General features: G+C 67.6%; 49 protein-coding genes (1 of these 49 running past the window's edge). 18 read left to right on the top strand and 31 right to left on the bottom strand.

All coding sequences use genetic code 11. The annotated features are described in order from the left end of the window. Together CRT60_RS07270 and CRT60_RS07265 are read right to left on the bottom strand one after the other, a co-directional pair. Window positions 1–2,598, bottom strand: partial view of an acyl-[ACP]--phospholipid O-acyltransferase gene (locus tag CRT60_RS07270; protein WP_098735764.1) — the 5' portion only. It extends 816 nt beyond the left edge of the window; only the first 2,598 of its 3,414 coding nucleotides appear in the window; the start codon lies at window positions 2,596–2,598; its stop codon lies beyond the left edge, outside the window. Next, a complete protein-coding gene (locus CRT60_RS07265) occupies window positions 2,595–3,167 on the bottom strand; it encodes a TetR/AcrR family transcriptional regulator (RefSeq protein ID WP_167421648.1) in 573 nt (190 codons plus the stop codon). The genes CRT60_RS07270 and CRT60_RS07265 overlap by 4 nt, the downstream gene beginning before the upstream one ends. Window positions 3,168–3,384: 217 nt before the next feature. Here CRT60_RS07265 and CRT60_RS07260 point away from each other — a divergent pair, with 217 nt between their 5' ends. From CRT60_RS07260 to CRT60_RS07250, 3 genes are read left to right on the top strand one after another with little or no spacing between them, the layout of a single operon-like run. Then, on the top strand, window positions 3,385–3,798 hold the full coding sequence (locus CRT60_RS07260) for a DUF350 domain-containing protein (protein ID WP_098735762.1): 414 nt from the start codon (window positions 3,385–3,387) through the stop codon (window positions 3,796–3,798). A 19-nt stretch (window positions 3,799–3,817) separates the two neighbouring features. Beyond that, a complete protein-coding gene (locus CRT60_RS07255) occupies window positions 3,818–4,402 on the top strand; it encodes a DUF1190 domain-containing protein (RefSeq protein ID WP_098735761.1) in 585 nt (194 codons plus the stop codon). Between the two features lie 4 nt (window positions 4,403–4,406). After that, window positions 4,407–5,615: a glutathionylspermidine synthase family protein gene (locus CRT60_RS07250; RefSeq protein WP_098735760.1), complete on the top strand. Its 1,209-nt coding sequence runs from the start codon at window positions 4,407–4,409 to the stop codon at window positions 5,613–5,615. 12 nt (window positions 5,616–5,627) lie between these two features. On the opposite strand, the gene CRT60_RS07245 is transcribed toward CRT60_RS07250, so the two are convergent. The 12 genes from CRT60_RS07245 to CRT60_RS07190 all read right to left on the bottom strand — a co-directional run bounded on the left by CRT60_RS07245 (window position 5,628) and on the right by CRT60_RS07190 (window position 20,065). Next, window positions 5,628–6,392, bottom strand: coding sequence for an isochorismatase family protein (locus CRT60_RS07245; protein ID WP_098735759.1), 765 nt, complete (start codon window positions 6,390–6,392; stop codon window positions 5,628–5,630). Between the two features lie 17 nt (window positions 6,393–6,409). Continuing rightward, the gene (locus tag CRT60_RS07240; protein ID WP_098735758.1) at window positions 6,410–7,726 is read right to left on the bottom strand and encodes a nicotinate phosphoribosyltransferase; all 1,317 of its coding nucleotides are present in this window, start codon (window positions 7,724–7,726) and stop codon (window positions 6,410–6,412) included. 30 nt (window positions 7,727–7,756) lie between these two features. Further along, window positions 7,757–9,481, bottom strand: a complete 1,725-nt coding sequence (locus tag CRT60_RS07235; protein ID WP_098735757.1) for an NAD+ synthase — start codon at window positions 9,479–9,481, stop codon at window positions 7,757–7,759. A 97-nt stretch (window positions 9,482–9,578) separates the two neighbouring features. Then, the gene (locus tag CRT60_RS07230; protein ID WP_098736245.1) at window positions 9,579–10,712 is read right to left on the bottom strand and encodes a bifunctional nicotinamide-nucleotide adenylyltransferase/Nudix hydroxylase; all 1,134 of its coding nucleotides are present in this window, start codon (window positions 10,710–10,712) and stop codon (window positions 9,579–9,581) included. Window positions 10,713–10,853: 141 nt separating this feature from the next. Then, window positions 10,854–11,195, bottom strand: coding sequence for a hypothetical protein (locus CRT60_RS07225; protein WP_098735756.1), 342 nt, complete (start codon window positions 11,193–11,195; stop codon window positions 10,854–10,856). Between the two features lie 56 nt (window positions 11,196–11,251). Then, window positions 11,252–12,427, bottom strand: coding sequence for an alpha-hydroxy acid oxidase (locus CRT60_RS07220; protein WP_098735755.1), 1,176 nt, complete (start codon window positions 12,425–12,427; stop codon window positions 11,252–11,254). 30 nt (window positions 12,428–12,457) lie between these two features. Then, on the bottom strand, window positions 12,458–13,372 hold the full coding sequence (locus tag CRT60_RS07215; RefSeq protein ID WP_244592335.1) for an IclR family transcriptional regulator: 915 nt from the start codon (window positions 13,370–13,372) through the stop codon (window positions 12,458–12,460). Window positions 13,373–13,503: 131 nt separating this feature from the next. Then, window positions 13,504–14,436 (bottom strand): dihydrodipicolinate synthase family protein, encoded by a 933-nt coding sequence (locus CRT60_RS07210; protein WP_098736243.1) that lies wholly within the window; start codon window positions 14,434–14,436, stop codon window positions 13,504–13,506. Window positions 14,437–14,485: 49 nt separating this feature from the next. Next, window positions 14,486–16,273 (bottom strand): ABC transporter permease subunit, encoded by a 1,788-nt coding sequence (locus tag CRT60_RS07205; protein ID WP_098735754.1) that lies wholly within the window; start codon window positions 16,271–16,273, stop codon window positions 14,486–14,488. 1 nt (window position 16,274) lies between these two features. After that, window positions 16,275–17,402, bottom strand: a complete 1,128-nt coding sequence (locus tag CRT60_RS07200; protein ID WP_098735753.1) for an ABC transporter ATP-binding protein — start codon at window positions 17,400–17,402, stop codon at window positions 16,275–16,277. 94 nt (window positions 17,403–17,496) lie between these two features. Further along, a complete protein-coding gene (locus CRT60_RS07195; protein WP_098735752.1) occupies window positions 17,497–18,579 on the bottom strand; it encodes an ABC transporter substrate-binding protein in 1,083 nt (360 codons plus the stop codon). Window positions 18,580–18,643: 64 nt separating this feature from the next. Continuing rightward, the gene (locus tag CRT60_RS07190; RefSeq protein ID WP_098735751.1) at window positions 18,644–20,065 is read right to left on the bottom strand and encodes an FAD-binding oxidoreductase; all 1,422 of its coding nucleotides are present in this window, start codon (window positions 20,063–20,065) and stop codon (window positions 18,644–18,646) included. 289 nt (window positions 20,066–20,354) lie between these two features. Between CRT60_RS07190 and CRT60_RS07185 the strand changes: the two genes are divergently transcribed. After that, window positions 20,355–21,293 (top strand): exonuclease domain-containing protein, encoded by a 939-nt coding sequence (locus tag CRT60_RS07185; protein WP_161957995.1) that lies wholly within the window; start codon window positions 20,355–20,357, stop codon window positions 21,291–21,293. 285 nt (window positions 21,294–21,578) lie between these two features. Here CRT60_RS07185 and CRT60_RS07180 read toward each other — a convergent pair whose 3' ends face one another. Further along, the gene (locus tag CRT60_RS07180; RefSeq protein ID WP_098735749.1) at window positions 21,579–23,282 is read right to left on the bottom strand and encodes a methyl-accepting chemotaxis protein; all 1,704 of its coding nucleotides are present in this window, start codon (window positions 23,280–23,282) and stop codon (window positions 21,579–21,581) included. A gap of 328 nt (window positions 23,283–23,610) precedes the next feature. Between CRT60_RS07180 and CRT60_RS07175 the strand changes: the two genes are divergently transcribed. Together CRT60_RS07175 and CRT60_RS07170 are read left to right on the top strand one after the other, a co-directional pair. Further along, window positions 23,611–25,017, top strand: a complete 1,407-nt coding sequence (locus CRT60_RS07175) for a sigma-54-dependent transcriptional regulator (RefSeq protein ID WP_098735748.1) — start codon at window positions 23,611–23,613, stop codon at window positions 25,015–25,017. Next, entirely contained in the window at window positions 25,005–27,104 is a 2,100-nt protein-coding gene (locus CRT60_RS07170; RefSeq protein WP_098735747.1) for a cache domain-containing protein, read from the top strand. The genes CRT60_RS07175 and CRT60_RS07170 overlap by 13 nt, the downstream gene beginning before the upstream one ends. A gap of 9 nt (window positions 27,105–27,113) precedes the next feature. On the opposite strand, the gene CRT60_RS07165 is transcribed toward CRT60_RS07170, so the two are convergent. Further along, window positions 27,114–28,043 carry a formate dehydrogenase accessory protein FdhE gene (locus tag CRT60_RS07165; protein WP_167421646.1) on the bottom strand — a complete coding sequence of 310 codons (930 nt, stop codon included), beginning with the start codon at window positions 28,041–28,043 and terminating at the stop codon, window positions 27,114–27,116. Between the two features lie 253 nt (window positions 28,044–28,296). On the opposite strand from CRT60_RS07165, the gene fdnG reads away from it, so the two are divergent. The 4 genes from fdnG to fdhD (CRT60_RS07145) are packed head-to-tail and all read left to right on the top strand — an operon-like array spanning window position 28,297 to window position 33,799. Beyond that, on the top strand, window positions 28,297–31,359 hold the full coding sequence (gene fdnG / locus CRT60_RS07160) for a formate dehydrogenase-N subunit alpha (RefSeq protein WP_098735745.1): 3,063 nt from the start codon (window positions 28,297–28,299) through the stop codon (window positions 31,357–31,359). Between the two features lie 4 nt (window positions 31,360–31,363). Beyond that, on the top strand, window positions 31,364–32,275 hold the full coding sequence (gene fdxH / locus CRT60_RS07155) for a formate dehydrogenase subunit beta (RefSeq protein WP_098735744.1): 912 nt from the start codon (window positions 31,364–31,366) through the stop codon (window positions 32,273–32,275). Continuing rightward, window positions 32,272–32,946 carry a formate dehydrogenase subunit gamma gene (locus CRT60_RS07150; RefSeq protein WP_098735743.1) on the top strand — a complete coding sequence of 225 codons (675 nt, stop codon included), beginning with the start codon at window positions 32,272–32,274 and terminating at the stop codon, window positions 32,944–32,946. Before fdxH ends, CRT60_RS07150 begins: the two co-directional genes overlap by 4 nt. Before the next feature lie 16 nt (window positions 32,947–32,962). Beyond that, window positions 32,963–33,799, top strand: a complete 837-nt coding sequence (fdhD, locus tag CRT60_RS07145) for a formate dehydrogenase accessory sulfurtransferase FdhD (protein ID WP_244592334.1) — start codon at window positions 32,963–32,965, stop codon at window positions 33,797–33,799. 38 nt (window positions 33,800–33,837) lie between these two features. On the opposite strand, the gene CRT60_RS07140 is transcribed toward fdhD (CRT60_RS07145), so the two are convergent. Genes CRT60_RS07140 through hypA form a run of 3 tightly spaced genes read right to left on the bottom strand, consistent with a single transcriptional unit; the run spans window position 33,838 to window position 35,091 of the window. Beyond that, window positions 33,838–34,401 (bottom strand): HupE/UreJ family protein, encoded by a 564-nt coding sequence (locus tag CRT60_RS07140; RefSeq protein WP_204561734.1) that lies wholly within the window; start codon window positions 34,399–34,401, stop codon window positions 33,838–33,840. Window positions 34,402–34,445: 44 nt separating this feature from the next. Next, complete coding sequence (locus tag CRT60_RS07135; RefSeq protein ID WP_098735742.1) at window positions 34,446–34,727, bottom strand: HypC/HybG/HupF family hydrogenase formation chaperone; 282 nt, start codon at window positions 34,725–34,727, stop codon at window positions 34,446–34,448. A 22-nt stretch (window positions 34,728–34,749) separates the two neighbouring features. Further along, window positions 34,750–35,091: a hydrogenase maturation nickel metallochaperone HypA gene (gene hypA, locus CRT60_RS07130; protein WP_098735741.1), complete on the bottom strand. Its 342-nt coding sequence runs from the start codon at window positions 35,089–35,091 to the stop codon at window positions 34,750–34,752. A gap of 490 nt (window positions 35,092–35,581) precedes the next feature. Between hypA and fdhD (CRT60_RS07125) the strand changes: the two genes are divergently transcribed. Further along, window positions 35,582–36,355 carry a formate dehydrogenase accessory sulfurtransferase FdhD gene (gene fdhD / locus CRT60_RS07125; protein ID WP_244592382.1) on the top strand — a complete coding sequence of 258 codons (774 nt, stop codon included), beginning with the start codon at window positions 35,582–35,584 and terminating at the stop codon, window positions 36,353–36,355. 71 nt (window positions 36,356–36,426) lie between these two features. Here the strand turns inward: fdhD (CRT60_RS07125) and CRT60_RS07120 are convergent, their stop codons facing one another. The 12 genes from CRT60_RS07120 to CRT60_RS07065 are packed head-to-tail and all read right to left on the bottom strand — an operon-like array spanning window position 36,427 to window position 48,694. Beyond that, a complete protein-coding gene (locus tag CRT60_RS07120; RefSeq protein WP_098735739.1) occupies window positions 36,427–37,335 on the bottom strand; it encodes a formate/nitrite transporter family protein in 909 nt (302 codons plus the stop codon). Between the two features lie 43 nt (window positions 37,336–37,378). After that, the gene (hycI, locus tag CRT60_RS07115; RefSeq protein ID WP_098735738.1) at window positions 37,379–37,837 is read right to left on the bottom strand and encodes a hydrogenase maturation peptidase HycI; all 459 of its coding nucleotides are present in this window, start codon (window positions 37,835–37,837) and stop codon (window positions 37,379–37,381) included. After that, entirely contained in the window at window positions 37,834–38,301 is a 468-nt protein-coding gene (locus tag CRT60_RS07110; protein ID WP_098735737.1) for a formate hydrogenlyase maturation HycH family protein, read from the bottom strand. Before CRT60_RS07110 ends, hycI begins: the two co-directional genes overlap by 4 nt. Next, a complete protein-coding gene (locus CRT60_RS07105) occupies window positions 38,298–39,116 on the bottom strand; it encodes an NADH-quinone oxidoreductase subunit B family protein (protein ID WP_143273153.1) in 819 nt (272 codons plus the stop codon). The genes CRT60_RS07110 and CRT60_RS07105 overlap by 4 nt, the downstream gene beginning before the upstream one ends. Further along, window positions 39,113–39,673 (bottom strand): formate hydrogenlyase complex iron-sulfur subunit, encoded by a 561-nt coding sequence (locus CRT60_RS07100; protein ID WP_098735736.1) that lies wholly within the window; start codon window positions 39,671–39,673, stop codon window positions 39,113–39,115. Before CRT60_RS07100 ends, CRT60_RS07105 begins: the two co-directional genes overlap by 4 nt. 12 nt (window positions 39,674–39,685) lie before the next feature. Then, on the bottom strand, window positions 39,686–41,401 hold the full coding sequence (locus tag CRT60_RS07095; protein ID WP_098735735.1) for a hydrogenase large subunit: 1,716 nt from the start codon (window positions 41,399–41,401) through the stop codon (window positions 39,686–39,688). Continuing rightward, window positions 41,398–43,023 carry a hydrogenase 4 subunit F gene (locus CRT60_RS07090; RefSeq protein WP_244592332.1) on the bottom strand — a complete coding sequence of 542 codons (1,626 nt, stop codon included), beginning with the start codon at window positions 43,021–43,023 and terminating at the stop codon, window positions 41,398–41,400. Before CRT60_RS07090 ends, CRT60_RS07095 begins: the two co-directional genes overlap by 4 nt. A 5-nt stretch (window positions 43,024–43,028) precedes the next feature. Further along, entirely contained in the window at window positions 43,029–43,682 is a 654-nt protein-coding gene (hyfE, locus tag CRT60_RS07085; protein WP_098735733.1) for a hydrogenase 4 membrane subunit, read from the bottom strand. A gap of 14 nt (window positions 43,683–43,696) precedes the next feature. Beyond that, on the bottom strand, window positions 43,697–45,160 hold the full coding sequence (locus CRT60_RS07080) for a hydrogenase 4 subunit D (RefSeq protein ID WP_098735732.1): 1,464 nt from the start codon (window positions 45,158–45,160) through the stop codon (window positions 43,697–43,699). Window positions 45,161–45,179: 19 nt separating this feature from the next. Further along, window positions 45,180–46,118 (bottom strand): respiratory chain complex I subunit 1 family protein, encoded by a 939-nt coding sequence (locus tag CRT60_RS07075; RefSeq protein ID WP_098735731.1) that lies wholly within the window; start codon window positions 46,116–46,118, stop codon window positions 45,180–45,182. Between the two features lie 12 nt (window positions 46,119–46,130). Beyond that, window positions 46,131–48,158 (bottom strand): hydrogenase 4 subunit B, encoded by a 2,028-nt coding sequence (gene hyfB, locus CRT60_RS07070; RefSeq protein ID WP_098735730.1) that lies wholly within the window; start codon window positions 48,156–48,158, stop codon window positions 46,131–46,133. After that, the gene (locus tag CRT60_RS07065; RefSeq protein ID WP_244592331.1) at window positions 48,155–48,694 is read right to left on the bottom strand and encodes a 4Fe-4S dicluster domain-containing protein; all 540 of its coding nucleotides are present in this window, start codon (window positions 48,692–48,694) and stop codon (window positions 48,155–48,157) included. The genes hyfB and CRT60_RS07065 overlap by 4 nt, the downstream gene beginning before the upstream one ends. Before the next feature lie 597 nt (window positions 48,695–49,291). Between CRT60_RS07065 and CRT60_RS07060 the strand changes: the two genes are divergently transcribed. The 7 genes from CRT60_RS07060 (at window position 49,292) to CRT60_RS07030 (ending at window position 56,971) form a co-directional block, all read left to right on the top strand. Further along, window positions 49,292–49,837 (top strand): 4Fe-4S dicluster domain-containing protein, encoded by a 546-nt coding sequence (locus CRT60_RS07060; RefSeq protein ID WP_098735728.1) that lies wholly within the window; start codon window positions 49,292–49,294, stop codon window positions 49,835–49,837. Between the two features lie 79 nt (window positions 49,838–49,916). Further along, a complete protein-coding gene (gene fdhF, locus CRT60_RS07055; protein WP_244592330.1) occupies window positions 49,917–52,076 on the top strand; it encodes a formate dehydrogenase subunit alpha in 2,160 nt (719 codons plus the stop codon). 78 nt (window positions 52,077–52,154) lie between these two features. Then, window positions 52,155–52,397: a hydrogenase maturation nickel metallochaperone HypA/HybF gene (locus CRT60_RS07050; protein ID WP_098735726.1), complete on the top strand. Its 243-nt coding sequence runs from the start codon at window positions 52,155–52,157 to the stop codon at window positions 52,395–52,397. A 155-nt stretch (window positions 52,398–52,552) separates the two neighbouring features. Further along, on the top strand, window positions 52,553–53,452 hold the full coding sequence (locus tag CRT60_RS07045; RefSeq protein ID WP_098735725.1) for a LysR family transcriptional regulator: 900 nt from the start codon (window positions 52,553–52,555) through the stop codon (window positions 53,450–53,452). Window positions 53,453–53,625: 173 nt separating this feature from the next. After that, window positions 53,626–54,237: a glutathione S-transferase family protein gene (locus CRT60_RS07040; RefSeq protein WP_098736240.1), complete on the top strand. Its 612-nt coding sequence runs from the start codon at window positions 53,626–53,628 to the stop codon at window positions 54,235–54,237. A gap of 89 nt (window positions 54,238–54,326) precedes the next feature. After that, complete coding sequence (locus CRT60_RS07035) at window positions 54,327–56,411, top strand: 2Fe-2S iron-sulfur cluster-binding protein (RefSeq protein WP_098735724.1); 2,085 nt, start codon at window positions 54,327–54,329, stop codon at window positions 56,409–56,411. Between the two features lie 95 nt (window positions 56,412–56,506). Further along, window positions 56,507–56,971, top strand: a complete 465-nt coding sequence (locus tag CRT60_RS07030; RefSeq protein WP_098735723.1) for a nuclear transport factor 2 family protein — start codon at window positions 56,507–56,509, stop codon at window positions 56,969–56,971. The last annotated feature ends 243 nt before the right edge of the window (window positions 56,972–57,214 follow it).

The raw sequence follows: 57,214 nt of genomic DNA, 5'->3' as shown, positions 1-57,214 counted from the left end.
ATTGGGATAGAGCACCGTCTTCACGCCGTTCAGGATCGGCAGCAGCATGCCGCCGGTCAGGCCGAAGGAGTGGAAGACGGGCAGGCAGTTGAACACCACGTCCTGCCGGTTGAAATCCACCACCGACGCCACCTGCGCCATGTTGGCGAGCAGGTTGCCATGGCTGAGCGCCACGCCCTTGGGCGGCCCCTCTGACCCGGAGGTGAAGAGGATGGCGGCGATGTCGTCGCTGTTCCCCTGCGGCGGCAGCAGCCGGTCCGGCGCCACCAGAGCCGCCAGGGCGCGCAGCTTGTCGCCCAGCCGCAGCCCGCGCTTGACCTCTTCCAGATGGATGATGGCGTGGTCGGCGGCCAGCGCCTCGACCAGCGCGCCGAGGCGGGCCTTCTCGATGAACTGGGCGGAGGTGACGATCCGGCGCACCCCGGCGGCGCGGCAGGCGGCCTTCACCGCATCCGGCCCGGCGGTGAAGTTCAGCATGGCCGCCGGCCGGCCATGGGCGGCGAGGCCGAAGAACACCGCGGCCGTCGGCGAGGCGGTCGGCAGCAGCACGCCCACCGGCTCGTCCGCTTCCGTGCCGCGCGTCAGGATGCGGCCGAGCACCAGGGCGCGGGCCGCCAGCGCACGGTAGGACAGGGTGGAGAAATCGCCGTCCTGCACGGCCTCCTCCCGTGCCCCGGCCTTGGCCCGGGCGTCGAGCAGGGCCAGCATCAGCGTTTCCTGCCGCGGGCGGGCGGCGAAGACGCTCTCCGTCATCACGCGCGACAGCCAGGACTTCAGGGCGGCGCGCCGCTTCTTGCCGACCAGACCACCAACGTCAGGGGTCGTCACCGGCGGCAGCACGGTGATGGTGATGTGCGGGAACAGGCCGAGCCTCAGCCGGCCCTTCATCCGCGACAGGATCGAGCGCTGGGCGCCCTCGATGCAGACCGGCACCACCGGGCAGCGTGCCTTGTCGGCCAGCATGCCGGGGCCGCCGTTGATCTTCATCAGCGACCCGGTGACGGTGATCCGCCCCTCCGGGAAGACGCAGACCTTGTCGCCGTCGGCGAGCGCGCGGGCCAGGATGCGGGTGCCGAGCGGGTTGGTCGGGTCGATGGTGACATGGTCGGCGATTGCCAGGAACGGCTTGACCAGCGGGTGCTTGGCGATGTGGGTGTCGACCGCGAAGCGCATGCCCGGCAGGAAGGCGGCGAGCAGCGCGCCGTCCAGGAAGGACTGGTGGTTCGGCGTCACCACCGCGGCGCCGTCGAGAGTTGTCAGATGCTCCGCCCCGCGGACCTCGACACGGAAGGCCAGCCGGAACAGGCCGCGGAAGACGGCGCGCATCAGCGCCTGCGCATCGACGGCGAGCGCCATCACGACGGCGACCGCCATGCTGGCGCCGCCCACCGAGGCGACGGTCAGCGGCGAGGCTCCCAGCGCCAGCATCCCGGCGGCGACCGCCGAGCCGGCCACCATGTAGAGCGCATTGACCACATAGGCGGCGGCGATGACGCGGGCACGGGCCCCCGGCGCGGCGCGATGCTGGATCAGCGCATAGAGCGGGACGGCGAAGGCACCCCCGGCGGCGGCGATGACGAACAGGTCGGCCAGCAGCGGCAACGCCCAGGGCTGGGCCAGCAGGGCCAGCGGCGACAGCGGTTCCAAAGCCGGGGTGGCCGGGGTCAGCAGGGGCAGGGCAGCGCCCGCCAGGGCGGCGACCAGACCGGCCAGCGCGGCGCGGCCGGCGTCGGCGGTGGACGGCGTGCGGTGGCTGAGGCCGGCATACACCGAGCCGGCGGCCACGCCGATGGCGAACACCGCCAGCAGCAGGGTGGCGCCGCCGCTGTCGGTGCCCAGCGTCTCGCGGGCGATGGACGGGAATTGCGCCATCACCACCGCGCCGACGCCCCAGAACACCGAGATGCCATGGATCGCCCGCATCGACGCCCGGTCCCCGGCGACCGAGCGCAGCACCCGCACCGTCACCGCCAGCGGGTTGAGCCCGACAGCCACCGCCGGATCGGCATTGCCGGCGCGCGGGATGAACAGCGATGCGGCCAGACCCAGCAGCGCGGAAGCGCCCAGCATGCCCGGCACGGCCCAGGGGTGGAGCAGGGCCAGCGAGCCGCCGGCGATGGTGCCCAGCAGGATGGCGACGAAGGTCCCGGCTTCCACCAGACCATTGGCGGCGGTCAGTTCGGACGGGTCGAGCAGGTCGGGCAGCAGGCCGTACTTGACCGGCCCGAACAGCGTCGAATGGGCGCCCATGCCGACCAGCGCGACGATCAGGACCGGCAGGTCGGCGGCGACGATGCCCAATGATGCCACCGCCATCAGCCCGATTTCCGCCAGCTTGACGATGCGGGCGATCACCGTGCGGTCATAGCGGTCGGCCAGCTGGCCGGCGGTGGCGGACAAGAGCAGGAAGGGCAGGGTGAAGGCGCCCGCCGCGAGCGTCGAGATCATTGCTCCACTGAGCGCGCCCTCGCCGGACACGCCATACACCGCCAGCACCGCGATGGCGCCGCGCAGGACATTGTCGCCGAAGGCGCCGAGGAACTGGGCGAGGAACAGCGGCAGGAAGCGCCGCGAGGCGAGAAGGGCGGAGGCGTTCATCGTCCAGCTCCGATTTTGGAGATGCCTGTGAGGATCGCGTCGGCGATCGGGTCGGCGAGGCTGGAGAGCGGCGCCGTCTGCCGGCCGTAGACCTGCGACTGCACGTTCAGCACGATGGCGCCGATGACGATGTGGGACAGCGCGTCGCGGTCTGCCGGCACGATGCTGCCCTCCGCGATCCCGTCGGCGACGATGCCGCAGATCACGTCGACCGGCGTTTCCTGGCCCTGCGGCACCAGCGGCAGCGATTCATGCTGCGACAGCAGAAGGAAGCGGGTGCGGTCGGGTGCCGCCTCGGCCAGATGGAAGGCATGATGGATGACCCGCCGCAGCCGCTCCGGCGCCGGACCCTGGCCCGCCGCCTCGCGCAGGCTCTGCGACATGGTGGTGTATTCCGCCGCGAACAGGTCGGCCGCCAGTTCCTCCTTGCTCGGCCAGTGGCGGTAGAGCGCTCCCTCCGAGACCCCGGCGGACCGGGCGATGTCGCGGACCGTCGTCGCCTTCACCCCCTTCTGGGCGAACAGCGCGATGGCGGCATCGCGGACCTTGTGGCGAACGTCGGTGGACATGACGCCTCCATGTGAATGAATGTTCACTCACAAGGTGACGAGGCCACCTCACGGGCGCAACGACGAAAAAGTATAGGGTCCGGCGCTCCTGGCTCAGCCCATGGATATACCACTTATGAGCCGCGCCGCTTCGCCCCCCGCCATCCCGATCCGACCTTGTCGAATGCCCACGAACGATGCAACGCTAGGGGGTGGCGATGCAACGTTGGATAAAGATATGACGCCGGTTCTCCAGTCTCTGACAACTCTTCCGTCATATTTGCTGTTCGCCGTCGTGATGCTGGGATTCCTGCTGCTGTTCATCCTGGCCTACACCGCCGTCACCCCCTATCGCGATCTGGCCCTGGTCCGGCAGGGGAACACCACCGCGGCCCTGACCCTGGGCGGTGCCATGATCGGCTTCGCCCTGCCGTTGATGAGCGTCGCCTCCCACACCACCAATATCCTCGATCTGGCGGTGTGGGGCGTGATCGCGCTGGTGTCGCAGCTGTTGGTCTACGTCATCGGCTCGCGCGTGCTGCTGCCGGATTTCCGCGCCGGTGTCGAAGCCGACCGCACCGCCTACGGCATCCTGCTCGCCAGCCTGTCGATTGCGGTCGGGCTGCTGAACTACGGCTCGCTGACCTATTGATCCGAGGAAAGGCTTTCCGATGAAGCGCTCGCGCACCGTCGCGGCCCTGTTGCTGGGCGGCATCAGCCCGCTCCTGTTCGCCTGCGGCGAGGACGGCCCCGAAGAGGCGACCGTCTATCCCTCCATTGAGGCCTGCACCGCCGAGAAGCCGGCAAGCGACTGCGCCGAGGCCTTCGCCGCCGCCCGCCAGGAGCATCTGGCCGGTGCCCCCCGTTTCTCCAACCGGGAAGCCTGCGAGGCGGAGATGGGCGACGGTGCCTGCACTCCGGCCAACGAGGGTGTCGGAAGCGGCACGGGCAGCGTCTTCGTCCCGGCGCTGGTCGGCTTCATGATCGGTCGCAGCCTGACCGGCGGCTACGCCCAGCCGGTCTATTTCGACCGCCAGGGCTATGCCCGCAGCGGCAACACCCGGATCGCCGAGACGCCGCTGCCGCCGCAGCGCCGGGACGAAATCCGCCAGGGCAGCGGGGGCGTGGCCTCCAGCTCCGGCTCCTACTACCGGCCGGGCTCGGCCAATTCGGGCAAGTCCTTCACGGTCACCACGAGCGGGCGCAGCGCCGGCTTCGGCTCGACCGGGTCGTCGCGCGGCTTCTCGGGGAGCTGAGACGATGGAGCGCGTGACCACGGCCCCTCGCCCGCAGTGGCAGGCCAAACTCGACGAGATCGGCTTTCCCTTCCACACCGACGCCGACGGCACGGCCTATTGGGACGAAAGCGCCTATTGGCGCTTCTCGCTGGCCGAAATCGAAACGCTGGAGGAGGCCGCCGAAGAGGTCTACCGGCTCTGCGAGGAGGCGGTCGGCCATGTCGTGTCGCGCGGCCTGTACGAGGCGGTCGGACTTCCCCGCTGGGCTGCTCCCGCCATCGAGGCGAGCTGGAAGGAGCGCGAAGGGCGGGACATGCCGCTTTACGCCCGTTTCGACTTCGCCTGGGACGGCAAGGGGGGACCGCCGAAGGCGCTGGAGCTGAATGCGGAAACGCCGACCTCGCTCTATGAGACCGCCGTCGCCCAATGGTGCTGGCTCCAGGACGTCCATCCCGACGCCGACCAGTTCAACAGCCTGGAGGAGGCCCTGGTCGAGCGCTGGCAGGCGCGGATGCAGGCCTTTCCCGCGCTGGCATCGCAGGCCGAGGCGGTGCATTTCGCCTGCCTGATGCCGCATCCGGAAGACGAGGCGACCATCGCCTATCTCCAGACCCTGGCCCTGCGCGCCGGCATGACCACCAAGGCGATGCCGATCCAGGCGATCCGCTACGACGATTCCTCCGGCTGCTTCCTGGACGATGCCGGCCTGCCGATCCGGCATCTGATGAAGCTCTATCCCTGGGACTGGATGATCCGGGAGGAGACCGGCCGTGAACTGGTGACCGCCGCTGCGCAAGGGCGGATCCGGATGATCGAGCCGGCCTGGAAGATGGTGATGGCGTCGAAGGGGCTCTTCGCCCTGCTGTGGGAGCTGAACCCCGGCCACCCCAACCTGTTGCAGACCGCGCTCGACCGCACCGGCTTTCCGGCGGGCGCCAAGGTGGTGGCGAAGCCATTGCTCGGCCGCGAGGGCAGCAACGTCAGCATCGCCACCCTCGACGCCGCCGGCTTGCCCGTCGGGCAGCCGATTGCCCAGACCGAAGGGCCCTATGTCGACGAGGGCTGGGTGTACCAGTCCTTCACCCCGCTGGCGGAATCCTACGGCAACCATGCGGTCTTAGGCGTCTGGATGGCCGGCGACAGGGCCTGCGGTCTGGGCATCCGCGAGGACCGCGCGCTGATCACCGGCAACACCAGCCGCTTCGTCCCGCACCTGATCGCGCCGTCCTGACGGCTCTTGCGGTCATGCGGTCTGGAACATCAGCCCGTCGGCGATGATGGCGCCGCTCGCCTGCATCAGGTACAGCCCGACATGGTGGGCGACCGCCTGCGGGTGGGCGGCGGTGTCGGGCAGGCCGAGGCTGCGGGCGGTGTCGAGCGGCAGGTCGTAGGTGGAGCAGCCCGGCTCATACACGACGATCTCACGCAACGGCCCGGTCATGCCGTGGTTGCGCGCCGACAGCAGGGCCTGCACCGCCTGAAGCACGCAGATGTCGGTGCAGATGCCGTCCACCACCAGCGTCTCGATGTTGTTGGCGGCGATCCAGTCGAACAGCCGGTTCTGGCCCGTCGTCAGGTCGGTCGTCCCGACCACGCCGTTGATGCAGTCCTTGCGCATCAGCGTGACGCCGGGGGCGCCGTCCAGCCAGGACAGTTCCTCGACCAGATTCTCCTCGCCGGTGCCGGCCTCGCAATGGGGCGGGTAGGGGTATTCCGGCTTGCCCGGCTCATGGGTGTCGAGGAACACCGCGATGGGATAGCCGGCCGAGAGGAACAGCCGGTTGGTGCGGTCGATCTCGGCGATCATGCGGGTGACCTGGGCGTTGGCGACCGGCGGCGCCAGATTGCCGCCGCCGATGGCGGCGAACCCGTTCACCGGATCGACGTCGAGCTTCCCAACCCGTTTGCCGGCCAGCGAAACGCTGCTGCTGCGCACCGGCAGGGCGGCGGCGACGGTCTCCAGCGCGGCGGCGGGGCCGATGGCGGGGCTGACAATGGACTCGGTCATGGCTTCTCTTCTCCGGTTCAGACCAGCACCGGGACGTTGGCGACGCCCTCGGTGCCGAAGATGGCACGATAGCGGGCGACCTCGGAAGCCGGCCCGGTGGCCTTTTCGTAATTGTCGCTGAGCTTGACCGCCCCCTTCCAGGCACCGTCCACCTCGACCGCGGTCACCTTGCAGACGAGGCTCAGCGGGTCGAGCCCCTGGCCGTTGCGCGGGTGGCAGTTCCGGAAGTCCGAGGTCAGCAGCGTACCCCAGCCGTAGCCGTCGCGGATGCGGCCGCCGAAGGTTTGGTGAAGCGTCACGATGTCCTCGACATCCAGCCCGTCGCTGAACAGGACGCGCTTCTCGCGGGGATCGCGGCCATGGCGCTCCAGCCACGCGATGTATTCCTCGCCCGCCGCCACCGGCTGTTTGCTGTCCACCCGCATGCCGGTCCAGTCCGCCACCCAGTCCGGCGCGTCCCGCAGGAACTGGGTCGAGCCGAAGGTGTCGGGCAGGAACACCAGCATCGAGCCGCCATAGGTCTCCTGCCACAGCCGCAGCACATCGTACTGCGCCACCCGCAGCTCCCCGTCGGTCCGCGCCAGCGCCGCGACCGTCGTCGGCAGCTCGTGTGCGTTGGTGCCGATGGCCTCCAGATCGTGCTTCATGGCGAGATGGGTGTTGGAGGTGCCGATGAAGCGCGGGCCGAGTTCCGCCGCCATCGTCTCCACCACATATTCCTGCCAGAGGAAGCTGTGCCGCCGCCGCGTGCCGAAATCCGACAGGCTGAGGTCGTGCAGCGGCCGCAGCCGCTCGATCTTGTCCCACAGCCGCACTTTGGCGCGGGCGTAGAGGATATCGAGTTCGGTCTCGGTCATGCTGGCGAGTGCTGCCCGCGTCTTCAGCTCGTTGATGACGCTGAGGGCGTAGATCTCCCACATCGTCGTCATCGCCCACGAGCCTTCGAAATCCAGGCGCCATTGGCCGTCCTCCTCCGACAGCCGGTAGTCGGGCAGGGCGAAGTCGTCGGCGAGCCAGGCGACGAACTCCGGCCGGAAGATCCCGCGCTGGCCATAGAAGGTGTTGCCCTGCAGCCAGACCGCCTCCGACCGCTTCAGGCGCAGCGAGCGCACATTGTCGAGCTGGCGGCGCAGTTCGGCCTCGTCGATGATCCGGGCCAGCTTCACCGAGCGGGTGCGGTTGATCAGACTGAAGCGGACCTTCACGTCGCGGAAATGCCGCCAGATGAATTGCAGCATCGCCAGCTTGTACCAGTCGGTGTCGAGCAGCGACCGGACGATGAAGTCGGTGGCGAAATTGTGGTTGTGGGCGCGGCCACTGAAATTGACGAGCATGGCTGAAACCTCCTGTTCTCGCTGACCGGGTCACAGCCCGTAATGGTTGGTGACCGGCAGGCGCCAGCCCGGCCCGTAGGTCCGTTCGGTGACCACGACGCCCGGAGGGCTCTGGTCGCGCTTGTATTGCGCCCGCGCCGTCATGCCGGCAATACGCTCGGCATAGGCGGCGGAAATCGGCTGGCCGACGGCGGCACTCGCCAGTTCGGCGGCACGGTCCGCTCCGTTCAGCCCCTCGACCATGGTGGCGAGCACCGCGTCGAGATGCTCGTAGGCACCGAGCGCCTGCTCGTCGGTCTGCCCTTCGCGCAGTTCGGCGCTCGGCGGCTTGGCGATGATACGGTCCGGCATCACGGCACCCTGCGGGCCGAGCAGGCCTTCGGGGCGGTGCGTGTTGCGCCAGCGCGCCAGCCGGAAGACGATTGTCTTGTAGACGTCCTTCAGCACCGAATAGCCGCCGCACATGTCGCCGTAGAGGGTCGCATAGCCCACGCTCATCTCGCTCTTGTTGCCGGTGCTCAGCACCATCAGCCCGAGCCGGTTGGACAGGGCCATCAGCGTCATGCCGCGCGCCCGCGCCTGGACATTCTCGAAGGTGGTGTCCGCCGCCGGCACCGGCAGCCCATCGAAGACCGGGGCGAGCATGCCGTCGAAGGCGGCCATCGCCGACGCAATCGGCACGGTCAGCAGGCGGGTGCCGAGCAGGGAAGCGGCCCGTTCGGCATCCTCCATGCTCTCCGCCGAGGTGTGGGGCGACGGCATGCGCACCGGCAGCACGCGCCCGGCCCCCAGCGCATCCACCGCGACCGCGGCCGACAGGGCGCTGTCGATGCCGCCCGACATGCCGAGCACCACGCCGGGAAAGCCATTCTTGTCGACATAGTCGCGCAGGCCCAGCACCAGCGCCCGATACATCGCCTCGGTCTCGTCGGGATAGCCGTTCGGCAGCATGCCGAGAACGTCGCCGCGCCGCAGATCGACGCCGCCGTCCTCGCCGCGCTCCAGCGCGATGTCGAATTCGCACTCGCGGAAGCCGGCCTGGGCGATCACCAGCCCGGCCCGGTCCATCGCATAGCTTCCGCCGTCGAACACCAGGCTGTCCTGTCCGCCGACCTGATTGACGTAGAGGACCGGCAGGCCGGTGGCCTTGACCGTGCGCCGGCCGATGGCGAGCCGGACCGCCTGCTTCCCGGTCCTGAAATGCGAGCCGTTCGGCACGATCAGCAGATCGGCCCCTTCGGCCGCCAGCGCCTGGGCGATTTTGCCATGCCAGAAATCCTCGCAGATGGCGATGCCCAGGCGGAAGCCGCGGAAATCGACGGGCGCGGGCAGCGGACCGGGGGCGAAGACCCGCTTCTCGTCATAGACCTCGTCGTTCGGCAGCGTGTGCTTGAGCACGATCTTCATCGACCCGTCGGTCTCGATGAGAAAGGCGGCGTTGTAGGGCAGGGCGGCGCCGTCGAGCGGACCGCCGACCAGCACCGCCGGTCCGCCGTCGCCCCGCATCTCACCGGCCAGCGCGTCGAGCGCCGCGCGGAAATCGCGCCGGAAGCCTGGACGCAGCACCAGATCCTGAAGCGGATAGCCGCTGCCGAAGCACTCGCTGAACACCAGCAGGTCGGCCTTGCCGCGATATTGCGCGCGATGGCGGCGGACGATGTCGAAATTGCCCTGGAGCGCGCCGACCGTGGGGTTGGCCTGGACGCAGACGATGCGCAAAGTGGAAGTGGTGTTGGCGGAGGTGTCGTTGGACATGGCAAAGCTCCTTTGCCGAATGCCGCCGGTCTGTCCGGCGGGCTTGATCGTCATGGTGTGATGCGACCCCGACCATCTGTGCGGAATCCGGCCGCCTTCAGCCGTTGGACAGGGCGATCATGGTCTGGATGATGTGGTAGTGATCTTCGAACATCCGTTCGGGATCGATGTCCGCAATCGGCATCCAGCGGGCCGACTTTGCGTCGTCGCCGCCGCGCACCTTGGGAAAGCCTTCGTCGGTGGGCTTGAGCTGGATGAGGAAGGCCTGCGTCACCGTCCGCCCGCGCGTCGAGCGGTAGGGGTGATCGAAGATCTGGCTGGCGCGGATGCCGCCCTCCAGAAAGCCTACCGGAATCTTGAGCTTCGTCTCCTCCCGCAACTCCCGGATCATGGCGTCCTTGATCCGCTCATGCTGGCCGACGAAGCCGCCGGGCAGCGCCAGCAGGCCGCGCCCCGGCAGGCCGCGGCGTTCGACCAGCAGGACATGGCCGGACAGGACGACCACCGCATCGGCGGTCAGGAATGTGGGAGGATAGGGAGCGTTGGCCCAGCCCGCCCGGTATTTGGCGATGTAGGCGCTTTCCTCGGCCAGCCGCTTGTACTCGTCGGTGCGCGCGAACTCCGCCAGGAAGGCGGCGACAGTGGCGGGCAGGGCCTCTTTCCACTCTTCCAGCGCCGTTGCCGCGTCGGCGAAATAGGCATCGCGGATCGGTGTCGCCGAAATCCCCCGGACATTCGCGCATTCCACGGCGCCCCATTGCGGGAACATGCGCAGATAATAGCTGCTGTGATCCTTCGAGTGTCCGATCAGCCCAATTTTTGGGGGCGAGCCGTCGGCAGGCCGGTGGTGCTGCACGACGACGCCATGCACCGCGGCCTGGACATCGCGGATCCATTCCAGATCGTTGTAGCGGTCGATGAGGGGAAGCACCGTGATGCGCCCGGACTCTTCCGGCGTGAAGGCGCCCTCGATGCAGGAGCGCACTTCTTCGAAGCGGAACGGATTGCGGTGGCTGCGCGCCTGACGCGACGACCCGACCAGAACGATCAGATGGCGGCCCAGCGACAGGGCCCGCTTCATGACGGTGAGATGGCCGAGGTGGAAGGGGCGGAAACGGCCGACAAAAACCAGGAAATCGAAGCCTGAGGCGCTTTGCGCGCCATGGGCCGGGGTCTTCTGCGGCAACGACAGGGGCCCGGACTCGCGTCCGGTGGGAGAACCGATGGTCACGCTCAGCAAGCTCCTTGCTGAAAGAATGCCGCAGTCTATCTGCGGTACACAAATGATACGGTCCCGGCGGACATTTCTCAAGCCCCCGGATATGCTCTTTGGGAGCAATACGGTTGGCTTGGCCGCATGGCCGCCCAGAATCTATCGCTCGCCGGTGCCGCCGATCTCGTGGAACCAGTCGGCATAGGGTGTCGTCCGGACCATGTGCCGGTTCAGGTCCGGCGCACCGTCGGACCACCAGACGGGTCCCCGCTCGCCGAGCGCCCGCTTCGTCTGATCGACGGCGGCATGTGCCGCCGCTTCCGCGCTGTCGTCGCCGGCCCGCCTCGCGGTCGCCACGGCCCGGCGGGCCCGCATCAGATCGGCGACGAGGCCGGCGCGGGCCTCGTCGGACAAGGCCGGGTTGGCCGTGCGCCACAGACGTCCGCGTACGACGATATACCGGCCATCGGGGGTGGTGAGCGGGCTTGGTCTGGTGGGCAAGAGAACCTCCGACGCGTCTGCCGTGTGAACAGCACAGGCGTCGAAACGGATCGCGCTCACACCGGTTCGGCAACCCGGCCGGCCGTCTGGCGTCGCAGCAGGGTCAGGTCGGCCACGGTCCGGCAGCCGAGCAGACCCATGGTCAGGTCGAGTTCATCCCGCAGGATCGCCAGCGCGTGCTCCGCCCCCGCCTGTCCGCCGGCGGCAAGACCGAACAGCGGCGCCCGGCCGAGCAGAACCGCGGCGGCCCCGGCGGCCAGCAGCTTCGCCGCGTCGCTGCCGCGCCGCACCCCGCTGTCGGCCAGCACCGTCAGCCGGTCGCCGACCGCGTCCATGATGCGCGGCAGAACGGTGAGCGGCGAGGGCGCGCAATCGAGGTTGCGCCCGCCATGGTTGGACACCACGATGGCCTCGACCCCGGCCGCCGCCGCGCGCAGCGCGTCCTCCGGCGCCAGCAGGCCCTTGAGGATGATGCGTCCCCGCCAGCGGCGGCGCAGCTCCGCCACATCGTCCCAGTTCACCCGGTCGCACAGACGGATCGGGTCGTGCGCCGCGGCGTCGGTGATGCGGGTGCGGAACTGCGCGGGATAATGGGCGTATCCTGGCCAGCCGCCATTGGCCAGCAGGCGGAGCAGCACCCCAACTGCCCAGGCCGGGTGGCGCGCCACGTCCAGGGCGCCGCGCAGGGACGGCGTGACCGGAACGCTGAATCCGTTGTGTCGGTTATACTCGCGCTTGGGCGAAACCGCGGTGTCCACCGTCAGGATCAGCGTATCCACCCCGCAGGCGGCGACGCGGTCGAGCAGGCCGTGGGTCAGGCTGCGGTCACGCCAGACATAGAGCTGGAACCACAGCTCGGCCCCGGACTCCGCGATGGCCTCGATGCTGGTGATCGACTGGGTCGAGACGCCGAAGGGAATGCCGGCGGCGCGGGCGGCGCGGGCCAGCAGAACCTCGCCGTCATAGCGGACCAGACCGGCGGCGGCGGTGGGTGCTACGACGAAGGGCATCGGGCGGTCGCGGCCGAACAGAGTCACGCCGGTTTGGCGTCCGCTGCAATCGACCAGCACCCGCGGCGTCAGTTCGGCCTGGGCGAAGCTGTCGCGCAGCCGGCGCAGGGAGGTCTCGTCCTCGGTGCCGCGGTCGATGTACTCGAACAGGCCGCGCGGCAGGAAACGGCGGGCGCGCAGCCGCAACTCGTCGATGTTCAGGCATGCCTGATGGGCCGCCATGGGATCACCGCCTCCTGCGGGGTGGGGCCGCTATCGGGAATAGCTGCCGAATTTGTGGACGGAAATGGAGGCCGCGGCCACCTGGACATGGCGGGCAAGCTCCTGCTCGACCTGCTCCGGCGTCCAGCGCGTGGCCGGGACCGAGATGCTGAGGCCGGCGACGGCGCGGCCATGCTCGTCGGTGATGGCGGCGCCGACCGAGATGTCGCCCATCACCGTCTCGTTGATCAGCAGGGCATAGCCCTTCTCCCCGGCTTCGCGCACGCGGGCCCGCAGCCGGTCGGGATCGCAGACGGTGTAGGGGGTCAGCGGGCGCAGGTCGGTGCGGGCGAGGATCTCCTCCCGCTCCTCCTCCGACAGGCGCGACAGGATCGCGGTGCCGGACGCCGTGTAGTAGGCGGGCAGGCGGCTGCCGACCATGAATTCGATGTTGACCAGATGCTTGCCGGGGAAGCGGGCGACGAAGACGATCTCGGCGCCGTCCAGCTCCTGCAGGTTGGTGGTCTCGCCGACGCTGCGGCTGATGTCGAGAAGATAGGGGAAGGCCTTCTCGATCAGCTCGTTGGCGCGCAGATAGTTGTAGGAGAATTGCAGCAGCTTCGGCGTCAGCGCATAGTTGCGCGTGCCGTGGACGCGGCGCAGATATCCCAGAACCTCCAGCGTGTAGACCAGCCGCTGCGCGGCGCTGCGGTCCAGGTTGGCGGCCCTGGCGATTTCCGACAGCGGCATCTGCCGGTGCGGCCCGTCGAAGGCGTGGAGGATCTGGAAGGTCTTCTCGGTCGAGCCGACGAACAGCGAGGACTCGCGCGGATCGGGCTTCCTGGCCTCCGGCTCCGCAGTCATTCCGGCCACCGTCATTCCAGCCGCCGTCATGTCAGTCGCAGTGCCGCCCGGCTCCGTCACGGCCTGTTCCGCCTTCGGCTTCCGTCCTGCTGTCCGCGTCATCGGCAATTCCCCAAGGCAGTCTCCATCCCGCCGGACCCTGCTTATACGCAGTCATGCCAGGGTCCGGCATCTCCACGCTAACGCATAGCATCCGGTGAACCGAATGCCACGCGCCGCGCGGTTGCTACCCATCATACCGGCTGGGCGGCCGGCATTCCCTCGTAAGTGACCAGCAGGCGCGACAGCTCGCGCCGCAGCGACTGCTTCAGCGGCTCACCCGGCTCGCGCAGCGGCGCCAGCATCGCCGGGGCATGCACGCCGATCAGATCCATCACCGCCTTCATCGGGCCGGGGTTGGTCTCGGCGAAGGCGAGGTTCATCATCGGGATCAGCGTGCGGTGGATTTCCAGCGCCTTGTCCAGCTTGCCGGTGGAGGCGAGGTCGTGGATCAGCTTCCACGCCCGCGGCAGCAGGTTGGCCGTCACCACGATGCCGCCGCGGGCCCCGGCCGCGACATGCAGCGGGAACAGCGTGTCCTCGCCGCTCAGCACCGCGAAGGAGGAGTCCACCCCCGCCACCGTGCGCAGGAAATGGTACATGTCGGTGTTGCAGGCCTTCATGCCGACGATCCGCTCGTGCCGCGACAGCTCGTGCAGCACCTCCGGATCGATGGCGATGCGGGTGCGGTAGGGGATCTCGTAGATCAGGATCGGCACCGGCGATTCGTCGGCGTAGCGCAGGAAATAGTCGCGGATGCCGGCCTGCGTCGGGTTGGTGTAGTAGGGGGTCAGCACCAGCAGCCCGTCCACACCGGCGGCTGCGAAATCGCGGCCCGCCGACAGCGCGTCGTAATAGCCGGTGTCGAGCACGCCGGCGATCACCGGCCCGCGCTTCTCACCGGCTTCCGCCATCGCCTCGACCGACAGCTCGGCGAAGCGGATGCGCTGGTCCTTCGCCAGGGCACCATACTCGCCGGTGCCGCCGAGCGGGACCAGCCCGTCGATCCCCTGGCGGAACAGCCAGGAGAACAGCGCCTTGGAGGCCGCGACGTCGATGGTGCCGTCGGCGGTGACCGGCGTCGGGGTGGCGGGCAGGATGCCGCGAAGCTTCGTGGCGTTGAGCATGTCTTGTCCTTGGAAGAAGCTGGTGGTGAAGGCGGTTGGAAAGCCGGCCTCAGCCGGCGAGGCTGCGGCGGCGCAGACGGTCCGCGACATAGATCAGGGTGGCGACGAACAGCAGCAGCCCGGTCGACACCGCCGCGATGACGGGGGAGACCTGCAGTGTCACCTCGTCCCAGAACTGCTTGGGCAGCGTGGCGCTCAGCCCGCCCGAGGAGAACAGGGAGATGGTCAGCTCGTCGAAGGAGGTGGCGAAGGCGAACAGGAAGGACGACAGCATGCCGGCCCCCAGGATCGGGAAGGTGACGTGACGCAGCGCCGCCACCGGCCGGGCGCCCAGGCTCTGCGCCGCGAGGTCGAGCCGGGTGTCGTAGTTGCGCAGCACCGCCATCATGGTCATGACCACATAGGGCACGGCGACGACGGTATGGCCGATGACCAGACCCAGGATGGTGCCGACCAGACCCATCTGGGCGAAGACATAGAACATGCCGACGGCGATGATCATGCGCGGCACGACGATGGGCGACAGGATGAAGGCCAGCATGGCGCCCTTGCCCCGCATCTGGCTGCGCACCATCAGGAAGGCGGCGGGAACGCCGATGGCCATCGACAGGAGGCCGGTGCCGAACGCCACCACGATGGAGCGCCACAGCGCCTGCATCCAGATCGGCGAGTCCAGCAGCTGCTGGTACCATTGCAGCGTGAAGCCCGACGGCGGCCAGGCGAGACCGCCCTTGCCGAAGGACAGCGGGATCATCAGGAAGGCGGGCAGGCTGATCAGCACCAGCAGCAGCCAGACGAAGGCGGTCAGCGCCACCGGACGCTCGGACCGGCCGCGGATGGGATGGCGGCGCGGCACCAGCCCGATCAGCGCATCGCTGGCGGAGCCCAGCGCGGCCAGCACGCGCCCGCCCAGCCGCCGCATGGCGGTGTCGCGGTTGCGCACCACGGCGCTCTCGCCGGTCAGCGACGCGAAGCCGAAGACGCGGTCGTACAGCAGGAACACCACCAGCACGACCGTCAGCAGCAGGACCGAGATGGCGCCGGCCAGACCCCAGTTCAGCGTCTGCTGCACCTGATCGATGATCAGCTGGGTGATCATCGTCTCCTTCCGGCCGCCCAGCAGGGCGGGCACGATGAAGAAGCCGATGGCCGACACGAAGACCATGATCGCCGCGGCGGCGACGCCCGGAAGCGACAGCGGAAAATAGACGGTCCAGAAGGCGGTGCCGGGACGGGCGCCCAGCGTGCCGGCGGCGCGCGGCAGGGTACGGTCGATGTTCTCCATCACCGCCAGCATGGTCATCACCGCCAGCGGCAGCATGGCATGCACCATGCCGATCAGCACGGCGCCGAAGCCGTAGAGCAGGTCGGCCGGGGTGTCGATGATGCCCAGCGACATCAGCGTGCTGTTGACGACGCCGTTGCGGCCGAGGATGACGACCCAGGCGAAGGCGCGCACCAGGAAGCTGGTCCAGAAGGACAGCAGGACCCAGAAGATCAGCCGGCTCTTCGCCGGACCCTTGGCGATGGAGATCAGGTAGGCGACCGGATAGGCCGCGACCACCGCGACCACCGTCGTCGCCAGCGAGATCTTCAGCGTGATCCACAGGACGGTGATGTAGAGGCTGGAGGCGAACAGCTGGGCATAGGGTGCCAGCGTGAAGCCCTGGCCGTTGTAGACGCTGAGCGCCAGCAGCTGCCCTACCGGGAAGACCAGGAAGGCGACGAGCAGCAGGACGAGCGGGGCGCCCATCAGCACCGGCTTGCGCCAGGCGGGCGGGGGCGAATGGCGTTTGGCGCCGGGGGCGTGGGTCATGGTCATGGACTGTCCGCTCATCTCACGCCGTCCCGGCCGCGCGGGCGGCATCGGCGAGCGTGTCGGCGATCACCACGGCGTCCCGGCCGCTCCAGGACAGCGTCAGCACATCGTCGATGCGCACCGCGTCGTCGTCGTTGCGGGTGGGGAAGGCGGCGACCAGCGGCGGCAGCTTGCCGTCGAGCGGCTCCATATAGACCTTGGTCAGGCTGCCGGTGACCATCACCTCCGACACGCGGCCCTGGAGCCCGTCCGCAGCGCCGCCGCCCTTGCGGGCGACCGTCAGGTTCTGCGGCCGCACCATCACGCGCACCTCGGTGCCCGGCGGCAGGTCGTTGCCGTTGGCGAGCGCCCGGCCGGACACCCCCTGCGAGCCGAACCCGATCTCGACCTCGTCGCCGCTGCGGCGGCCCAGGGCGGCGGGCAGGATGTTGGATTCGCCCAGGAAATCGGCGACGAACAGCGAGCGCGGACGGAAATACAGGTCGGCCGGCGTGCCCAGCTGCTCGATCCGCCCGGCATTCATCAGGCAGATGCGGTCGGACATCGTCATCGCCTCTTCCTGATCGTGGGTGACGTAGACGACCGTCGTTCCCAGCTCGCGGTGCAGGCGCTTGATCTCCAGCTGCATGTGCTCGCGCAGCTTCTTGTCGAGCGCGCCCAGCGGCTCGTCCATCAGGATGATCGACGGCTTGTAGACCATGCAGCGGGCGAGCGCGACGCGCTGCTGCTGGCCGCCCGACAGCTCGCGCGGGTAGCGGCCGGCGATGTGCGGCAGATGCACCATCTCCAGCGCCTCGAGCGCGCGCCGCTTGGCTTCGGCCGCCCCGACCTTCCGCATCTTCAGCGGAAAGGCGATGTTCTCCTCGATGGTCATGTGCGGGAACAGGGCGTAGTTCTGGAACACCACGCCGATGTCGCGCTCATAGGGCGGGGCGTAGGTGACGTCCTGCGAGCCGATGCGCACGCTTCCCTCGTCGGGCGGCACCAGCCCGGCCAGCAGGCTGAGCAGCGTCGTCTTGCCGGAGCCCGACGGGCCGAGCAGCGTCAGGAATTCGCCGTCGGCGACGACGAGGTCCGTCGGGGCGAGCGCCACGAAGTCGCCATAGCGCTTGGCAAGACCCTGGACGGAAAGGCTGGAAGAAGACATGCGCGCCTCCTCGCGAAGGGGTGGGGCCGAAGGGGGATGGGGGCGGAAAGGGCGGGCAGGGGACACCGCACCGGCATCCCCCACCCGCTGTTCCTCAGCTCAGCAGCCAGGCGTTGTAGCGCTCAAGACCCTTCTGCTGGTTCTTCAGCCAGTAGTCGGCGTTGATCTGCACGCCGCGCTCGATGTTGGCCGGGAAGGTCGGGCAATCGGGAGCGATCTTGGCGTCGATGTGCTTGAAGGCCTCCGGCTGGGTGACGCCGGCCGGGAAATACTTCACCAGCTCGGCCTGACGCTTGGCGTCGGAAGCGAACTTGATGAACTGGCGGCAGGCGTCGGCATTCGGGGTGCCGGCCAGGATCGCCCAGCTGTCGAGGCCCCAGATGTTCTGGTCCCAGACGATGCCGACCGGCGCACCGGCGGCGATGGCGGCCTGCGGGCGCGACACCCAGGTCGGCACCATGTCGACTTCACCCGACAGCAGCATCTGCTCGACCTGCGCGCCGCTGGTCCAGAAGACGGAGATGTCCTTCTTGATGCGGTCCAGCGCCTTGAAGGCGCGGTCGAGATCGCAGGGATAGACCTCCGCGTTCGGCACGCCGTCGGCCATCAGCGCCTGTTCGATGGTGTCGAACGGATGCTTGCGCAGGGCGCGGCGGCCGGGGAAGTTGGCGACGTCGTAGAAGTCCTTCCAGGAGGCCGGCGCCTTGCGGCCCTTGAAGGCTTCGGTGCGGTAGGCCAGCACGGTGGTGTAGACGTTGGTGCCGACGCCATATTCCGACATGTACTGCTTGGGGATCGAGGCGACGGCCGGATCGGCCTCCAGCCCGTGCTTCTCCAGCAGCGGCTTGTCGCCGCCGGTCAGCATCAGGATGGCCGGCTGGCTGATCTTCGCCATGTCCCAGGTGTAGGACTTGGCTTCCACCATCGAGCGGATCTGCGCGGTCGGCTCGGCATTGGCCTGGACGCCGACCACTTCGATGCCGGTCGCGGCGGTGAAGGGTTTATAGAAGACCTCGCCATAGGCCTTGGTGTAGATGCCGCCGTCGTCGCGCACGACGATCCGCTTGTTCTGTGCGCGGGCCGGGCTCCAGATCGCCGGCATGGCAAGCGCGGCCGTGCCGGCGGCGCCGGCTTTCAGCAGGGTGCGGCGGGACCAGCCGGATTGGCGGATGCTCATGTCGGAACTCCTCTTGGTGAGCCGGAACGGCGGACGGAACGGCAGGAAACGATACGGAAGGGGCCTAGCCCGGCGGCAGCAGGCGGCCGGGGTTGAACAGGTTCTGCGGGTCGAGCGCCTGCTTCACCGCGCGCATCAGCGCCAGTTCGGCGGCGGGCTTGTAGCGCGCCATCTCACCCAGCTGGACACGGCCGACGCCGTGCTCGGCGCTGAAGGTGCCGTTCAGCCGGGCGGCCTCGTCGTTCACCGCATGGCGGATGGCGGCGGCGAGCGCCTCGCGGTCGGCAACCGCGTTCCAGGCATCGAAGGTGAAGAAGGGGATGAAGTGGACGTTGCCGTCGCCGAGATGGGCGACGACGATCGACGGCAGATCCGGCACCAGCGCCCGCACCGCGGCATTGGCTGCATCGATGAAGGCGGGCACCGCCGACAGCGGCACCGCGCAGTCGGTGGTCAGGCCGACGCCGGCCTTCTTGTTGGCCTCCGACACGCTGTGGCGCACCTCCCACATGGCGTGGCGCTGGGAGTCGCTGGCGGCGAGCGCCGCGTCGGTCAGCAGCCCGTCGCCGAAGGCGTCCTCCAGGATCAGCTGAAGTTCCATGTCCAGCGCGTCGCCGTCGCTGTTGTCCGACAGCTCGATCAGCACATGCCAGTCGGCCGAAGTCTCCAGCGGGCTGCGTCGGCCCGGAACCTGTTCCACCACCAGATCGAGCTGGAGGCGGTTGATCATCTCGAAGGCCGACAGCCGGGCGCCGCAGCGCTGCTGCACGCGGGTCAGCAGGGTCAGCGCGTCGGCGGGATCCGCCATGCCGACCCAGGCGACGGCATGGCGCGTCGGCAGCGGATGCAGCTTCAGCGTCGCCGCCGTGATAATGCCCAGCGTGCCTTCCGACCCGATGAACAGGTGCTTCAGGTCGTAGCCGGTGTTGTTCTTGCGCAGGCCGTACAGGCCGGACCAGATCGTGCCGTCGGCCAGCACCACCTCCAGCCCCAGCACATTGTCGCGCGTGTTGCCGTAGCGCAGGACCGAGGTGCCGCCGGCATTGGTCGCGATGGTCCCGCCGATCTGGCAGGATCCCTCGGCGCCCAGGCTGACCGGATAGAGCCGCCCCGCCGCCGCCGCCGCTTCCTGCACGGTGGCGAGCACGCAGCCGGCCTCGACCTCCATCGTGCTGTTGACCGGGTCGATGCTGCGCACCGCACGCATGCGGGCCAGATTGAGGATGACCGGGGCGGGGCCGCTTTCCCATGGGGTGGCGCCACCGCACAGGCTGGTGTTGCCGCCCTGCGGCAGCAGCGGAATCCCGTGCCGGGCGCAGCAGCGCACCACCGCCGCCACCTGTTCGGCATTCGCCGGACGGACGAGGCAGAGGGCCGGCCCGCGGTAGCGCCCGCGCCAGTCTTCCGTCGCCGCGTCCAGGTCGGATTTGGATGTCAGAACGGCGTCGGCGCCGATCAGGCCCGACAGCTCAGCGATCACGTCCACACGCGATCTCCTTGATCTGCATAGTGTTTGTTTGTAATCGCTATTCGATTACAACAACTGGAATATGATAGCGCGTGATTGGTGAGCCAACAATCCACTTTTTGCATAGAGACCGAATTTTTGGATAGACGACGAAATTTCCGGGATGGGAGCGACTGCCGGCCGGCCCTGGCATCACCGGGACGCCGTCCATGCGGCGGCGCGCACGCTCGACCTGCGGTGGCGACCCTGCCATTATCCCGTGATTGCGTGGTGCAACGGGGCGGTCCAGCCCCCAGGGCGAGAGTTGATGAGCCTTTCGAGCGATACAGTGCCTACCGATCCGTCGGCGGGGGCGAAGCCCGGCCCGAGCCGGCCGTCCTCCCGCCGTTTCGTCGTCATCGACTGCGAGACCACCGGTCTGTCGACGGCCGGCGGCGACCGCATGGTCAGCTTCGCCGCCATCGAACTGGCGGATGCGGTCCCGACCGGCCGCAGTCTCAGCCTCATCTTCAATCCGGGGCGCAAGTCGAACCCGCATGCGCTGCGGGTGCACGGGCTGCCGGACCATCTGCTTCGCCACCAGGATCCGTTCCACAGCGTCGCCCAGGACATCCTCGGATTCCTGCAAGGCGCGGTGCTGGTCGGCCACAATGTCGGCTTCGACATCGAGTTCCTGCGGCATGAGTTCGAACTCTGCGGCATTCGCTGGATGGCGGGTCAATCGGTCTGCACCATGCAGCACGCCAGGGCGCAGGTGGCCGGGCGTGCGTCGCTCGATGCGGTGGCGACTCTGTTCGGCATCGATGTCGGGATCCGGGCGCGCTTCCACGGCGCCTTCGTCGATGCCGAGATCACCAGCCGCCTGTTCCAGAAGATGATCCTGGGCAGCGCCGAGATGCTGGCGGTCCCCCATCTGGCGCCGACGAACCAGATCGACCCGCCGCCGCTGGTCCTGCAACCGGCCGTTCCCATCACGCACGGCATCGCCGGTTATGCCTTCGCCGTCACCGGCGACCTGACCGGCCTGTCGCGCGAGGCGGTGATGGCCCGCATCCAGGCGCTGGGCGGACACTGGCATCACAGCGTGCGCAAGGACACCGACTATCTCGTCGTCGGCCATGCCCCCGGCGCCACCAAGCTGGACACCGCCGCCGCCCGCCGCGCCAAGTACGGCAAGCCCGACACCATCGACGAGGCGCAGTTCTTCGCCATGGTCGCGGCGTCCGGCACCCGCAAACGGGCCTGACTTCCGCCCGGCGTTTTTTCATCCCGTGCTTAGCGCCGGCCGGCGGTGATGATAGAACTGGGTGACCCCCAGTGTTTCACCCACCGGAGGAACGGTATGGAGCGGTGGCGGCGGACCACCCGAATCGATTCCGAAACAATCGAGTGCCGGCGCCGCTCATCGCGCCAAAACCTGCCCCCTTGCGGTCGCAGGGGCCGGGGATGGAACAATGGAACAGGGCCGGAAAACCGTTCCATAGCGTTCCATCCGGGTCCGATGTGGCCGGCCCCGATGCAGCCGGTCGCGTCAGGCCGCGCGGACCTCTCCGATGAAGGCCTGGATCCGCTCGCGCAGGCGGTCGGAATCGTGCGACAGGCTGTCGGCGGCGCCCAGCACCTCCGAGGCCGCCTGTCCGACCTGCCCGGCGGAGCTGCTGACCTCGGCGATGTTGCCGGTCACCAGCTGGGTTCCCTGGGCCGCCTGCTGGATGTTGCGGCCGATCTCCTGGGTGGCGGCGGTCTGCTGCTCCACCGCCGCGGCGATGGCGCCGGCGATGGAATCGACGTCGTTGATGGTGCGGCCGATGGTCTGGATCGCCGTCACCGTGCCGTCGGTCACCGTCTGGATTTCGGCGATCTGGCTGCCGATCTCCTCGGTCGCCTGGGCGGTCTGGGTGGCGAGCGCCTTCACCTCCTGCGCCACGACGGCGAAGCCCTTGCCCGCCTCTCCCGCCCGCGCCGCCTCGATGGTGGCGTTCAGCGCGAGAAGGTTGGTCTGGCTGGCGATGTTCTGGATCAGGCTGACGACATCGCCGATCCGCTGGGCGGCCTCGACCAGCCGGGCGACCAGTGCGTTGGTCCGCTCGCCTTCCTGCACCGCGTTGCGGGCGATGGCGGCGGCGGCGTTGACCTGCCGGCCGATCTCGCCGATGGAGCTTCCAAGCTGTTCCGACGCCGCGGCGACGGTCGCGACATTGGCGGAGGACTGCGCCGTGGTGGCGGCGACGGTCGCCGCCTGTTCCGTCGTCTGCGAGGCGATGGCGGTCATGGTCTCGGCATTGCCGCGCAGATGGCGGGCGGCGGTCGCCACCGCCTGCACCACGTCCTGCACATCGGCGTCGAAGCGGTCGGCCAGTGCCCGCATGCCGGCCTGCCGGTCGCGTTCCGCCTGCAGCTTCTGCGCCTCGCGCTCCTCCTGCAGGCTGCGCATGGCGAGGCCGTTGCTCTTGAACACCAGCAGCGCGCGGGCGAGCAGCCCGATCTCGTCCTTGCGGCCGGCACCCTGGATGTCGACCGCGAGATTGCCGTCGGCGATGGCCGTCATGTCGGCGACCAGCCGGTGCAGCGGCCGGACGACGAAGGCCACGATGATGGAACCGAACAGGCCGAAGGCGACCAGCAGGCCGACACCGGCGACACCGTACAGGCGGGTCATGACGCTGGAGGACAGCGCCAGCGCCCGGTCCTCGGCGCGCTTGGTCTCCTCCAGGCTGTGCTCCACCCGCTCCGACAGGGCCGCGTTCAGCTTCTGCCGGACCGGGCGGCCGACGTCGATCGACACGCGGATCGCGCTGTCGGTGTCATAGGCCCGCGCCAGCTCGACCGCCTTCTGCGACACCCGTTCATACTCGCCGACGATGGATTTGATCCCGGAGATCGCCTCGCGGTCGGCCGGGGCGTCGTAGGCCGCGGCCAACCGGTCGATGGCGGTCAGCGCCTTGCCGATGTTGTCCTTGTAGCTCGCGAAGGCGGCGTCGATGCGCTCGCGCGTGCCGGCGACCAGCGCGTTGGACTCCGCGTCCATCGCATCGCCCATGGCCGATTGGATGGTCAGTGCCGCCGACAGCCGCCCGGCCACCACATCGGTCACCCGGCTCGTGGAGGCGGTCAGGTCGACCAGTGCCGATCTGGCCGTCCAGACCACGCTGCCCATGACGGCAAGCAGCAGGACCGCCGGGATGAGCAGCTTGTGAACCAGTTTCCGATCGGAAAACCAGGCGTGCAGGGCCATGGGATGTCTCTTTCCAAGGACGATGGAGTGGATCGGGGGCGTTCTGCCCAAGGCAACCGGCGGAAACGGGAGCAGGAAACCCCAGCCCAATTAATTGCTATACGATTGCATTGACTGAAATATGATAGACAATAGTTCGTGTCCAAACAAACGGTTTTTCTTGCCAACCGTGTGCCGCAGACGGGCCCGCTGCAATCAAAGCGGTAGTAAATTGTTAACCCAACTGGGAGGCAGTAGCGGCAGATTGCCGCTTGTCACTGGAAACAGTGTGGGCATTCGTTATGATCGCGCCGCCATATCCCTGTCCGATGCCTCACCGAAGCCGAGAATGCCAACCGACTCCCCGCCGCCCGACGACACCGCCATCCCGTCCGCGGCCGCGGCGGAGGAGCCGGCAACCGCGCCGTCCGTGCTGATCGTCGATGATGAGGAAGGCATCCGCAATTTCCTGTCGCGCAGCCTGGAGCGGCGCGGCTGGCGCGTCACCACGACGGGCAGTGCCGAGGATGCGGCGCTTCATCTCGAACGGCACTGTGTCGATCTGATCATCCTCGACATCGCCCTGCCGGGGCAGTCGGGCCTCGACTGGCTGAAGGAATTGCAGGCGGCCGGCTTCGGCGGCGACGTGATCCTGATCACCGCCTTCGCCGACATCGACACCGCCATCGAGGCGCTGCGGGCCGGGGCGGCCGATCTGATCCTGAAGCCGTTCCGGGTGGAGCAGATCGTCAGCGCCATCGCCCGCTGCATGGAGCGCACCCGGCTCCAGCGCGAGAATTTCGTCCTGCGGCGGCAACTGGCCAAGCGGCGCGGCACCACTGACGAGATCGTCGGCCGCTCGGCGCCCATCCTGCGCCTGCGGGCGCTCATCGAACGGGTAGCACCCTCGCCGTCCACCGTGCTGATCGAAGGGGAGTCCGGCGTCGGCAAGGAGCTGGTGGCGCGCGCCCTGCACACCCGCTCGCACCGGGCAGAGCGGCCCTTCGTGGCGCTGAACTGCGCCGCCGTCTCAGCCGATCTGGTGGAGGCGGAGCTGTTCGGCCATCTGCGCGGCGCCTTCACCGGGGCCAAGGAGGCGCGCAAGGGGCTGTTCTACTACGCCCATGGCGGCACGCTGTTCCTGGACGAGATCGGCGAACTGCCGCTGGCGCTGCAATCGAAGCTGCTGCGCGTTCTGGAGGAGCGCCGCATCCGCCCGGTCGGCGGCGAACAGGAGCTTCCGGTGGATGTCCGCGTCGTGGCCGCGACCAACCGCGACTTGAAGGCGGAGGTCGCCGCCGGCCGGTTCCGGGCGGACCTGTTCTACCGACTGGCCGTGATGACCTTGCGCGTTCCGCCGCTGCGGGAGCGCGGCGACGATGTGGTCGAGCTGGCGCGCCGCTTCATGGGGGTGCTGTCGCTGCGCCTGGGGGTTCCGCCGTTGGACATCGACCCTCCGCTCGAAGCGGCGCTGATCGCGCATGGCTGGCCGGGCAATGTGCGCGAACTGCGCAACCTCGTGGAGCGCGCCCTTCTGTTCGGCGAGTTCCCGCTGGAGGATCTTGGGCTTTCGGTCTTTGTCGCCCAGGAGGGGGCCGGCGCCGAGGCGGCCGGCGGGCAGACGCTGGCCGAGGTCGAGAAACGCCACATCCTGGCCGTGCTGGCCGATTGCGGCGGGAACCGGGCGCGGGCCGCCGCCCTGCTGGGGGTGTCGCGCAAGACGCTCGACCGGAAGTGGGCCGAATGGGGCGTCTGAGCCGCCTGCGCGCCGCGCTGGACGAGCGTCTGACACCCTTCACGGGATCGGTCCGCCACAAGCTGCTGGCGCTGGTGCTGGCGCCGCTGCTGCTGGGCATGCCCGCCCTGCTGCTGATCGTCTGGTACTGGGGAACCCAGGGCTACAACCAGCTGCTGATCAACAAGGTCAGCGCCGATCTCGGCACCGCCCGGCAGGTATTCGACCGCATGCAGGGCACCGTCGGCGACGGGCTGGCGGCGCTCGCCGCCTCCCACCGCCTGGCGCTTGCGCTCGATCGGCGGGAAGGCGGCAGGCTGGAGGCGCTGCTGGACGAGACCGCGCACCGGCAGGGGCTGGATTTCCTGCTGCTGCTCGATCCGCAGGGCCGGGTGCGGGCCGGCGCCGGATCGCAAGGGGCCGACCGGTCCGGCTGGACGGTGGTGCGCTCGGCATTGCGGGGCTCCGGCACCCACGGGCTCGACGTGCTGGAGCCGGAGCATCTCGCCGCCATCGACCCGTCCCTGCCGGCCCGCACCGTCATTCCGCTGGTGCCCACCCGCAACGCCGCCTCCACCGCTCGCAACGTGGAGGACCGGGCGCTGACCATCCACGCCGCCGTGCCGATTTTCGGGCTCGACGGCGAGATTCTCGGTGTGCTGGAGGGTGGCATGCTGCTCAACGGCAGCCAGACCATCGTCGACCGCATCAACACCGTCGTCTATCAGGAGGCGTCGCTGCCGCTGGGCAGCCAGGGCACCGCCACGCTGTTCCTCGACGACACCCGCATCGCCACCAATGTGCGCCTGTTCGAGGGGGAGCGTGCGCTCGGCACGCGGGCGTCGGCGGCGGTCTATCGCCGGGTGATGGGCGAGGGGAGAGTGTGGCTGGGCTCCGCCTTCGTGGTCGACGACACCTATGTCTCCGGCTACGAGCCGCTGCTCGACACCGGGGGGCGGCGCATCGGCATGCTCTATGTCGGCTTCCTCGAAGCGCCGTTGCAGGATGCGCTGTACCGCGCCATGACCGGGCTGGTCCTGGCGTTCCTGGCGGTTTCCGCGCTGGGAACCCTGGCCGACCTGCGCTTCGCCCAGGCGATTTTCCGGCCGCTCGAACGGATGAACCGGGTCATCGCCACCATCGAGGCGGGCGACGAAACGGCGCGCGCCGGGCCGAGCCGGAGCCGGGACGAGTTCGGGCGGCTGTCACGGGCCTTCGACCAGCTGCTGGACTCGCTGGCGGCCCGCCGGCTGGAGTTGCAACGGTCGGCCGAAGACCTCGACCGCAAGGTCGCCGAACGCACGGCCGAGCTGGAAAGCGCCAATGCCACGCTGCGGCAGGCAAGCCGCCAGCTGGTGTTGAGCGAGAAGCTGGCCGCCATCGGCCAGTTGACCGCCGGGGTCGCCCACGAGATCAACAACCCCGTCGCGGTGATCCAGGGCAACTTGGACTTGCTGGGCGAGGTGCTGGGCGATGCCGCCGCACCGGTGAAGGACGAGATCCGCCTGATCGACGAGCAGACCCGGCGCATCCAGACCATCATCGCCAAGCTGCTCCAGTTCGCCCGGCCGGGCGACTATGCCGGGCAGGCGGAGCCGGTCGACGTCAACGCGGTGGTTCTCGACTGCCTGCTGCTGACCCGTCACACCATGGGCCGCCGCCGCATCGCGGTGGAAACCAGCCTGACGGCGACGGTGCCGGTCGAGATCAGTCGGGGCGAGTTGCAGCAGGTCTTGGTCAACCTGATGGTCAACGCCGTCCAGGCGATGCCGGACGGCGGCACGCTGACCATCGAGACCGCCGACACGCGTTTTCCAGAGGATGGCGAGGCGGGCGTCGTCCTGTCGGTCCACGACACCGGACACGGCATCCAGCCCGACTGTCTCGGCCGCGTTTTCGACCCCTTCTTCACCACCAAGAAGTCAGAGGGGACGGGGCTGGGCCTGTCGATCAGCTTCGCCATCGTCCAGCGCCAGGGCGGTCACATCGCCGTGGAAAGCCGGCCCGGCCTCCGCACCACCTTCACCGTGGAATTGCGCCGGAAGGCCCGCTTCGCCGGCCGGCCCGGCGAAGCGGCATCCTTATCGGTCCTGTTCCGCGACGAGTGAACCGGTCGCTCATTCCCCCTGGGCAAGGAATGGGTTGCCGCCGATCCGATGGAATCCCTCGTCGCCGACCAGGATGTCGAGAGCGAAGGAGGCGAGGTCATCGGCCACCGGGTCGAGGCCGGGCGCCTTCTCCATCAGGAACAGCTTCAGATAGCCATTGCAGGATTCGCAGGTTTCGGCCCGCGCCGGATCGTTGGACCCGTTGCCGGCTTCCTCACCCGCCTCGATCAGCCGCAGCTCGATCCGGTTGCCTTCGCCGCAGGAGACGCAGGCGCTGCGGACATGGTGCCATGCCGTATGGCAGAGGCCGCAATGGAGATAGCGCAGCCCGCCGATCTGGCTCCCGGTGTGGATCACGCCGGCGACCGGCGCGCTTCCGCAAACCGGGCAATGGCCCGCCACCGCCGAGGCGGAAACCGCCGCAGCCTCCAGTCCGCCGGCGTGGCGGGTCCAGGCGACCTGAAGGGCGGCGACGATGAAGGGTGCGCCGCCGATGTCCTCCCGCTTCGCCTCGCCGGTCAGCAGCCGCGCGGCCAAGGCGTTGAGCGCCTCCCCGTCGCCCCAGGGCAGATCCTCCAGCGCATTCTCCGCCGCCGCCGGAAGCGTACCACGCAGCCGGTGGCGCAGCTGTTCGAGGTCGGAAAGCCAGCCTGCCTCCGGCGACACCGCGGTCGGGAGCATGGCCAGCTCATGCTGGGCATCGCTCAACTGCGCCATGAAGGCCAGCCAGGACGATAGCCGATGACCGGAGGCGAGGCTGCGAAGACGACCGGCCCGGTGTTGAAACAGCACGGCGGCATTCGGCAGGCGCACGGGGGACGGCGACCGGCCGGGCTCCAGTCCGGCGGCGGCCATGGCTTCGGCCATCGCCCCGCTGATGGGTGCGGATCCGTCAGTGGCTGGGGTGGCGGGGGCAGTGGCGTGGCGGTGCTGGGACATGGGAAGCCGTTTCTCATGAGGTTGCGCCCGCTGACCGCTGCAATTTCCGTACAAGCCGGCCGAGCCGCCTTTCCGCAGCGGAAAACGCCAATCGGCCCACCCCTTATGTGGACATTCTGTCCCTCCGATCCGGACAGAATGTCCATAAGACCGCTAAGGCCATGACGGAAAACCACAAGGATTTAAGGCTTTTCCGGACTGGCACGGAACCTGCCTTGGGCGTGGCCAGAACAGCGCCAATCCGGGAGGAAACATGCAGGTCAGTCGGCGGCAATTCATGAAGGCAACGGCTGGGGGGATCGCCGCCTCCAGCGTTGCGGCGCTGGGGTTCCTGCCGGCGACCGCGCTGGCCGAGGTGCGGCAGTTCAAGCTGGCCCGCGCCAAGGAGATCCGCAACACCTGCACCTACTGTTCGGTCGGCTGCGGCCTGCTGATGTACAGCCTGGGGGACGGCGCCAAGAACGCGAAGGCGGAGATCGTCCATATCGAGGGCGACCCCGACCATCCCGTCAGCCGCGGCTCGCTCTGTCCGAAGGGCGCAGGCCTGCTGGACTTCATCCACAGCCCGAACCGCCTCAAATATCCAGAGGTGCGCGAGGCCGGCAGCAGCGAGTGGAAGCGCATCTCCTGGCATGAGGCGGTCGCGCGCATCGCCCGCCACATGAAGGACGACCGCGACGCCAACATCGTCGTCAGGAACGACCAGGGCGTCACGGTGAACCGCTGGGTGTCGACGGCGATGCTGACCGCCTCGGCATCGTCGAACGAGACCGGCATCCTGACGCAGAAGTTCATGCGCTCGCTCGGCATCGTCGGCACCGACGCGCAGGCCCGCGTCTGCCATGGCCCGACCGTGTCGGCGCTGGCCTCCACCTTCGGGCGCGGGGCGATGACCAACACCTGGGTGGACATCTCCAACGCCGACTTCATCCTGGTGATGGGCGGCAACCCGGCCGAGGCGCACCCCGTCGGCTTCAAATGGGCCATCGAGGCGAAGAAGAGGGGTGCGCGGATCGTCGTGGTCGATCCGCGCTTCAACCGCTCCGCTGCCGTGGCCGACGAGTATGTCCCGATCCGCGCCGGCTCCGACATCGTCTTCCTGGGTGGCGTCATCAACTGGCTGATCGCCAACGACAAGATCCAGTGGGAGTATGTGAAGGCGTTCACCAACGCCTCCTACATCGTCGACGAGGGTTTCGGCTTCGAGGACGGCCTGTTCTCCGGCTTCGATCCGGCCAAGGGGCAGTACGACCGCAAGAGCTGGAACTACGAGTTCGACGAGGCGGGCAACGCCCGCACCGACCCGACGCTCCAGCATCCGCGCTGCGTTTGGAACCTGATGAAGGCCCATTACGCGCGCTACACGCCCGACGTGGTGGCCGACCTGACCGGCAGCCCGAAGGACGGCTTCCTGACGGTCTGCCGCTATCTGGGCGAAACCTCGGTGCGCGACAAGGTCGGCACGATCCTCTACGCGCTCGGCTGGACCCAGCACACGGTCGGCGCCCAGAACATCCGCACCATGGCGATGATCCAGCTGCTGCTGGGCAACATCGGCATGCCCGGCGGCGGTGTGAATGCGCTGCGCGGCCATTCCAACATCCAGGGCCTGTCCGACCTCGGCCTGCTGTCCACCAGCCTGCCGGGCTATCTGACGCTGCCGAACGAGAAGGCGCACCCGACGCTCGCCGACTATCTCGCCAGGACGACGCCCAAGGCGCAGCAGCCCGGCCAGCTCAATTTCTGGAGCAACACGCCGAAATTCTTCGTCAGCCTGATGAAGTGGTTCTGGGGCGACAACGCCACCCGGGACAATGACTGGGGCTACGACTGGATCCCCAAGTGGGACAAGATGTACGACGTGCTGCAGGTCATGGACCTGATGCACAACGGCAAGGTCAACGGGCTGATCGTCCAGGGTTTCAACCCGCTGACCTCCTTCCCCGACGCGCGCAAGACCGCCGCCTGCTTCTCCAAGCTGAAATACATGGTGGTGATCGACCCGATCGCCACGGAGACGGCGTCCTTCTGGCGCAATCACGGCGAGATCAACGACGTCGACACCGCCGCCATCAAGACCGAGGTGTTCCGCCTGCCATCGACCTGCTTCGCCGAGGAGGATGGCGCCATCGTCAGTTCGGCGCGCTGGCTGCAATGGCACCACAAGGGCGCCAATCCGCCGGGTGAGGCCAAGACCGACCAGGAGATCATCGCCGAGCTGTTCGTCGCCCTGCGCGATCTCTACCGCCGGGATGGCGGCACGGCGCCGGAGCCGATCCTCAATCTCTCCTGGCCCTATCGGAACCCGCTGGAACCGACGCCGGAGGAACTGGCGAAGGAGTTGAACGGCCGGGCGCTGGCCGACATTCCCGACCCGAAGGACCCGACGAAGTTCCTTGCCCGCAAGGGCGAGCAGCTTCCGGGATTCGCGCTGATGCAGGATGACGGCTCCACCCTGTCGGCCTGCTGGATCTTCGCCGGCTGCTGGACCCAGGCGGGCAACCAGATGGCGCGGCGCGACAACTCCGATTCCGGTCTCGGCAACACGCCGGGCTGGGCATGGGCCTGGCCGGCCAACCGCCGCATCATCTACAACCGCGCATCCTGCGACCCGTCGGGCAAGCCCTGGGATCCGAAGCGCACGCTGATTGCCTGGACCGGCGAGCGGTGGGCGGGCGCCGACGTGCCGGACTTCAAGATCGACGCGGCGCCCTCCAGCGGCATGAACCCCTTCATCATGAACCCGGAGGGCGTCGGCCGCCTGTTCGCCACCGACAAGCTGGTGGACGGCCCGTTCCCCGAGCATTACGAGCCGATGGAAAGCCCGCTCGGCACCAACCCGCTCCATCCGAAGGTGGTCACCAGCCCGGCTGTGCGCATCTTCCCCGCCGACAAGGCGCGGCTCGGCACCCATGACCAGTTCCCCTATGTCGGCACCACCTACCGCCTGACCGAGCATTTCCAGTTCTGGACCAAGAGCGTGGCGCTGAACGCCATCGCCCAGCCCGAACAGTTCGTTGAGATCGGCGAGACGCTGGCCGCCGAGAAGGGCATCCGCACCGGCGACACCGTGAAGGTCAGCTCCCGGCGCGGCTTCATCAAGGCGAAGGCGGTGGTGACCAAGCGCGTCAAGGCGCTGACGGTCAGCGGCAAGACCATCCATCAGGTCGGCATCCCGCTGCACTGGGGATGGGAGACGGTGGCGCGCAAGGGCTACCTGTCCAACACCCTGCCGCCGGCCGTCGGCGACTGCAACACCCAGACGCCGGAATACAAGGCGTTCCTCGTGAACGTCGAGAAGATCGTGGGAGCGTAACGCCATGACCTCGTCATCCCTGGACATCCAGCGCCGTTCGGCCAGCCCGACCGCGGCGGCCGAGGCCCGGAACCCGGCCGAGATCGCCCAGCTCATCGACGTGTCGGTCTGCATCGGCTGCAAGGCCTGTCAGGTCGCCTGTTCCGAGTGGAACGAACTGCGCGCCGATGTCGGCACCTGCGTCGGCGTCTACGACAACCCGACCGACCTGTCGTCGCAGGCCTGGACCGTCATGCGCTTCGCCGAGGTGGAGGAGAACGGCAAGCTGGAGTGGCTGATCCGCAAGGACGGCTGCATGCATTGCGCCGAGCCCGGCTGCCTCAAGGCCTGCCCGTCGCCGGGCGCCATCGTCCAGCACAAGAACGGCATCGTCGACTACAACCAGGATAACTGCATCGGCTGCGGCTATTGCGTGTCCGGCTGCCCGTTCAACGTGCCGCGCCTCAGCCCGAAGGACGGCAAGGCGTACAAGTGCAACATGTGCTCCGACCGCGTGGCGGTCGGGCTGGAGCCGGCCTGCGTCAAGACCTGTCCGACGGGCGCCATCCAGTTCGGTTCGAAGGAGGACATGAAGGAGGTCGCGGCCACCCGCATCGCCGATCTCCAGAGCCGCGGTTTCCAGAATGCCGGCCTCTACGACCCGCCGGGCGTCGGCGGCACGCACACGATGTATGTGCTGCACCATGCCGACAAGCCGGAGCAATATTCCGGCCTGCCCAACGATCCGTCGATCAGCACGGCGGTCGGCCTGTGGAAGGGTGCCCTGAAGCCGCTGGCGACGATCGGCATCGCCGCCGCCGGCCTGTTCGGCTTCTTCCACTACATCACGGTCGGTCCTAACCGGGCCGATGACGACGCCCACCAGGACGCCAACGACGACGCAAAGGCGGACACCCGCGAGGAGGACCGGTCATGACGGACAAGGCTGAAAATCTGGCCGCGCAAAATCCGGCGGCGCAAAATTCGGTGAAGGAAAAGCTGATCCAGCGTTACAGCGCCGCCGAGCGGATCAACCACTGGATCGTCGCGGTCTGCTTCGTGCTGCTGGCGATCTCCGGTCTGGCCTTCTTCTACCCGGCCTTCTTCTGGCTGACCGGCGTGTTCGGCACGCCGGAACTGGCGCGCATCGTCCATCCCTTCGTCGGGGTGGTCATGTTCGTCGCCTTCGCCCGGCAGTTCTTCCGCTACTGGCACCACAACCTGCTCAACCGCGAGGACATCCGCTGGATGGTCGCGGTGAAGGAGGTCATGAAGGGCAACGAGGTCGGCGACATCGGCCGCTACAACGGCGGCCAGAAGGGCATGTTCTGGGTGATGGTGCTGTGCATGGCAGCATTGCTGGGCTCGGGCGTGATCGCGTGGCGGCCCTATTTCGCCGCCTCCTTCCCGATCCCGGTCATCCGCATCGCCCTGCTGGTCCATGCGACGAGTGCCGTGGTGCTGATCTCCTCGATCATCGTGCATGTCTATGCGGCGCTTTGGGTCCAGGGCACGATCCGCGCGATGGTCGAAGGTGTTGTTACCCATGGCTGGGCCAGGAAGCACCATCCGCGCTGGTATCGCGAGAGCACGGGCAAGAAGGTCTGAGCCTGAGGAGACTGACATGCCGCTCGACATGCTGACCGATCCTTCGGAGGGAACCGCCTTTCCAGTCGTCCGCCGCACCGCCGTCCTGCGGCTGGAGCAGGGGCGGGCGGAGGCCTGCGACGACCTTGTGATCGAGGAGGTCCCGGTCGCGCTTGTCTACAACCGCATTTCCCATGCGGTGATGCTGGCCTCGCCCGAAAATCTGGACGATCTGGGGCTGGGCTTCAGCCTGTCGGAGGGCATCCTGGCTGGTCCGGACGAGCTGTTCGACATCGCCGTCAAGGAAGGCTGCGATGGGCTGGAAATCCATATGGACATCCCGCTGGAACGCTTCACGGCCCTGAAGGACCGCCGCCGCAGCATGACCGCGCGCACCGGCTGCGGCCTGTGCGGGGTGGAGAAGCTGGAGGCGGTGGCGCGTGTCAAGGACAGGGTGGTGCGCGGCGCACCCGTGCCGGTCGGCGCCGTGACCCGCGCGCTTGCCGGCTTCGCCGAGCACCAGCGCCTGCACCGCCTGACGGGCGCAGTCCATGGCGTCGCCTGGGTCGATCGGGCGGGCACCATCACGGCGATCCGTGAGGACGTCGGCCGGCACAACGCACTCGACAAGCTGATCGGCTGGATGGCGCGCACGGGAGCCGACGCCACCGACGGGTTCGTCCTGACCTCCAGCCGGGCCAGCTTCGAAATGGTCCAGAAGGCGGCGGTTGCCGGCATCGGCTGCCTCGTCGCCATCTCCGCTCCGACCGCGCTTGCGGTGCGGCTGGCGGAGGGGTGCGGTTTGACATTGGCGGGCTTCGCGCGTGACGAGCGCATCGTGGTCTACAGCCACCCCGGCCATTTCATCGTGTGAAGGCCAGGGATCCGCCGATCCCGTCAGCAGCGATTGGGCTATATCGATGAATCAGGCTGCCGCAGCATCCGCGATGCCAGCAGCCTGCGCGGGACGCGGCGAGCCAGACCCATGGCGATGCCGATGCCGTGCAGTGTCGCGGTGGACAGAACGAAGCCCAGCCCGTAGAGAAGCGGCTCAGCGGTCTGCGGCATCTCGGTGCCGTGGGCATGGCCATGCAGGACGGCGAAGGCCCCGACCAGAATCGCGGCGGCGGCGACCGGCACCCGCCGGTTCAGCAGCACCAGAAGCCCGAGCACCGCCACGGAGGCGGCGATCCCGGCTTCCACCGCCGGCAGTTCGATCCCCGCCATGCCGAGTGCGGCGCCGCCGGACAGCATGGCGATGAAGGCGGCCGGCAGCATCCAGATCGCACGGCCGCCATTCTGTGCCGCCCAGATGCCGACCGCCACCATGGTCAGCAGATGAGCGATGCCGGTCAGCGGATGAAGCACCCCCTGAAGGAACATCGCGTCGCCGGCATGGCCGGTGTGGGCAGCAGCCGGCAGAGCCAGCGTCGCCGCCAGAACGCCGGCGAGGCCGGCGGATAGCAACCTGTTCATCGGAACGATCTCCTCGTGGGGTTCGGCAGGCCATGTCGCCCGTGTCAGGCGAGCAGGGAGGCCTTCAGGTGTCCTCGCCCGGCCTCTGCCTCATCGACCTGGCGAAGCAGGTCGAGGGTGATCCGAGCGTCGGCTTCCTCGACGCGGGAAAGCGCGAAGCCGAGATGGACCAAGACCCATTGGCCGATCTGACCGGTCATGTCGTCGCCCGGTTCGGCGATGCAGGAGAGATTGACGTCCCGCCTTTCGCCCAGGATGTCGGCGACGGCGAGCATCCGCCCGGCATCCGCAATGGCGATGATTCTGGCCGGTACTCCCAGGCACATGGTCGGGCTCCTTCTCGTGCCGTCATGCCACTTCCAATTCGACCAGCGTCAGGTCATCGCCGCCGCGGGGGGACAGGCGCAGGCCGCCGCAGACCGGGCAGGGGGAGAGACGCGTCGGAACCTCTCTCTCGCTGGAGCAGTCTTCACACCAGACCAGACCGGGCGGCTGTTGAATGTCCACCGTCGCTCCCTCGGCCAACGTATCGCGCCTGACCACATCGAAGGCGAAGCGAAGGGCCTCCGGATCGACGCAGGCGAACCGCCCCACCGCCAACCGGATCCGCGTGACCCGCTGGAAGGCGTGGCGCTGCGATTCCTCCTGCAGCAAGTCGATCAGACGTTCGCATAATGAGAGTTCATGCATCGTCCTTCTCCACGATGGGAGCCGGAAGTCCCAAGCGATAAAAAGGCATCGGTTCAAGAGACCTGAAAGGCATATCATCGACACTTGACTGCTGCAAATTATAAATAGGGAAAGCTTCTATTTTCTTGAACTAGGACTGAGTGATAACGAATTTCTATGGTGCGATAATCAAGATCTATTCGAGTATGATCAGCGAATATTGATGGTGAGCCGGAATGCCGCATGTCGTTCTGCGGCGGCTTGATGCAGAATCGGGCAGCGGGTGCTTGGCTGACCTTGCCGCCGGATTCGATGCTCAAGGACCGGCCGCGCCGATGGTAGACCGTAACGGACCGTCCAGCCGGCGCCCACACCCCATCTCCCACAAACTCGCCACAGCCAGGGTTCGGGCCATATCATGGAACATGCAACCGCCTGTAGCGCCCCGCCGTCCGCCGCACTTTCCCTGGCTCACCCGCTTTCCCATCGCGGAGTCCGGCATGTGCAGGCGATGGTCCGCACGGAGTCCGGCTTCGACCGACGGGAAGAGAAGATCGTCGACGAGGTGCCGGTCGGGCTCGTCTATGCCGACGATCTCTTCGCCGTCATGCTGGCGACGCCCACCGACCTGGAGGATTTCGCCACCGGCTTTTCCCTCAGCGAGGGGATCGTCGGCAGCGCCGGCGACTTGGCCGTCACCGCCATCGATGAGCTGACGGACGGTGTCCGCATCCGCATGCAGTTGCCGGTGGAGCGGCTGGCCGCCCTGCTCAAGCGCAAGCGCAACCTGATGGGTGGGTCCGGCTGCGGCCGTTGCGGCACCGACAGTTTCGCCGAAACCCTGAGACCGCTCGATCCGGTCCGCTCCGCCGCCCGCATCGAACCGGACGCGATCATCCGCGCCATGGCGGCGTTGCCGGCGGGGCAGAGCCTGAACCGGGAGACCGGAGCCGTCCATGCCGCCGGCTTTGCCCGCCCCGATGGCGCACTGGTGGCGGTGCGCGAGGATGTCGGCCGGCACAACGCGCTCGACAAGCTGATCGGCGCGCTTGCCCGCGCCCGGATCGACCCGACCGGCGGCTTCGTCGTGGTGTCGAGCCGCTGTTCCTTCGAGATGGTCCACAAGACCGCCGCCGCCGGCATCCCGCTGATCGCCGCCATCTCCGCACCGACCTCGCTGTGCGTCGGCTTCGCCGAAACAGTGGGGGTGGGGGTCGCCGCCTTCGTGCGCCAAGGCCGCCTCACCGTCTACGCCGTTCCGTCGCGGGTCGCGATGCCCGCCTGATCGGGTTCGGAAAAGCCTGCGGGCCGGTTCATCGCCGGCCCGCAGGCTTTTCATTTGCGTGCGCGGTCTTTTCAGTGGGTCGCCGCCGGCTGTCCCATCGACGGCAGCGGCTTTTGCGCCGGCAGCGGGGTCAGGCCGCCGAGGCCCTTGCGGTAGATCAGCCAATAAATGCCGCCGACGAACACCGATCCGCCGACGATGTTGCCCAGCGTGGCGAACAGCAGGTTGTGCAGGATGCCGCCCGCCGTGATCGCCGACACGTCCAGCCCGGCCGGCACATGGCCCGTCACCTTCAGCAGATAGGCCAGCGGCAGGAAATACAGGTTGGCGATGCAGTGCTCGAAGCCGGCGGCGACGAAGGCGGCGACCGGCAGGGTCAGCGCCACGATCTTGTCGGTCACCGTGCGGCCGGCATAGGCGAGCCAAACCGCGAGGCAGACCAGCAGGTTGCACAGGATGCCCTTGAAGAAGATCGTCACCGCGTCGGGCGCGATCTTGCCGATGGCGAGCTTCAGCACCGCGGCGCCGACCGCACCGTTGTTCATCTCGGTGTGGTGCGACAGGTAGATCAGGAAGACGAGGCCCATCGCCCCGACCGCGTTGCCGATCCAGATCGTCGCCCAGTTGCGCAGCACCTGCGCCGTGCTGATCTGGCCGTTGGCCCGCGCCATCACGATCAGGCAGTTGCCGGTGAACAGTTCCGCCCCGCCGACCATGACGATGGCAAGGCCGAGCGAGAAGACCAGCCCGCCCAATATCCGCTGGACGGCGAAGCTCAGCGCGGGATCGGCCAGCACGATGACGAAGAACATGCCCCCCAACCCGATACCGCCGCCGGCGACCACCGCCAGCATGAAGCTGGGCAGGAAGGGCATCGTCGCCTTCTTCACTCCCAGCTTTTCGACCTTGTCCTGGATCTCGGCGGGCGAATAGGCGTCCATGCCGAGGACCGGCGTGTCTTTCGATGCAGGATCCGCCATGGCGAACTTCCTCCACTTCTCTTGAATTGCCTCGATGTCCGGTTCAGCCGACCGTCCCGTAGGCCTCGAATCCCTCGCCGCGGACCAGCCGGTCGTGGACGGCCTCCACGGAACTGCGGACGGTGGTGGTGACCGGCGCGAAGAAGCTGGTGTCCTGCGGCTGGATGCCCAGGAACAGGATCTCCGGCACGGTCTCCCGCAGGCTGTCGATCAGGAAGTTCAGCGGGATGGCGTGGGTGGTGACCATGAACTGCTCGGCGACGCTGTCCTGCTCGATCAGGCGGACCTCGCCCGGCGGCAGTTCCATCTCGGCGGCATCGACGATCAGCACCCGCTGCGGCGCCAGCGCGCGGATATGGTGGGTGTGGTTCTCCGGCACATCCTCGCCATCCACCACGATCCAGCCGGGGGCCGGCTGCTCATCAAGCAGTTGGGCCAGCAGCGGGCCGGCGCCGTCGTCGCCGCGCAGGACATTGCCAACCGTGAATACGACATCGGTCATGACAGCCGTCTCCCCATCAGATAGATCGCGGGTTCCCGCCGGATCGCGTCCAGCGCCGTGCGCAGCCGGTCGAGCCAGGCCGCCACGTCGGGCGGGGCGGTGGGCAGCGCTGCCTCGACGGCCATCATGAGCGGCCGGATGTGGCTGCTGTCCACAGTGATCTCGCCGAAGCGCAGCAGGCCCGACAGCTTGCGATGCGCCTCCTCGCTGTCCTTCAGCGCGTCCAGAACGCGGTCGAACACCGCGGTGGTGCAGCGGAAGGCCGGCTTGAAGCAATCGAACACGCCGATGTGATGCCCGATGGCCAGGGAATAATAGACCACCTGCTTGGCATCCTCCGGGATGTCCTCCTTGCGCTCCAGCATTTTGGCGTTCAGTTGGTAGAAGACCACCTCCGGCGCCACGTCGCGGCCGGCGCGCAGGCCGGGAATCGAGCCGGGGTCTGCTTGCGTGGGCGTGTTCATGGCGCGTCTCCCCTGGGCGCGTCTCCCCGAATCGCCTGCTGCACCACCTCGACCAACCGGCCGATGATCTCGGCGCGGCGCGGGTCGCGCTCCTCGCCGATGGCCGCCATCATCCGGTCGGGCAGGGTGAAGGAGCCCGGTGTGTGTGCATGCCCCTCCAGCAGGGCCATGAACTCCTCGGCGATGTCGCCGCCCTGGCGGTATCCGGCCATCCGCCGCGCCTCGCGTTCCAGCCGGACCCGCAGCGCATAGGGGATGTCGGGATGGGCCAGGACAGCGGTCTCGCCGGCGGCCTCGACATGGGTCTCGGCCTTCAGCTTCTGTTCCAACAGGCCGAGCGCCACGGCGAAGCCGTGGATGGTCGCGGCCGGCGTCGGCGGGCAGCCGGGGATGTAGACGTCCACCGGCACGATGTTGTCGGTACCGCCCCAGACGCAGTAGAGGTCGTGGAAGATGCCGCCGGTACAGCCGCAGGCGCCGTAGGACACCACGATCTTCGGATCGGGGGCCGCCTCATAGGCGCGCAGCCCCGGCATCCGCATGGCACGCGTCACGGCGCCGGTGAACAGCAGGATATCGGCATGGCGCGGCGAGGCCACCACCTTGATGCCGAAGCGTTCGGCGTCGAACACCGGGGTGATGGACGAGAAGATCTCGATCTCGCAGCCGTTGCAGCCGCCGCAATCGACGCGATAGACGTAAGCCGAGCGCTGGATGTTCTTCAGCAGCGCCTTCTTCATCGTCGCGATCTGTTCGCTGGTGGAGACCGGCGACATCTCCGCCACCAGGGTCTTGGGGTCTACGGGGACGTTCATGGCGTGGTCTCCAGTTCCTGATTCATCTGCCGGGCGATTCCCATGCCGGCGATGTGGTGGACATCCTGGGCGCGCTTGCAGGCCGGGCAGGTCGAGACGGTCAGGCGCAGCCGGTCGGCCTCCTCCGCGCTGCGGGCCGACTGGCTCAGCAGGCGGGCGACGTAATCGACCTCCTTGGCCGGGGCGAAGGGCTTGCCGCAGCAGGCGCAGCCGGCCAGCGTGAAGACCGCCTTGCGCGTCAGGTCGGCCTTGCTGCCGACCGCCAGCTCGAAATCGTCGGACAGGCGGATGGCGCCGGTCGGACAGGATTCCTCACAGCGGCCGCAGAAGACGCAGCGCCCGTAATTGATCGACCAGGTGCGGCTGCCGGCGGCGGTGTCGGTTTCCATCCCGATGGCGTTGGCCGGACAGGCGACGGTGCAGGCCGCGCAGGCGATGCAGTCCTCCGCCCTGTGTTCCGGCTTGCCGCGGAAGTCCTTGCAGACCGGCATCGGGGCGAAGGGGTATTTGACCGTCGCCTCGCCCGTGCGGAAGATTTCCTTGAGTAGCTTGAGCATCTCTGGCCCCCGTCACTTCAGCGGTGAATCCGTGCGTTCGCGGCAGTAGCGCTCCATCTCTTTGTAGGCGATGGTCTTGGAGCGCTTCTTGCGGACGTCCACCACGGTCACGCGGTCGGTGCAGGAATAGCAGGGGTCGATGCTGCCCACGATCAGCGGGGCGTCCGACACCGTATTGCCGCGCAGCATGTAGCGCAGCACCGGCCAGTTGTTGTAGGTCGAGGCGCGGCAGCGCCAGCGGTAGAGCTTCTGGTTGTCGCCGGTCATCGACCAGTGGATGTCCTCGCCGCGCGGCGCCTCGGTGAAGCCCAATGCGAACTTGTGCGGGACATAGGTGAAGTCCTCGGTCAGCACCGGGCCGGCCGGCGCCTTGTCCAGCAACTGTTCGATGATCCACAGGCTGTCGAAGAACTCCGCCACCCGCACCAGCGTGCGGGACAGCACGTCGCAGCCCTGTTCGACATGGACCGGCATGTCGAGCAGCTTGTAGCCGGCGAAGGCATGGTCGGCGCGGGTGTCGCGGCGGTGGCCGCTGCCGCGCACCACCGGCCCGACCGGGCTGTAGTCGCGGGCGATCTGCGGGTCGAGCCGGCCGACGCCCTTGACGCGGCCGCTGACGTTGGCGGTGGACAGCAGCACATCGACCAGCCGGGTCACGTCGTCGCGCAGCTCGGCGACCAGTTCGCGGGTCCTGGCCTGCTGGTCGCCCAGGATGTCGCGGCGCACGCCGCCGATCAGGTTCAGCGCATAGGTCTTGCGCGCGCCGGTCAGCAGCTCCGCCAGCGTCATCGCCTTCTCGCGCACGCGGAAGAACTGCATGAATCCGGTGTCGAAGCCGATGAAATGGCAGACGAGGCCGAGGTTCAGCAGATGGCTGTGCATCCGCTCCGTCTCCAGCAGGATGGAGCGGATCGCCTGCGCCCTCGGCGGCACGGTGATGCCCAGCGCATTCTCGACCGAGTTGGCATAGGCGACGCTGTGGGCATAGCCGCAGATGCCGCAGACGCGGTCGGCCAGGAAGGTCACGTCATTGTAGCCCATCCGCGTCTCGGCCACCTTCTCCATGCCGCGGTGGACGTAGAACATGCGGTAATCGGCATCGATGATGTCCTCGCCGTCGACGAACAGGCGGAAATGGCCGGGCTCGTCCGACGTGATGTGCAGCGGCCCCAGCGGGACGACGCGGGTTTCCTGCTTTGCCTCGTTGATGAACTGGTAGGTTTCGTCGTCGCTGGTCGGCGCCGGCCGCAGCCGGTAATCCATCGAATCCTTGCGCAGCGGATACAGCTCGTCCGGCCAGTCGTCGGGCAGCACGAGGCGGCGTTCGTCCGGCAGACCGACCGGGCGCAGGCCGAACATGTCGCGCACCTCGCGCTCGCCCCAGACGCAGGCCGGAACCCGCGGGGTGACGGACGGGTATTCCAGCGTATCGGCCGGGACCTCGCAGCGCACCACCACATGGCACTTGTCCGCGCCCTCCATGGACAGGACATAATAGACGGCATAGGCGCCGTTCAGCGGCCGTTCGTCGTTGCCGACGACCACCGACAGCCAGCCATTGTGGTCGTAATAGAGGCTGGCGACCACATCGGGCAGCGACTGCGGCTTGACCGTGATGGTGACCTGGGCCTCGGTCTGCCAGGATTCATCGAGGATCGCATGGGGCAGGCTCTCGCGCAGGGAGGCGATAATGCCGCTTCCGACCCGGTCCGGAGTGAGGATGTTCATTTGGAAATCTCCGTCTGCGAGAGGCTGCCGGTCACCAGTTGCCCGCCGGCACGGACCGTGTCGTATGTCTGCCAGGGGGCGGCGACCACCGGGCGGCTGTCGCCGTTCATCACCACCGCGGTCGCCTGCTGCACCAGAGTGGACAGCGGCTGCGGCACGGCGAAGCCCAGTGTCAGCACCAGCACCGCCAGCACGCCCAGCGGGGCCAGCGCCTTCCAGCCGACGTCACCCTTGGCCATCGTCTCCGGGCTCTTGCCCAGCACGCTGTCGGCGACGATCTTCACCAGACCGGCGATGGTGATGCACAGGAACAGCGCGCACAGCGCCATGATCCAGCCATAGCCCTCGTTCAGCCCGGCCATGAAGACCATGAATTCGCTGACGAAGATGTTGAAGGGTGGGAAGCCGGCCAGAGCCAGCGCGCAGCCCATCATCAGGAGGCCGGTGGCAGGCGCCACCCGCAGCACGCCCTTCACCGCCCGCAGGTCGCGGGTGCCGTACTTCATCAGGACATTGCCGGCGCTGCAGAAGAACAGGGCCTTGGTGACGCTGTGGTTGATGGTGTGCAGCAGGGCCGCGGCGATGCCGAGCGGCCCGCCGACGCCGAGCGCCACGACAATCAGCCCGACATTCTCGATGCTGGAATATGCCAGCTTGCGCTTCAGATCCTGCTGCACGAAGAACAGCAGCGACGAGACGCCGACCGAAAGCAGGCCCAGCGTCAGCAGCAGCATCTGCGGGAAGCCGGTGCCCACCGTGCCGACGGTGATCACGTAGAAGCGGATGACGATCAGCAGGGCGCATTTCAGCAGTACACCCGACAGCAGGCCCGACACCGGGCTCGGCGCCTCGGAATGGGCGTCGGGCAGCCAGGCATGCATCGGGAAGATGCCGGCCTTGGTGCCGAAGCCGATCAGGGCGAAGACGAAGGCCAGCTTGACCAGCATCGGGTCCAACTCGGCGGCATGGCCGACCAGGGCCGTCCACAATACCGCCTGATGCGGGTCGGCCAGAACGTCGGCGGCGTTGGAGAAGACCAGCACCGTGCCGTAGAGGCCGAAGGCGACGCCGACCGTGCAGATGATGACGTATTTCCAGGCGGCCTCCAGCGACGATTTCTGCCCGTACAGCCCGACCAGGAAGGCGGAGCCCAGCGTGGTCGCCTCGATGGCCGCCCACATCATGATGATGTTGTTGGCGGTGACCGCCAGCAGCATGGTGAACAGGAACAGGCTGAAGAAGCCGTAGTAGATCCGGACCTTGCCGGCGTCGATGGCGCCGGACTCCAGATCGTGGCGGATGTAGGCGATGGAATAGAGGCCGGTCATCAGCCCGACCACGCCGATCAGCATCATGAAGACGGCGCCGAGCGCGTCGACGAACAGCCAGTCGCCGAAGGCGGAGATGGCGCCGTTCGACAGCACCTGGATCAGGGCCGCGACGCTCAGCAGGAAGACATAACCGATGGAGCCCAGATGGATGCGCTCCAGCAGCGTCACGCTGCCCCGGTCGGTCGCGAAGGCTTCGGGCAGCGACTCCCGGAACCAGGGCAGGGTCAGCAGGAACAACGCCACCGCCAGCGGACCGATCAGCAGAAGTGGGGGAAGGATCGAGGGTACCATGGCGGTCATCCCTTCAGGCTCGTGAGCTGGCGCGCGTCGAGCGTGTGCAGCGTGTCGAAGATCCGCGATCCCAGCGCCGCCATCACCACCACCGCGAAGATGGCGTCGGTGGCGATGCCGATCTCCACCAGCTCCGGGGCGTTGGGGGCCAGCAGGGCCAGGGTCAGGTGCGACCCGTTCTCCATCAGGCAATAGCCGAACACCTGTTTCAGGATGTTCCGCTGCGCCACGATGCAGGCGAGCCCGATGAAGAACAGGGCGAGCGACACCGCCAGCGCCGGCTTGATGGCGTCCGCTGCCGGCAGCGTCACCTTGGAGGCGACGCCGAAGCAGAGGATGACGGCGACCGCAGCGCCGACGATGGACAGTGCCGTCGGCATCACCGCGCCCGAGCCGATGGCCGGGTCGCTCAGCCGGCGGAAGGCGCGATACATGATGGCCGGGACCAGGATCACCTTGGTCAGCAGCGCGGTGAAGGACCAGAGATACAGCTCGCCCGATCCGGTGGCCCCCGCCAGCGCCACGAACAGCATCACCAGGATGAAGCTCTGCAGCGCGTAGAAGCGGGCGGAGTTGGCCGGATTGCCGGCGAGCGTGACCAGAAGGGAGCTGACGATCAGCAGGCCCGACAGGCCGTTGACGATGAGAAATCCGTTCATGACCGTTCCCTCCCTCAACCGAGCCAAGAGGCGGCGATGGAGCTTGAGACCACCGTCATCACCACCAGGGCCACCAGCACGAACTTCATGCCGGCCGGCAGCGGGGCCGCCGCGGCCATCGTGGCGGACGGCTTGCCGGGCACCGAATGGCCCAGCCATTTCAGGAACCAGGCGAAGGAGCCGACCGATTCCGCGAGAGCGATGACGACCAGCAGCATCAGCGCCCAATGATGCGCCCCGACCTCGAACCCGCCGGCGAAGATGGCGAACTTGCTGAAGAAGCCGTTGAAGGGCGGCACGCCGGTGATCGCGAGCGCGGCGCAGACGAAGGCGACGCCGAGCAGCGGCGATTTGGTGACGATGCCGCGCAGCGACGGCAGCAGCCGGGTGCCGGCGGTGTAGCTCAGCGCACCGGCGACCAGGAAGAACAGCGTCTTGGCGAAGGCGTGGTTGAAGATGTGGGCGATGGCGCCCTTGAAGGCGAGGTCGGAGCCGAAGACCGACAGCGACAGCGCCAAGAGGATGTAGGCCAGCTGCGTGATGGTCGAATAGGCGAGCAGGCGCTTCAGATCGACCTGCGGCAGATACATGAAGAAGCCGTAGACCAGCGTCAGCACCGCCATGATCGAGCCGACCCAGCCGACGATCTCCGGCGCGCCGCCCGACGACATCAGCCCGCGGGCGAAGATGTAGACGCCGACCTTCACCATGGATGCCGCATGCAGGTAGGCGCTGACCGGGGTCGGGGCCTCCATGGCGTCGGGCAGCCACATGTGGAAGGGCAGCTGGGCCGACTTGCCCCAGGCCGCCACCAGGATCGCCAGCAGCACGACCGCCTTCATGCCCGGTGCCAGATCGGCGATGGCGGTCAGGGCGAAGGTGCCGGTCGACAGGAACAGCAGCGCCGCCGCGACATAGAGGCCGAGCGAGGCGACGTGGGTGACCAGCAGCGCCTTGGCCGCCGAGCGCAACGCCTTGGGCGATTCGTAATAGCCGATCAAGGCCCAGGAGCAGGCGCCCGTCAGCTCGAAGAAGGCGAGCTGGCCGACGACGGTGGAGCTGAAGACCAGCCCGGTCATGGCGCCGATGAACACCAGCAGGAAGGCGTAGTAGCGCCGCCGGCCGATGTCGGGATGCTCGCGGTTGCCGGCATTCAGGTAGGCGGCGGAATAGATCGCCACCAGGAGGCCGATGGCGATCACCGCCAGCGCGATCAGCACGCTGACGCTGTCCACCACCAGCCCGAGGATCGAGACCGATCCGAAGGAGATCAGCTCGAAGGTGCCGCCGACCTTGCCGTCGCCGAGCAGCGACAGGGCGAGGATGGCGATCACTGCGACGGTGGCCGCGGCGAAGCCCTGGCACAGCCATTTGGCCGATGCCCGCTCCGATGCCGCAATCGCCGCCGCACCGCCGAAGGGGACGAGGATGGCGGCCAGCGCCAACAGCCCGAGCGGTTCCGTGGGGAGTGTTATCATGATGCTGCCCCTCGCCGGCTCACAGGCCGACCAGATAGAAGACGAAGGCGAGCGAGGCGGCGCCGACCCCGACCCAGCTGTGCTGGGGGGTCAGGCGGAAGCGGACCCGCGCGACGCTGTTCTCGACCACACCGACCGCGGCGAAGATCAGGACCAGCTTGAGGGCGAAGGCGACCAGCCCGAACAGCAGCCCGAAAAACGTCATCTCGGGCGCACTGCCGAAGGGCAGGAAGACGCCGATGAACCAGGCGACGACGACCGTCTGCTTCAGCGCCATCGCCCACTTGATCAGCGCCAGCGACGGGCCGGAATATTCGGTCAGCGGGCCTTCCTGCAACTCCTGCTCGGCTTCCGCCATGTCGTAGGGCAGCTTGCCCAGTTCGATGTAGATGGCATAGGCGAAGGACAGGGCGGCGACGATGGTCGCGGTGACCGACCGCACATGGCCGTCGGCGATGGCACTGCCGATGGCACCGAGGTTGGTCGAGCCGGCCAGCAGGGCCGCGACGAACAGCGACAGCAGCATCACCGGCTCCACCAGCACGCCCATGGTCAGTTCGCGGCTGCCGCCGATGCCGGAGAAGGAGCTGCCGCTGTCGATACCGGACAGCGAGAAGAAGAAGCGGGCCAGCGCGAACAGGTAGATGACCGTGATCAGGTCGCCGATGGGCGCCACCGGCGTGAAGCGGGTCAGCATCGGGATGCCCATGGCGATGACCAGCACCGTCGTCAGCATCACCGCCGGCATCGCGCGGAAGGCGAATCCGCTGTCCGGCGGGGTCAAATCCTGGCGGGTCAGCAGCTTGGCGATGTCGCGATAGTCCTGCAGCAGGCCCGGCCCGTGGCGGGTGTGCAGCTTCGCCCGGACCATGCGCGACAGGCCGGAAACCAGCGGTGCCGCGGCGAACAGGAGGAGCGCCTGGAACAGTCCCAGGATCAGGTGTGAGAAGGTCAGCATGGCGTCCTCCCGTCAGACGGCCAGCGCCAGCAGCGCGATCAGCGCCGCGACGATGTAGAGGCAGTAGATGCGGAAATCGCCGGCCTGGATGATTTGCAGCCATTTGCCGCTGGCATCGACCGCACCGGCGATCGGTGCGATGACGCTGCGGTCTGCCAGCGGTTCGGTGCGCCGCGCCAGCGTGACCACCCGTTCGAAGCCGTGGGCGATGCCGGTCCAGCGCCCGGCAATCGCGCGGCGCATGGTGTAGAGCGGGGCGAAGAACATGCGGATCGGCTGGGCGAAGCTGCCGGCGCTGGCGGACATGTGATGGTCCGGCAGATAGCCGGCCGCCCAGGGGGCCGCCGCCTTGCGGTCGCCGCCGCGCTTGGCGGCGAAGGCTGCCTTCAGCGTGATGGGCAGGAAGGCCATGGCGATCAGCAGGATGGCGATCAGCGGGGTGGAAAGCGTCGCCTGCTGGGCATCGCCCGGCAGCAGGGTGGTGCCGACCGCCAGGGTGACCGGAGCGGTGCCGATGGTCGCCGCCGCGATGCGGCCCATCACCGGCGCCACCAGCGGGGCCAGCAGGCCGAGCGCCACGCAGGCGACGGCCAGCACCGCCATGCCGGCGACCATCGCGGCCGGCGCCTCGCGCGCCTCCTCCGCATGATGGCTGCGCGGCGCCCCGGCGAACATGATGCCGTAGGCCTTGACGAAGCACATCACCGCCAGCGCGCCGGTCAGCGCCAGCATGACGGCGGCGATGGGGGCGGCGAACTTCACCAGCGGGGTGCCGTCCAGCGCCGCGGCGAACAGCGCCTGGTAGGTGTACCATTCCGACACGAAGCCGTTCAGCGGCGGGATCGCCGAGATCGCCAGCGCGCCGACCAGGAAGGACAGGGCGGTCCAGGGCATGTTGCGGGCCAGCCCGCCCATCTGCTCCATGTCCTTGGTGTGCATGCGGAAGATGGTGGAGCCGGCGCCGAGGAACAGCAGGCCCTTGAACACCGCATGGTTCAGCAGGTGATAGAGGCCGGCCATCAGGCCCAGCACCGCCAGCACCGGCTGGTGCAGCGCCATGCCGATCATGCCGGTGCCGACGCCCAGCAGGATGATGCCGATATTCTCGACCGAGTGGTAGGCGAGCAGCTTCTTGATGTCGTGCTCGGCGAGCGCATAGACGACGCCCAGCACCGACGACACCGCGCCGAAGGCCAGCACCAGCAGGCCCCAGCCCAGCATCGCCGGCCCGGCGCTGGCGCCCAGCAGGTCGATGCCGACCTTGACGATGCCGAAGACGCCGATCTTGATCATCACGCCCGACATCAGCGCCGAGGCGTGCGACGGGGCGGCCGGATGGGCGCGCGGCAGCCAGATGTGCAGCGGGATCATGCCGGCCTTGGCGCCGAAGCCGATGAAGGCCAGCAGGAAGGCGACGCTGTCCAGCGGGGCCGGCAGCGGATGGGCGCGGAAGGCGGCGAAATCGAAGCTGCCGGCCTGGTTCGCCATCAGGAAGAAGGCGGCCATGATCAGAACCGAGCCGCCATGGGCGACCAGGAAATAGAGGAAGCCGGCGCCCACCGCCTCGTCGTCCTGGTCGAAGATGACCAGGAAATAGGAGGCCAGCGACATCATCTCGAAGAAGATGAGGAACCAGAAACCGTTGTCGGCCGCCACCACCAGCATCATCGAGGCGATGAAGGCGTTCATGAAGAAGCCCATCGCCCCGACGCCGCGCCCGGCATATTCGCGCACATAGGCGAAGCCATAGATCCAGGCGACCAGCGACAAGAGCGAGATGACCGCGATCATCAGGCCGGCCAGCGGGTCGAGCCGCAGGACGAAATGGGCGAAGGGGTAGGGGCCGGCGGCGTCGAGCACGGCCGGTTGGCCGGCACCGATGGCCGTCAGCCCGGCGCCGAGCCCGGCGAGCGCCGCGGCGATGCCGACGCCGCTGCCGCCAAGACGGATCTCCCCCTCCCGATGCTTCAGGAGGAGGCAGAGGATGGCGCCGCCGCAGGACAGCAGCAGCGACATGATGAGCAGGGAGAGTGGAATCATGGGTCCAGCCCCTCCAGCGAGGCGAGCGGCGTTTCAGGACTGACCGGTGCCGCCGCGGCCAGCGTGCGCTTGACGGCGGCAGCCTGGCGGGTGGCATCGGCGTCTGCCGCGTAAAGGGCGGCGGTCGGGCACACGCGCACGCAGGCCGGGCCGTCGCCGGAAAAGGCGCAGAGGTCGCATTTCACCGCCACGCTGCGCACGCCGATGTCCCAGGCCAGCAGCGGATCGAGCGCCGCCGAATGGCTGGGTGTCGCGACGGCGATGCCGGCGACCCCGGCGATGCCGGTGCCGCTGGGCGTGATGGCACCGAAGGGGCATGCCAGCGCGCACATCTTGCAGCCGATGCAGGTCTGCTCGTTCAGCAGGATGGCATCGGCCCCGAAGGTGATGGCGTCGACCGGACAGACGCGGGCACAGGGCGCGTCCTCGCACTGATGGCAGAGGACCGGGCCAGTGTCGTCGCCGATCCGCATGACGGTCAGCCGGGGATGCGCCTGCAGCCCCTGTTTCTTGTGTGCCTCGGTGCAGGCCGCCATGCAGGTGTTGCACCCGATGCATTTTCTCGGTTCCGCGATAACGAAGCGATTCATATCCAGACCTCCGGCTTCCCGGGCGGGTGCGTCGAATCGGCCGATCGGGTCTTTGGGAAGGCCCGATAAAAAAACCTGATCGACCAATAAGAAGACAGTATTGGCTCGCGCACACCTCCCCGCCGCCTGTTGTTACAGGCGACGTGGCAGAAGGAGAGCCAGCTGTTGCGATTTTTGTCAGGGAGGCGGTCTTGATTTGGATCGCCGTTGACTTCGCTACGCTATTCCCGTGGGTGACGCGATGTCAACTAGACACATAAAAAAAGTGGGTATAAGGTGCGCGACACAAAGGCCGGGGGTCTGATGACACGTTGACTGTCAAATGGCGCCCCGGAAACTGCGATAAGAAAGAGAATATACTCGATAGGATCGGCTTATCGGCATCGATTACTTTTAAAGATCGGGCGATAAGCGATTCAAATCGGACGTGAAGCCACCGGTGCCCGATATGGCCAACCGGCGCGCAACGCCAGGGAACAGTGAAGCGATGCCGGGGCGGATTCGTTCGACGGCCCCCTCCGGCTGCCAACAAGGACGACGGGAATGAACAGATTCGTCACTGCCAACCCGAGCAAGTGCATCGGTTGCCGCACATGCGAGGTCGCCTGTGCGCTTGCCCATTCCGATGGGGCCGGCGTCGAAGGACTGGCGCCGGAAAGCTTCAAGCCGCGCATCCGCATGGTGAAGACGGCCGACGTCAGCACCGCGGTGATGTGCCACCATTGCGAGGACGCGCCCTGCGTCAACGCCTGCCCGAACAACGCCATCGTTTATCGCCAGCACAGCGTGCAGGTGGAGCAGGAGCGTTGCCTGGGCTGCAAGAACTGCGTGCTGGCCTGCCCGTTCGGCGTCATGGACGTGGTGACGGTGCCGGCGGTCCGGCAATTCGCCGGCATGACGCTCAGCCTGGGCGTCAAGGCGCAGGCGCATAAATGCGACCTGTGCATCGAGCGTGGCGACGCCGGCCCGGCCTGCGTGTCGGTCTGCCCGACCAGCGCCCTGACCCTGATGGACCGGGAGGCGATGGACGAGACCCTGCGCCGCCGCCGCGAGCGCGCCGCGCTGGAAGCCGCCGAAGTCGCGGCCTGACTCCCATCACTCCCCATCACTACGGCTGACGCACAGCCGGCACAATCGAGCGAACATCGAGGTCGAGATGGAAAAGCATATGGCGGTCTGCCCGTATTGCGGTACGGGTTGCAAACTGAATCTGCTGGTCGAGGGCGGGAAGGTCGTCGGTGCCGAGCCCCTCAACGGCGTCACCAATGAAGGGGAACTCTGCCTCAAGGGCTATTTCGGCTACGACTTCATCAACGACACCAAGCTGCTGACGCCGCGCCTGCGCAACCCGATGCTGCGCCGCTCGCGCGATGCCGCCTTCGAGGCGGTGTCGTGGGACGAGGCGATCCAGTACGCGGCGAAGAAGCTGGGCGAGATCAAGGCCAAATACGGCCCCGATTCGATCATGACCACCGGCTCGTCGCGCGGCACCGGCAACGAGACCAACTATGTGATGCAGAAATTCACCCGCGCAGTCCTCGGCACCAACAATGTCGACAACTGCGCGCGCGTCTGCCACGGCCCGTCGGTCGCCGGTCTTCAGGTAACGCTGGGTAACGGCGCCATGAGCAACTCGATCCCCGAGATCGAGCATACCAAATGCGTCCTGGTCTTCGGCTACAACGTCGCCGACAGCCATCCGGTGATCGCCAAGCGCATCATCAAGGCCAAGGAGCGCGGCGCCAAGATCATCGTCTGCGATCCGCGCAAGATCGAGACGGCGCGGCTGGCCGACCTGTGGCTGCCGCTGAACAACGGCTCCAACATGGCGCTGGTCAATGCCTTCGCCAATGTCCTGATCAATGAAGGACTCTACAACAAGGAGTATGTCGCCAATCACACGGAAGGTTTCGACGAGTACAGGAAGATCGTCGAGAAATACACCCCCGAATATGCCGAGGCGATCACCGGCCTGCCGGCCGCCGACATCCGCGAGGCGATGCGCATCTATGCCGCCGCCCCCTCCGCCACCATCCTGTGGGGCATGGGCGTCACTCAGTGGGGCCAGGGCGTCGATGTGGTGAAGGGGCTGTCGGGGCTGGCGCTGCTGACCGGCAATCTCGGCCGTCCGAATGTCGGCGTCGGCCCGGTGCGCGGCCAGAACAATGTCCAGGGCAGCTGCGACATGGGCGTGCTGCCGACCGAGTTCCCCGGCTACCAGAAGGTCACCGATCCGGAGATCCGCGAGAAGTTCGCCAAGGCCTGGGGCGTCCCATCGCTGCCCGGCGAGATCGGCTACCGCCTGACCGACGTGCCGCATCTGGCGGAGACCGGCAAGCTGAAGGCGATGTATGTGATGGGCGAGGACCCGGCCCAGACCGAGCCGGACTTGGCCCAGGTGCGCAAGGGCTTCGAGGCGATGGAGTTCGTCATCGTCCAGGACATCTTCATGACGAAGACGGCGATGTTCGCCGACCTGATCCTGCCGGCGACCTCCTGGGGCGAGCATGAGGGCGTGTTCAGCGCCGCCGACCGCAGCTTCCAGCGCTTCACCAAGGCGGTGGACGCCAAGGGCGATGTCAAGCACGACTGGGAGATCATCAGCCTGCTCGCCACCGCGATGGGCTATCCCATGCATTACGACAACACCAGGCAGATCTGGGACGAACTGCGCGAGCTTTGCCCGATCTTCTACGGCGCCACCTACGAGAAGATGGAGGGGCTGGGTGCGGTGCCGTGGCCCTGCCGTGAGATCGACTCGGCAGGCTCCAAGTATCTCTACGAGGGCAACGTCTTCCAGCGGCCGGGCGGCAAAGGCCTGCTATTCGCCACCGAATGGCGTCCGCCGCAGGATCAGCTGACCGAGGAGTTCCCGCTGATCCTCTGCACCGTGCGCGAGGTCGGCCATTACTCCTGCCGCTCGATGACCGGCAACTGCGCCGCCTTGCAGACTCTGGCCGACGAGCCCGGCTATGTCACCATCAACCCGAAGGACGCCAAGTCCTTGGGCATCCGCGACCAGGAACTGGTCTGGGTGTCGTCGCGCCGCGGCAAGGTGATCACCCGCGCCAGCGTCACCGACCGCACCAACAAGGGGGCCGTCTACATGACCTACCAGTGGTGGATCGGCGCCTGCAATGAGTTGACCATCCATGCCGTCGATCCCATCGCCAAGACGCCGGAGTACAAGTATGCCGCTGTCAGGGTCGAGCCGATCGCCGATCAGGTCTGGGCCGAGAATTACGTCCAGCAGGAATATGCGAAGCTGAAGGGCGGTCTCAGCAACGCGGTGACTCGTGCGGCGAAGAAGGCCCCGGCCTTCGCGTGAGGTATGCCGGGAATTAGCTTCCCCTCTCCCCCCTCCCGGGGGAGAGGGGATTTTCTCCGTTTCTGGAGGTCTCAGCCCATGCATGAGATCGCTCTGTGCCAATCGCTGCTTGAACAGGCGATGACAGCGCGCGAGGCCAATCCCTTCGACCGGGTGGTGCGCGTCAGCCTGTTGATCGGTTGCGCCAGCCGGGTGCAACCAGACGCCCTGCGTCATGCCTTCGACCTGCTCAGCCGCGACACCTTCCTGGAGGGGGCCGATCTGCGCATCGACCGTCCGCAGGGCGAGGCGTTCCGGCTCGTCGAGATGGAGGTGTCGTGAGGATAAAGCTTCGTGCGCCTACGATGCGTCGCATTGCCGCTGCGGCAGCCCGCGCGGAGACGCGGACACATGTTTGAGATCAATGATGTTGCTCGGGTCGTGATCGATACGTTCCCGATCCACGCTGCGCAAGACGTGGTGGGAGGAGACCCGGCATGCAGGAAAAACTCGAATTTCTGATCGCGCTGGCGACGGAAAAGCATTTCGGCCGTGCGGCACAGGTCTGCGGGGTGTCGCAGCCCAATCTGTCCGCCGCGATCAAGCAGCTGGAATCGACCATGGGCGTGCCGCTGGTCGACCGCGGCGCGCGCTTCATCGGCTTCACGCCGGAAGGGGAGCGGGTGCTGGAGTGGGCGCGGCGCATCGTCGGCGACTACAAAGCGATGCGCGCCGATGTCGAGACGATGAAGCAGGGCCTGACCGGTACGCTGCGGCTGGTGGTGGTGCCGACGGCACTGCCGATGGTCCAGCGGCTGACCGCCACCGTCTGGTCGATGCATCCCGGCATCAAGATCACCATCGCCTCCCACAGCTCCACCGAGATCCTGTCCAAGCTGGAGAATCTGGAGGCGGAGGCCGGGATCACCTATCTCGACAACGAACCGCTCGGCAATGTCGACGAGGTGCCGCTCTATCACGAGCGCTACCACCTGATCACCTCGGCGGACAGCCCGTTCGGCACGCGCGACAGCGTGACCTGGGAAGAGGCGGCGACCCTGCCGCTCTGCCTGCTGAACACCACCATGCAGAACCGGCGGATCATCGACCGCGCCTTCGCCGAAGCGGGGGTGCATGCCGAACCGATGCTCGAATCCAACTCCATCGTCGTGCTGACCAACCATCTCTGCACCGGCATGTGGTCGACGATCATGCCGCGGATCATGGCGGATTCGCTGCTGCTCCCCCCCTCGATCCGTGCCATCCCCATCGTGGCGCCGGAACTGTCGACCCTGATCGGCCTTGTGGTGTGCCGGCGCGATCCCCAGCCGCCACTGACTGCGGCGCTGATCGCCGATGCACGCCGTCTCGCTCCCGACCTCGCGAATGCCGCCTGAGGGCATCGCTCCGCCTGTGAAAATACGCTCGCAGGAGCGGGGCGGGCCGGGGATTATTTCATTCCAGGCAAGAATGAACTGCGAAAGCCGGGTATTCTCTCAGCGGTGATGATCCAGCACTCTGGTGATGCGGAACGGGAATGCCCCCGTCCGGCAAATCACCGGAGCTGGACATGAAGCTGTATCATCATCCCCTGTCGGGCCACTCGCATCGCGCCCGTCTGCTCGTATCGCTTCTCGGCCTGCCGCATGAGCTGGTGGAGGTCGACCTCAAGGCCGGTGCGCACAAGAGCCCCGACTTCCTGAAGCTCAACCCCTTCGGACAAGTGCCGGTCCTGGACGATGCGGGCGTCATCGTCGCCGATTCCAACGCGATCCTGGTCTATCTCGCCAAGAAGGCGGGGCGGAGCGACTGGCTGCCGGAAGACCCCAGCGGTGCGGCGGCGGTTCAGCGCTGGCTTTCCGTGGCGGCCGGTGAGGTGGCCTACGGCCCGGCTGCCGCCCGGCTCATCACGGTGTTCGGGGCGAAGTTCAACGCCGACGAGGTTATCGGCCGGGCCCATACCCTGCTGACCCGGCTCGAAAGCCACCTGAGCGCGCAGGATTGGCTGGTCGGCGATCACCCGACAATCGCGGACGTCGCGATCTACAGCTACGTCGCCCAGGCGCCGGAAGGCAACGTCGATCTCTCCGGCTATCCCTCCGTCACGGCCTTCCTCGGCCGCATCGAGCAACTGCCGGGCTTCGTTCCCTTCGTAAAGACGCCGGTCGGGCTGGCTGCCTGATCCATCGGGAGAGCCGGGGCGCTACCCCAAGGGCCACATCCCGCTTCCGGACACACCGTCCGACCGCCCCCCAGCATGGGACACCGACGATGACCGCTGCACTGAAAACACTGCCGCCCTGGCATGAGGGTGAGACGTTCATCCAGCGGAAGCTGGGGGTGGCCGAACGGATGGAGTCCGTCGGTCAGCGGGTGATCCGCGACCACATGCCCGACCAGCATCGCGACTTTTATGCCCAGCTTCCCTTCATCGTGTTGGGCAGCGTCGATCCCGCGGGCGACCCGTGGGCCACGCTCCTCGTCGGCAAGCCGGGCTTTCTGTCGTCGCCGACGCCGACGAGGCTCGACATCGCCGCCCATGCCGATCCCGGCGATCCGGCGGGGGAGGGCATGCGCGACGGCGATCCCGTCGGCCTTCTGGGCATCGAGATGCACACCCGGCGCCGCAACCGCATGAACGGCGTCGTCACCGCCATCGGCTCCGGATTTCGGGTCGATGTCGACCAGAGCTTCGGGAACTGCCCGCGCTACATCCAGCTTCGCGATGTCGACTATGCACGGGATCCGGCGGAACAGTTCACCGGCGTCGTGGAGGTCCTGCCGCGGCTGGACGAACGGGCGCGGGCCATGATCGGGGAGGCCGATGCCTTCTTCGTCGCCACCTATGCGGACCGGGCCGAGCGCCGTCAGGTCGACGTGTCCCATCGCGGCGGCAAGGCGGGCTTCGTCCGTGTCGCGGAGGACGGCACCCTCACGGTGCCCGACTTCAACGGCAACCTCTTCTTCTCGACCCTCGGGAACATCGTTCTCAACGGCAAGGCCGGCCTCGTCTTCGTCGATTACGGCAGCGGCGACATGCTGCAGATGACCGGCGATGCGGAGGTGATCCTGGAATCGCCGGAGATTGCGGCCTTCCAGGGAGCCGAGCGGCTGTGGACCTTCAAGCCGCGCCGCATTCTGCGCCGTCCCGGCGCACTGGCGCTGCGCTGGTCGTTCCGCAAGGAGGGCTGGTCGCCCAGTTCGCTGATGACGGGGGATTGGGCGCAGGCGGCGGCCCGCATACAGGCCGGCGAACTGGCGACACGCTGGCGCCCGTACCGGGTGACGAAGATCGTCGACGAAACCCCGGCGATCCGCTCCTTCCATCTCCAGCCGGCCGACGGAGCGGGCCTTCTTCCCCATGCCGCCGGTCAGCACCTGCCGATCCGCGTGACGGTTCCAGGATCGGACAAGCCGGTCATCCGCACCTACACGCTGTCGGCCGCGCCGTCGGACGGCCTCTACCGGATCAGCGTCAAGCGGGAAGGGCTGGTGTCGCGCCACCTGCACGACCGCATCCGAGCCGGCGACATCATCGAAGCGCGCGCACCCGACGGCGCCTTCACCATCGACCCTTACGGGACAAGGCCGGCGGTGCTGCTGGCCGGCGGCATCGGGATCACGCCGCTGCTGGCGATGCTGCGCCACATCGTCTACGAGGGGCTGCGCAAACAGCGGATGCGGCCGACCATCCTCATCCAGGCGGCCCGTTCGATGTCCGAGCGTCCTTTCGACCGGGAGATCGCCGAGCTGGTGAACGCGGCGCAGGGGGCGGCAGGGCAGGGTGCCGTCAGATGGATCCGGGTGCTGAGCGAGCCCGGCACGGCCAAGGAGGGCGTCGGCTATGAGGCGGCCGGCCGCATCGACATGGCCCTGCTGACCCGCTTCCTGCCGTTCGACGACTATGATTTCTACCTGTGCGGCCCGCCGGCATTCACGCAGGCGCTCTATGACGGGCTGCGAAACCGCAACATCGCCGACGGGCGGATCCACGCCGAGGCATTCGGGCCATCGTCCTTGCAGCGCACGGCGGACGTCGGGGCCGCACCCCCGCCGGTCCGTCCCCTGCCGTCGAGCAAGCCGGTGCCGGTGGCCTTCATGACCTCGCTGAAGGAGGATCGTTGGACGCCGGCGTCCGGCACGTTGCTGGAGTTGGCGGAAGCGCGCGGGCTGGAGCCCGAATACAGTTGCCGGGAAGGCACATGCGGAACCTGCCGGACCAAGCTGCTGAAGGGTGCCGTGGCCTATATCCGCGAACCGGGCGCCAGCGTCGCCCCCGACGAGGTCCTGATTTGCAGTGCCGTGCCTGCCGAAGCCGGCCCCGATGAGGAAAACCGCATCCAGCTTGCCCTCTGAGCCTTGCCTCAAGCACGTCAACCGGGCGCGGATCGCACCGCGCCACGCTCTTCCATCACCGTCTGTATCGTTTCATCCGCAAGAAGGAGCATGCCATGTCCCGTCCGCCGCTTCCCCCCTTCACCGCAGAATCCGCCGTCGAGAAGGTCCGACTCGCCGAGGATGGCTGGAACAGCCGCGATCCGGCCAAGGTCACGCTCGCCTACAGCGAGGACAGCCGCTGGCGCAATCGCGCCGAATTCGCGACCGGCCGCGCCGAGATCCAAGCCTTTCTCACCCGCAAATGGAACAAGGAGCTTGAATACCGGCTGATCAAGGAGCTTTGGGCCTTCACCGGAAACCGCATCGCGGTGCGCTACGCCTACGAATACCGCGACGACAGCGGCCAATGGTATCGCGCCTACGGCAACGAGAATTGGGAGTTTGCCGAGGACGGGCTGATGCGCGCCCGGCATGCCAGCATCAACGAACACCCCATCGTCGAGGCCGACCGCAAGTTCCACTGGCCGCTCGGCCGCCGTCCCGACGACCATCCCGGTCTCAGCCATTTCGGTTTCTGAAGCTGGGCCTTCCAACCCGAAACTTCGATAGGGAAGGCAACTGACCCCAGATGCGATGAGGCCGTCCACCGTGGCGGCCTCGTCGCCATTTGTTATTGCCAGCACTTTAAAGCCGAGGGAAGACTGACAGTTCTATGTTGCGCTGGACTGACATTTTGACATTGCGGGCGGAATCAAGCTGAAGTGCGACAACACGTTTTTGTTGATCGGGTGGCCCGCTTTTTATCCATCATGCCGGGAGAG

This window comes from Azospirillum palustre, from assembly GCF_002573965.1.
GTDB classification, from domain to species: Bacteria; Pseudomonadota; Alphaproteobacteria; order Azospirillales; family Azospirillaceae; genus Azospirillum; species Azospirillum palustre.
The sequence above is the reverse complement of the archived record's forward strand: the minus strand, read 5'-3'. Positions and strand labels throughout refer to the sequence as shown.

Bases quoted from the DNA above. Each gene is read 5' to 3' on its own strand.
- CRT60_RS07265 (WP_167421648.1), bottom strand. From the start codon at position 3,167: ATGTCCACCGACGTTCGCCACAAGGTCCGCGATGCCGCCATCGCGCTG.
- CRT60_RS07260 (WP_098735762.1), top strand. From the start codon at position 3,385: ATGACGCCGGTTCTCCAGTCTCTGACAACTCTTCCGTCATATTTGCTG.
- CRT60_RS07255 (WP_098735761.1), top strand. From the start codon at position 3,818: ATGAAGCGCTCGCGCACCGTCGCGGCCCTGTTGCTGGGCGGCATCAGC.
- CRT60_RS07250 (WP_098735760.1), top strand. From the start codon at position 4,407: ATGGAGCGCGTGACCACGGCCCCTCGCCCGCAGTGGCAGGCCAAACTC.
- CRT60_RS07245 (WP_098735759.1), bottom strand. From the start codon at position 6,392: ATGACCGAGTCCATTGTCAGCCCCGCCATCGGCCCCGCCGCCGCGCTG.
- CRT60_RS07240 (WP_098735758.1), bottom strand. From the start codon at position 7,726: ATGCTCGTCAATTTCAGTGGCCGCGCCCACAACCACAATTTCGCCACC.
- CRT60_RS07235 (WP_098735757.1), bottom strand. From the start codon at position 9,481: ATGTCCAACGACACCTCCGCCAACACCACTTCCACTTTGCGCATCGTC.
- CRT60_RS07220 (WP_098735755.1), bottom strand. From the start codon at position 12,427: ATGGCGGCCCATCAGGCATGCCTGAACATCGACGAGTTGCGGCTGCGC.
- CRT60_RS07215 (WP_244592335.1), bottom strand. From the start codon at position 13,372: ATGACGCGGACAGCAGGACGGAAGCCGAAGGCGGAACAGGCCGTGACG.
- CRT60_RS07210 (WP_098736243.1), bottom strand. From the start codon at position 14,436: ATGCTCAACGCCACGAAGCTTCGCGGCATCCTGCCCGCCACCCCGACG.
- CRT60_RS07205 (WP_098735754.1), bottom strand. From the start codon at position 16,273: ATGAGCGGACAGTCCATGACCATGACCCACGCCCCCGGCGCCAAACGC.
- CRT60_RS07200 (WP_098735753.1), bottom strand. From the start codon at position 17,402: ATGTCTTCTTCCAGCCTTTCCGTCCAGGGTCTTGCCAAGCGCTATGGC.
- CRT60_RS07195 (WP_098735752.1), bottom strand. From the start codon at position 18,579: ATGAGCATCCGCCAATCCGGCTGGTCCCGCCGCACCCTGCTGAAAGCC.
- CRT60_RS07185 (WP_161957995.1), top strand. From the start codon at position 20,355: ATGAGCCTTTCGAGCGATACAGTGCCTACCGATCCGTCGGCGGGGGCG.
- CRT60_RS07180 (WP_098735749.1), bottom strand. From the start codon at position 23,282: ATGGCCCTGCACGCCTGGTTTTCCGATCGGAAACTGGTTCACAAGCTG.
- CRT60_RS07175 (WP_098735748.1), top strand. From the start codon at position 23,611: ATGCCAACCGACTCCCCGCCGCCCGACGACACCGCCATCCCGTCCGCG.
- CRT60_RS07170 (WP_098735747.1), top strand. From the start codon at position 25,005: ATGGGGCGTCTGAGCCGCCTGCGCGCCGCGCTGGACGAGCGTCTGACA.
- CRT60_RS07165 (WP_167421646.1), bottom strand. From the start codon at position 28,043: ATGTCCCAGCACCGCCACGCCACTGCCCCCGCCACCCCAGCCACTGAC.
- fdnG (WP_098735745.1), top strand. From the start codon at position 28,297: ATGCAGGTCAGTCGGCGGCAATTCATGAAGGCAACGGCTGGGGGGATC.
- fdxH (WP_098735744.1), top strand. From the start codon at position 31,364: ATGACCTCGTCATCCCTGGACATCCAGCGCCGTTCGGCCAGCCCGACC.
- CRT60_RS07150 (WP_098735743.1), top strand. From the start codon at position 32,272: ATGACGGACAAGGCTGAAAATCTGGCCGCGCAAAATCCGGCGGCGCAA.
- fdhD (WP_244592334.1), top strand. From the start codon at position 32,963: ATGCCGCTCGACATGCTGACCGATCCTTCGGAGGGAACCGCCTTTCCA.
- CRT60_RS07140 (WP_204561734.1), bottom strand. From the start codon at position 34,401: ATGAACAGGTTGCTATCCGCCGGCCTCGCCGGCGTTCTGGCGGCGACG.
- CRT60_RS07135 (WP_098735742.1), bottom strand. From the start codon at position 34,727: ATGTGCCTGGGAGTACCGGCCAGAATCATCGCCATTGCGGATGCCGGG.
- hypA (WP_098735741.1), bottom strand. From the start codon at position 35,091: ATGCATGAACTCTCATTATGCGAACGTCTGATCGACTTGCTGCAGGAG.
- fdhD (WP_244592382.1), top strand. From the start codon at position 35,582: ATGGTCCGCACGGAGTCCGGCTTCGACCGACGGGAAGAGAAGATCGTC.
- CRT60_RS07120 (WP_098735739.1), bottom strand. From the start codon at position 37,335: ATGGCGGATCCTGCATCGAAAGACACGCCGGTCCTCGGCATGGACGCC.
- hycI (WP_098735738.1), bottom strand. From the start codon at position 37,837: ATGACCGATGTCGTATTCACGGTTGGCAATGTCCTGCGCGGCGACGAC.
- CRT60_RS07110 (WP_098735737.1), bottom strand. From the start codon at position 38,301: ATGAACACGCCCACGCAAGCAGACCCCGGCTCGATTCCCGGCCTGCGC.
- CRT60_RS07105 (WP_143273153.1), bottom strand. From the start codon at position 39,116: ATGAACGTCCCCGTAGACCCCAAGACCCTGGTGGCGGAGATGTCGCCG.
- CRT60_RS07100 (WP_098735736.1), bottom strand. From the start codon at position 39,673: ATGCTCAAGCTACTCAAGGAAATCTTCCGCACGGGCGAGGCGACGGTC.
- CRT60_RS07095 (WP_098735735.1), bottom strand. From the start codon at position 41,401: ATGAACATCCTCACTCCGGACCGGGTCGGAAGCGGCATTATCGCCTCC.
- CRT60_RS07090 (WP_244592332.1), bottom strand. From the start codon at position 43,023: ATGGTACCCTCGATCCTTCCCCCACTTCTGCTGATCGGTCCGCTGGCG.
- hyfE (WP_098735733.1), bottom strand. From the start codon at position 43,682: ATGAACGGATTTCTCATCGTCAACGGCCTGTCGGGCCTGCTGATCGTC.
- CRT60_RS07080 (WP_098735732.1), bottom strand. From the start codon at position 45,160: ATGATAACACTCCCCACGGAACCGCTCGGGCTGTTGGCGCTGGCCGCC.
- CRT60_RS07075 (WP_098735731.1), bottom strand. From the start codon at position 46,118: ATGCTGACCTTCTCACACCTGATCCTGGGACTGTTCCAGGCGCTCCTC.
- hyfB (WP_098735730.1), bottom strand. From the start codon at position 48,158: ATGATTCCACTCTCCCTGCTCATCATGTCGCTGCTGCTGTCCTGCGGC.
- CRT60_RS07065 (WP_244592331.1), bottom strand. From the start codon at position 48,694: ATGGCGGCCTGCACCGAGGCACACAAGAAACAGGGGCTGCAGGCGCAT.
- CRT60_RS07060 (WP_098735728.1), top strand. From the start codon at position 49,292: ATGAACAGATTCGTCACTGCCAACCCGAGCAAGTGCATCGGTTGCCGC.
- fdhF (WP_244592330.1), top strand. From the start codon at position 49,917: ATGGCGGTCTGCCCGTATTGCGGTACGGGTTGCAAACTGAATCTGCTG.
- CRT60_RS07050 (WP_098735726.1), top strand. From the start codon at position 52,155: ATGCATGAGATCGCTCTGTGCCAATCGCTGCTTGAACAGGCGATGACA.
- CRT60_RS07045 (WP_098735725.1), top strand. From the start codon at position 52,553: ATGCAGGAAAAACTCGAATTTCTGATCGCGCTGGCGACGGAAAAGCAT.
- CRT60_RS07040 (WP_098736240.1), top strand. From the start codon at position 53,626: ATGAAGCTGTATCATCATCCCCTGTCGGGCCACTCGCATCGCGCCCGT.
- CRT60_RS07035 (WP_098735724.1), top strand. From the start codon at position 54,327: ATGACCGCTGCACTGAAAACACTGCCGCCCTGGCATGAGGGTGAGACG.
- CRT60_RS07030 (WP_098735723.1), top strand. From the start codon at position 56,507: ATGTCCCGTCCGCCGCTTCCCCCCTTCACCGCAGAATCCGCCGTCGAG.